Annotated in this window: 46 protein-coding genes (1 of these 46 running past the window's edge); 25 read left to right on the forward strand and 21 right to left on the reverse strand. The window is 61.1% G+C overall.

The genetic code is table 11. The annotated features are described in order from the left end of the window. Positions 1-177: 177 nt before the first annotated feature. A complete protein-coding gene (locus JKL48_RS11890; protein ID WP_236668751.1) occupies positions 178-3,069 on the forward strand; it encodes a TolB family protein in 2,892 nt (963 codons plus the stop codon). Between the two features lie 469 nt (positions 3,070-3,538). On the opposite strand, the gene JKL48_RS11895 is transcribed toward JKL48_RS11890, so the two are convergent. After that, a complete protein-coding gene (locus JKL48_RS11895) occupies positions 3,539-4,372 on the reverse strand; it encodes an alpha/beta fold hydrolase (protein ID WP_201982643.1) in 834 nt (277 codons plus the stop codon). A gap of 481 nt (positions 4,373-4,853) precedes the next feature. Between JKL48_RS11895 and JKL48_RS11900 the strand changes: the two genes are divergently transcribed. Together JKL48_RS11900 and JKL48_RS11905 are read left to right on the forward strand one after the other, a co-directional pair. After that, entirely contained in the window at positions 4,854-6,098 is a 1,245-nt protein-coding gene (locus JKL48_RS11900) for an AAA family ATPase (protein WP_201982644.1), read from the forward strand. Next, positions 6,088-6,693 (forward strand): DUF4276 family protein, encoded by a 606-nt coding sequence (locus tag JKL48_RS11905; protein WP_262895997.1) that lies wholly within the window; start codon positions 6,088-6,090, stop codon positions 6,691-6,693. Before JKL48_RS11900 ends, JKL48_RS11905 begins: the two co-directional genes overlap by 11 nt. Before the next feature lie 9 nt (positions 6,694-6,702). On the opposite strand, the gene JKL48_RS11910 is transcribed toward JKL48_RS11905, so the two are convergent. Next, complete coding sequence (locus JKL48_RS11910) at positions 6,703-7,161, reverse strand: DUF2721 domain-containing protein (protein ID WP_201982649.1); 459 nt, start codon at positions 7,159-7,161, stop codon at positions 6,703-6,705. A gap of 163 nt (positions 7,162-7,324) precedes the next feature. Continuing rightward, on the reverse strand, positions 7,325-8,656 hold the full coding sequence (locus JKL48_RS11915) for an NAD(P)/FAD-dependent oxidoreductase (protein ID WP_201982651.1): 1,332 nt from the start codon (positions 8,654-8,656) through the stop codon (positions 7,325-7,327). Positions 8,657-9,085: 429 nt separating this feature from the next. Here JKL48_RS11915 and fdhD point away from each other — a divergent pair, with 429 nt between their 5' ends. The 3 genes from fdhD (at position 9,086) to JKL48_RS11930 (ending at position 13,119) form a co-directional block, all read left to right on the forward strand. Next, a complete protein-coding gene (gene fdhD, locus JKL48_RS11920) occupies positions 9,086-10,018 on the forward strand; it encodes a formate dehydrogenase accessory sulfurtransferase FdhD (RefSeq protein WP_201982653.1) in 933 nt (310 codons plus the stop codon). Between the two features lie 77 nt (positions 10,019-10,095). Further along, on the forward strand, positions 10,096-10,443 hold the full coding sequence (locus tag JKL48_RS11925) for a DUF7009 family protein (protein ID WP_201982654.1): 348 nt from the start codon (positions 10,096-10,098) through the stop codon (positions 10,441-10,443). A 126-nt stretch (positions 10,444-10,569) separates the two neighbouring features. Then, the gene (locus JKL48_RS11930; protein WP_201982655.1) at positions 10,570-13,119 is read left to right on the forward strand and encodes an FdhF/YdeP family oxidoreductase; all 2,550 of its coding nucleotides are present in this window, start codon (positions 10,570-10,572) and stop codon (positions 13,117-13,119) included. A gap of 152 nt (positions 13,120-13,271) precedes the next feature. Here the strand turns inward: JKL48_RS11930 and hemA are convergent, their stop codons facing one another. Next, on the reverse strand, positions 13,272-14,543 hold the full coding sequence (hemA, locus tag JKL48_RS11935; protein ID WP_201982656.1) for a glutamyl-tRNA reductase: 1,272 nt from the start codon (positions 14,541-14,543) through the stop codon (positions 13,272-13,274). A 207-nt stretch (positions 14,544-14,750) separates the two neighbouring features. On the opposite strand from hemA, the gene JKL48_RS11940 reads away from it, so the two are divergent. Both JKL48_RS11940 and JKL48_RS11945 read left to right on the forward strand, forming a co-directional pair. After that, positions 14,751-15,836, forward strand: coding sequence for a hypothetical protein (locus JKL48_RS11940; protein WP_201982657.1), 1,086 nt, complete (start codon positions 14,751-14,753; stop codon positions 15,834-15,836). 35 nt (positions 15,837-15,871) lie between these two features. Continuing rightward, entirely contained in the window at positions 15,872-16,906 is a 1,035-nt protein-coding gene (locus tag JKL48_RS11945) for a DMT family transporter (RefSeq protein WP_201982658.1), read from the forward strand. A 99-nt stretch (positions 16,907-17,005) separates the two neighbouring features. Here JKL48_RS11945 and JKL48_RS11950 read toward each other — a convergent pair whose 3' ends face one another. The 6 genes from JKL48_RS11950 to JKL48_RS11975 form a co-directional block, all read right to left on the reverse strand. Further along, entirely contained in the window at positions 17,006-17,971 is a 966-nt protein-coding gene (locus JKL48_RS11950) for a lipid A deacylase LpxR family protein (RefSeq protein WP_201982659.1), read from the reverse strand. 175 nt (positions 17,972-18,146) lie between these two features. Then, positions 18,147-18,689, reverse strand: coding sequence for a hypothetical protein (locus JKL48_RS11955; protein WP_201982661.1), 543 nt, complete (start codon positions 18,687-18,689; stop codon positions 18,147-18,149). A gap of 75 nt (positions 18,690-18,764) precedes the next feature. Further along, the gene (locus JKL48_RS11960; RefSeq protein WP_201982662.1) at positions 18,765-19,427 is read right to left on the reverse strand and encodes a hypothetical protein; all 663 of its coding nucleotides are present in this window, start codon (positions 19,425-19,427) and stop codon (positions 18,765-18,767) included. Between the two features lie 34 nt (positions 19,428-19,461). Next, positions 19,462-20,553 carry a sensor histidine kinase gene (locus JKL48_RS11965; RefSeq protein WP_201982664.1) on the reverse strand — a complete coding sequence of 364 codons (1,092 nt, stop codon included), beginning with the start codon at positions 20,551-20,553 and terminating at the stop codon, positions 19,462-19,464. 52 nt (positions 20,554-20,605) lie between these two features. Then, positions 20,606-22,390: an amino acid permease gene (locus JKL48_RS11970; RefSeq protein ID WP_201982666.1), complete on the reverse strand. Its 1,785-nt coding sequence runs from the start codon at positions 22,388-22,390 to the stop codon at positions 20,606-20,608. 78 nt (positions 22,391-22,468) lie between these two features. Further along, positions 22,469-22,993, reverse strand: a complete 525-nt coding sequence (locus tag JKL48_RS11975) for a hypothetical protein (protein ID WP_201982668.1) — start codon at positions 22,991-22,993, stop codon at positions 22,469-22,471. A gap of 160 nt (positions 22,994-23,153) precedes the next feature. Here JKL48_RS11975 and JKL48_RS11980 point away from each other — a divergent pair, with 160 nt between their 5' ends. From JKL48_RS11980 to JKL48_RS11995, 4 genes are all read left to right on the forward strand, one after another. Then, complete coding sequence (locus tag JKL48_RS11980) at positions 23,154-23,954, forward strand: carboxypeptidase-like regulatory domain-containing protein (protein WP_201982671.1); 801 nt, start codon at positions 23,154-23,156, stop codon at positions 23,952-23,954. Between the two features lie 25 nt (positions 23,955-23,979). Continuing rightward, complete coding sequence (locus JKL48_RS11985; RefSeq protein ID WP_201982672.1) at positions 23,980-24,684, forward strand: carboxypeptidase-like regulatory domain-containing protein; 705 nt, start codon at positions 23,980-23,982, stop codon at positions 24,682-24,684. Positions 24,685-24,746: 62 nt separating this feature from the next. After that, the gene (locus JKL48_RS11990; RefSeq protein ID WP_201982673.1) at positions 24,747-25,511 is read left to right on the forward strand and encodes a hypothetical protein; all 765 of its coding nucleotides are present in this window, start codon (positions 24,747-24,749) and stop codon (positions 25,509-25,511) included. 54 nt (positions 25,512-25,565) lie between these two features. Then, the gene (locus JKL48_RS11995; protein ID WP_201982674.1) at positions 25,566-26,633 is read left to right on the forward strand and encodes a lipocalin family protein; all 1,068 of its coding nucleotides are present in this window, start codon (positions 25,566-25,568) and stop codon (positions 26,631-26,633) included. A gap of 182 nt (positions 26,634-26,815) precedes the next feature. On the opposite strand, the gene JKL48_RS12000 is transcribed toward JKL48_RS11995, so the two are convergent. Together JKL48_RS12000 and dusB are read right to left on the reverse strand one after the other, a co-directional pair. Beyond that, positions 26,816-28,021 carry an ATP-binding protein gene (locus JKL48_RS12000; RefSeq protein ID WP_201982675.1) on the reverse strand — a complete coding sequence of 402 codons (1,206 nt, stop codon included), beginning with the start codon at positions 28,019-28,021 and terminating at the stop codon, positions 26,816-26,818. Between the two features lie 102 nt (positions 28,022-28,123). Then, positions 28,124-29,116 carry a tRNA dihydrouridine synthase DusB gene (gene dusB, locus JKL48_RS12005; protein WP_201982676.1) on the reverse strand — a complete coding sequence of 331 codons (993 nt, stop codon included), beginning with the start codon at positions 29,114-29,116 and terminating at the stop codon, positions 28,124-28,126. Positions 29,117-29,325: 209 nt separating this feature from the next. Here dusB and JKL48_RS12010 point away from each other — a divergent pair, with 209 nt between their 5' ends. The 5 genes from JKL48_RS12010 to JKL48_RS12030 all read left to right on the forward strand — a co-directional run bounded on the left by JKL48_RS12010 (position 29,326) and on the right by JKL48_RS12030 (position 34,336). Beyond that, positions 29,326-30,312: a CPBP family intramembrane glutamic endopeptidase gene (locus tag JKL48_RS12010; protein ID WP_201982677.1), complete on the forward strand. Its 987-nt coding sequence runs from the start codon at positions 29,326-29,328 to the stop codon at positions 30,310-30,312. 128 nt (positions 30,313-30,440) lie between these two features. Beyond that, on the forward strand, positions 30,441-31,436 hold the full coding sequence (locus JKL48_RS12015) for a phosphatidate cytidylyltransferase (protein ID WP_201982679.1): 996 nt from the start codon (positions 30,441-30,443) through the stop codon (positions 31,434-31,436). A gap of 206 nt (positions 31,437-31,642) precedes the next feature. Then, a complete protein-coding gene (locus JKL48_RS12020; RefSeq protein ID WP_201982682.1) occupies positions 31,643-32,932 on the forward strand; it encodes a Glu/Leu/Phe/Val family dehydrogenase in 1,290 nt (429 codons plus the stop codon). Between the two features lie 233 nt (positions 32,933-33,165). Beyond that, on the forward strand, positions 33,166-33,828 hold the full coding sequence (locus tag JKL48_RS12025) for a phosphatidylserine decarboxylase family protein (RefSeq protein ID WP_201982683.1): 663 nt from the start codon (positions 33,166-33,168) through the stop codon (positions 33,826-33,828). Positions 33,829-33,934: 106 nt separating this feature from the next. After that, on the forward strand, positions 33,935-34,336 hold the full coding sequence (locus JKL48_RS12030; RefSeq protein WP_201982684.1) for a GxxExxY protein: 402 nt from the start codon (positions 33,935-33,937) through the stop codon (positions 34,334-34,336). An 81-nt stretch (positions 34,337-34,417) separates the two neighbouring features. On the opposite strand, the gene JKL48_RS12035 is transcribed toward JKL48_RS12030, so the two are convergent. After that, positions 34,418-34,900, reverse strand: coding sequence for a GAF domain-containing protein (locus JKL48_RS12035; RefSeq protein WP_201982685.1), 483 nt, complete (start codon positions 34,898-34,900; stop codon positions 34,418-34,420). Between the two features lie 96 nt (positions 34,901-34,996). After that, positions 34,997-36,031: a bifunctional diaminohydroxyphosphoribosylaminopyrimidine deaminase/5-amino-6-(5-phosphoribosylamino)uracil reductase RibD gene (gene ribD / locus JKL48_RS12040; protein WP_201982686.1), complete on the reverse strand. Its 1,035-nt coding sequence runs from the start codon at positions 36,029-36,031 to the stop codon at positions 34,997-34,999. 55 nt (positions 36,032-36,086) lie between these two features. Between ribD and prmC the strand changes: the two genes are divergently transcribed. The 4 genes from prmC (at position 36,087) to JKL48_RS23575 (ending at position 37,734) form a co-directional block, all read left to right on the forward strand. After that, on the forward strand, positions 36,087-36,944 hold the full coding sequence (gene prmC, locus JKL48_RS12045) for a peptide chain release factor N(5)-glutamine methyltransferase (RefSeq protein WP_201982687.1): 858 nt from the start codon (positions 36,087-36,089) through the stop codon (positions 36,942-36,944). A 160-nt stretch (positions 36,945-37,104) separates the two neighbouring features. Then, a complete protein-coding gene (locus tag JKL48_RS23565; protein ID WP_317191928.1) occupies positions 37,105-37,236 on the forward strand; it encodes a catalase in 132 nt (43 codons plus the stop codon). Then, a complete protein-coding gene (locus JKL48_RS23570; protein ID WP_317191929.1) occupies positions 37,211-37,507 on the forward strand; it encodes a hypothetical protein in 297 nt (98 codons plus the stop codon). Before JKL48_RS23565 ends, JKL48_RS23570 begins: the two co-directional genes overlap by 26 nt. A 41-nt stretch (positions 37,508-37,548) precedes the next feature. Continuing rightward, entirely contained in the window at positions 37,549-37,734 is a 186-nt protein-coding gene (locus JKL48_RS23575; protein WP_317191930.1) for a hypothetical protein, read from the forward strand. Between the two features lie 82 nt (positions 37,735-37,816). Here JKL48_RS23575 and JKL48_RS12055 read toward each other — a convergent pair whose 3' ends face one another. Both JKL48_RS12055 and JKL48_RS12060 read right to left on the reverse strand, forming a co-directional pair. After that, entirely contained in the window at positions 37,817-39,316 is a 1,500-nt protein-coding gene (locus tag JKL48_RS12055; RefSeq protein WP_201982690.1) for a T9SS type A sorting domain-containing protein, read from the reverse strand. A gap of 380 nt (positions 39,317-39,696) precedes the next feature. Then, a complete protein-coding gene (locus JKL48_RS12060; RefSeq protein ID WP_201982692.1) occupies positions 39,697-41,931 on the reverse strand; it encodes a S9 family peptidase in 2,235 nt (744 codons plus the stop codon). A 102-nt stretch (positions 41,932-42,033) separates the two neighbouring features. On the opposite strand from JKL48_RS12060, the gene JKL48_RS12065 reads away from it, so the two are divergent. After that, positions 42,034-43,026, forward strand: coding sequence for a hypothetical protein (locus tag JKL48_RS12065; protein ID WP_201982694.1), 993 nt, complete (start codon positions 42,034-42,036; stop codon positions 43,024-43,026). 77 nt (positions 43,027-43,103) lie between these two features. Here the strand turns inward: JKL48_RS12065 and JKL48_RS12070 are convergent, their stop codons facing one another. Together JKL48_RS12070 and JKL48_RS12075 are read right to left on the reverse strand one after the other, a co-directional pair. Next, positions 43,104-44,663 carry an OmpP1/FadL family transporter gene (locus JKL48_RS12070; protein ID WP_201982697.1) on the reverse strand — a complete coding sequence of 520 codons (1,560 nt, stop codon included), beginning with the start codon at positions 44,661-44,663 and terminating at the stop codon, positions 43,104-43,106. An 82-nt stretch (positions 44,664-44,745) separates the two neighbouring features. Further along, positions 44,746-46,167: a hypothetical protein gene (locus tag JKL48_RS12075; RefSeq protein ID WP_201982698.1), complete on the reverse strand. Its 1,422-nt coding sequence runs from the start codon at positions 46,165-46,167 to the stop codon at positions 44,746-44,748. Between the two features lie 276 nt (positions 46,168-46,443). On the opposite strand from JKL48_RS12075, the gene proS reads away from it, so the two are divergent. Further along, positions 46,444-47,919, forward strand: coding sequence for a proline--tRNA ligase (gene proS, locus JKL48_RS12080; RefSeq protein ID WP_201982699.1), 1,476 nt, complete (start codon positions 46,444-46,446; stop codon positions 47,917-47,919). A 240-nt stretch (positions 47,920-48,159) separates the two neighbouring features. Beyond that, entirely contained in the window at positions 48,160-48,627 is a 468-nt protein-coding gene (locus JKL48_RS12085; protein WP_201982701.1) for a DUF4844 domain-containing protein, read from the forward strand. A 95-nt stretch (positions 48,628-48,722) separates the two neighbouring features. Here JKL48_RS12085 and JKL48_RS12090 read toward each other — a convergent pair whose 3' ends face one another. Beyond that, entirely contained in the window at positions 48,723-50,798 is a 2,076-nt protein-coding gene (locus JKL48_RS12090; RefSeq protein WP_201982702.1) for an OmpA family protein, read from the reverse strand. Between the two features lie 271 nt (positions 50,799-51,069). On the opposite strand from JKL48_RS12090, the gene JKL48_RS12095 reads away from it, so the two are divergent. Beyond that, positions 51,070-53,088 carry a hypothetical protein gene (locus tag JKL48_RS12095; protein ID WP_201982704.1) on the forward strand — a complete coding sequence of 673 codons (2,019 nt, stop codon included), beginning with the start codon at positions 51,070-51,072 and terminating at the stop codon, positions 53,086-53,088. 11 nt (positions 53,089-53,099) lie between these two features. Here the strand turns inward: JKL48_RS12095 and JKL48_RS12100 are convergent, their stop codons facing one another. After that, on the reverse strand, positions 53,100-54,617 hold the full coding sequence (locus JKL48_RS12100) for a hypothetical protein (RefSeq protein WP_201982705.1): 1,518 nt from the start codon (positions 54,615-54,617) through the stop codon (positions 53,100-53,102). Positions 54,618-54,914: 297 nt separating this feature from the next. Beyond that, a protein-coding gene (locus tag JKL48_RS12105) for a response regulator (RefSeq protein WP_201982706.1) crosses the window boundary here: on the reverse strand, positions 54,915-57,671 show its 3' portion. 63 nt of this gene lie beyond the right edge of the window; only the last 2,757 of its 2,820 coding nucleotides appear in the window; its start codon lies off the right edge, out of view; it ends in the stop codon at positions 54,915-54,917.

Consider the following 57,671-nt stretch of genomic DNA (forward strand, 5'->3'; position numbering starts at 1 on the left):
GGGAGAAAAACAGGGGGTTTTCGGGGGGAACAGAGAAAGGCCTAGGCGAATAAAATCCGCGCAACCGTCCCGGCCCTCCCCTCCCCCCCGCCCCCTCCCCGGGGGAGAGGGGCCGGGGGTGAGGTGACGCCGTATGCCGTTCTTTAGTCTTCCGTTAAACCCCTCCACCCGCCGCTCATGCATCGTCTGTTGCTGCTGTTGCTGCTGTTGCTGCTGTTGCTGTTGAGCCTGCTCCTCGTCACCCCGGCCCATGCCCAAAGCCTGCCCGTCCTCTCCCAAAACCCGCCGGGCCTACGCTGGCAGGAAGTGCGCACGCCGCATTTTCGGGTGATTTATGCGGGCGGCATCGACACGGCGGCGCAGCGCACCGCCGCCCGACTGGAGCAGCTGCACGGCCCCGACGTAGCCACGCTCGGCGTGAACCCGCGCCCCATTGCGGTGGTGATGCAGAACCAAACCACCGTCAGCAACGGCTTCGTGACGTTTTTGCCGCGCCACGCCGAATTTTTCACTACCCCGCAGCAGGGCTTCGGGCTGGGCACCGTGGACTGGCTCGATGGGCTGGCGGTACACGAGTTTCGGCACGTGGGGCAGTTCGAAAAGGCCCGGCAGGGGATAGGCCGCGTGCTGAACCCGCTGCTGGGCGACGGCGCGCTGGGCGTGGCGGCCGTGGGCGTGCCGCAATGGTTTTTCGAGGGCGACGCCGTGGGCACCGAAACCGCCCTGACGCGCAGCGGGCGCGGGCGCATTCCCAACTTCAACGTGGGCCTGCGGGCCAACCTGCACAGCGGCTTCAACTACAGTTACCAGAAGGCCGTGAATGGCTCCCTGCGCGACAACGTGCCCGACTGGTACGTGCTGGGTTACTTCATGACCTCCTACCTGAAGGTGCACTACGGCCCGTCCATCTGGTCGGAGGTGCTGGACAAGTACTACCGGTTTCCGTTTTATCCCTTCTCGTTTTCCAACGCTATTAAGCGCACCATCGGCCTGCGGGTGGAGCAGGTGTACGAGCGCAGCATGGCGGAAATCGACTCGCTGTGGTGGGTGCAACAGCGCGAGCAGCCCCCCGTGACCGCCGTGCGGGAAATACGGCAACAGGCGCCGGGTAAGGTATTTACCCAGTACCAATACCCACAGTACGTGACCGATAGCACGGTGCTGGTGCTGAAATCCGGTTTCGACTGCATCCCGCAGTTCGTCCTGCTCAGCCGGCACGGCAGCGAGCGGCAAGTGTTCACGCCCGGCCAGCTCAACTTACCCGAAATGCTGTCGGTGAACGGGGGCAAGGCCGTGTGGCCGGAGTTCCAGCAGCACGCCCGCTGGGGCCAGCGCATAGCGTCCGAGCTGAAGGTGCTGGACCTGCAAACCGGCCGCCTCACCCGCATTGGGCGGGGGCAGCGTTACACCACGGCTGCCCTCTCGCCCGACGGCCGACGCATTGTGGCCGTGCGCGAAACTCCCAGGTATCACCACGAATTGGTAGTGCTGGATGCCCAAACCGGCGCCGAACTCCAGGTGCTGCCCAACCCCGCCAACGACTTCTACCAGCAGCCCCGTTGGCACTCCGATGACCAGCGCATTGTGAGCGTGGTTCTCAGCGCCGCCGGCAAAACCATTGCTGTGTTCGACCCGGCCACCGGCACCGCCAAAGCCCTGCTGCCCGTGGCCAACGTGAACCTGGCCAACCCCCAGCCCTGGCGCGATTTCGTGCTCTACAATTCGGCCCAAACGGGCATTGATAACCTGAACGCCGTGAGCACCCGCACCGGCCAAACCTACCGCGTCACGGTGCGACCTTTTGGCGCCTACCACGCGGCCGTAGCGCCTGATGGGCGTACGCTGGCCTTCCACGACTACCGGGCCACCGGGGCGCGGGTGGTTGAAATGCCCCTTGACACCACGGCCTGGGTGCGCGTGCCCACCGCCACGGCCGACATTCCCGGTCCCTACGCCGAAACACTTACGGCTCAGGAGCCCGCCGGAAAAAGCGTGGCGCGACTGCTGGCGCGGCCCGATTCGGCCGCGCCGCGCTATGGGGTGAGGCGCTACTCGCCGCTGGCGCACGCTTTCAACCTGTTCAGCTACGGGGTGGTGCAGAGCCCCAGCGGCAACGCCGTGAGCGTGGGCGTGCGCTCCCAGGACTTGCTAAACACCACGCAGGTATTCGCCGGCCTGGGCTACGACCAGACGGAACGCACCTTCAGCGTGACGGGCGCGCTGAGCTACCAGGGCCGCTATCCGGTGCTGGACGCGGACGTGACCTACGGCGGGCGCGACGTGTCGGTGCTCTACAAGGGCGAGGTGCTGCGCGACCAATGGCAGTACACGCGCCTCACGGCGGGGCTGCGCCTGCCGCTCAATCTCACCCATTCCAAGTACCTGCAGGCGCTGTCGCTGGGCACGTATTTCCTGCACGAGCAGGTGTACAACTACAACCTGCCGGGCCGGCTCAGCTACGCCGAAGTAGGCCCCAATACGCCCCTGAATGCCGTGCAAACCACCCTGGCCTATGCTACCCAGCTCAAGCGCAGCGCCCGCAGCGTAGCGCCCAAATGGGGCGGTACTTTCCTGGGTACGTGGCGCACCACGCCCTTTGGCACCGGGCTCGATGCCTCGCAGTGGGCCGCGCAGGCCGCCGTGTATTTGCCGGGGCTGGCCCGCAACCACGCCATGCGCCTACGGGGCGGCTACCAGTGGCAGGACCAATTCCAGTACCGCTTTGCGCCGGCCGTGTCGTTTCCGCGGGGCGAGGGCTACACCAGCTTCGACCGCCTGGCTGTGGCCAGCTTCGATTACAACCTGCCCTTGGCCTTCACGCATTGGGAGTTGGGGCGCTGGCTCTACGTGCAGCGCCTCCGGGCCGATATCTTCGGCGACGTAGCCCAGGGCAACGACTCCCGCGGCACCACCGCCCAGCTCAACTACCGCAATGTGGGCCTCGATGCGCTGGTGCTCTTCAACGTGCTGCGGCTCCGCACGCCCATCGAAGCGGGCGTGCGGGCCACCTACCGCAGCACCGCGCGGCAGTGGCTAATTGAGCCGCTGGCATTCAGCCTCCGGCTGTAATGGCAAGGTAAAACCGGTGAATAAAAATAGGACTTACGCAGTTGCAGCCCCAGCGGGGCGCCATCTCGATAGTAACTGGCTGATGTTGGGGAGAAAGCCCCAGCGGGGCGACACTCGGTTGAGTGCTTGGCGAGTGTCGCCCCGCCGGGGCTTTGCCATTGCATAATGAATAACTTACTACCAATATGCCGCCCCGCTGGGGCTTCAACTGCGTAAGTCCTAAAAAAGGAACGTCATGCTGAGCGTAGCCGAAGCATCTCGCGTGGGGTGGCAATCCACTTTTAGCCCGTCCTGCTGAGCGCAGCCGAAGCATCTCTACCGCGTAAGTAATCGATGCCGTTCAACGATTGAATTACCTAGGCACGCGAGATGCTTCGGCTGCGCTCAGCATGACGGTCTAAAAAATGATTACTGCTGCGGTAGAGATGCTTCGGCTGTGCTCAGCAGGACGTTCCTTTTGCTAACCGCTCTACAGCACGGTTTCGTGGTGCAGGAAGTGGTCCATGGCGGAAAGGGTTTCCTGGGGGGCGCTGAGGTGGGGGCAATGGCCGCCGGTTTCGACCACCACCATGCGGCTATCGGCGAGCTGCTCGTTGATGTAGTGGCCCACGGCCAGGGGCGCGATAACGTCGTGGGCCGACTGCACGATGAGCGTGGGAATGGTGAGGAAACCCAGCTCGGAGCGGGTGTCGGAGAGGAAGGTGACGCGGGCGAAATGCTTGGCGATTTCGGGGTTGGTGCGCACGAAGCTGTTGGTGAGGCCCAGTACCAGCTCGGGGCTTTCGTTGGCACCCATCATTACCGGCGAGATGCCGTGGGCCCAGCCGTTGTAGTCGGCTTCCATGGCGGCCAATAGCTCGTTGATGTCCTTTTGCTCGAAGCCGCCGGCATAGCCTGCTTCATTGATAAAGCGCGGGGACGGCGAAATCAGAACCATTTTGGCAAAGCGCTGGGGCTCGCGCACGGCCGCAATCACGCCAATCATGGAGGCCACCGAGTGCCCGACAAAAACGATGTCGTGCAGGGCCAGGGCGCTTAGCACTCCTAGCAGGTCATCGGCGTGGCCGGCCAGGGAGCTGTGCTTACTCAGGGGGCTATACGCCGTGAGGTCCGATTTGCCGGCGCCTACCAGGTCAAGCAGCACAACTTGGTATTCGTCCTCGAACGCGGGCGCTACGAGACGCCAGTCGCTTTGGTCGCCGCCCAAGCCGTGCAAAAATACGATGGTGCGCGTGCCGGGGCCCGAAGCACCCGAAATGGTTACGTTGCTACGCTCCAAAACAGTAGTATTAGAAGATGTCATATCATTCAGCTTTTAACAAAGTAAATCCCTTGGGATTAGGGCGAAACTTACGGCAAAATCTGACAAGTTGGATTGTGTAAATGATGAATGTAATGAGGGCGTAAATGGCTGTATAGAATATATGCGTTTGTTCATAACAAAAACACAGTTGGTTGCTTGCGCCTACGGCTGGGCTAGGGTTTTTCGGGCGTGGCAGCACTGCTGGCCCACATGCCGGCCCGAGTGAAAGAATGGGCCCGTGCGGATTTCTTCATCGCATTTACGTCGGCGCTCATCGCGCACAGCGCTTCCGGCGACCTTTTGCCAGCGTCGCCGGGCCGGCGGTGGCGCTTATGATGCTAGCCGTGTCCTCCGCGTCTTACCACCAGCGGCAGGGGACGGCGGCAGCGTTGTCAGATGCTTCCACGAAAAAGGTGTTCCCAACCAAGAGCGTCTTTTTCGTGCGGAAAACCGTCTTACTTTGTGGAAAACATTGCTCCATATGCCCACCCGCGCCCAGGCTCCGGCCGTGCCCCGCCTCACCTACCTGCGCATCAAAAACTACCGCGCCCTGCGTGACGTGGAGTTTCGCGACCTCACGCCCCTCACCGTGCTGATTGGGCCGAACGGCAGCGGCAAATCCACCGTGCTGGACGCGCTGGATTTTCTGGCGGAAGCGGTGCGGGGGAACTTGATAGGGGCTTGGGAGAAGCGGAACCGGTTTGCGGGGATGCGGACGCGGGGGAGTGAGGGGGATATTGAGTTTGAGGTAGACTTATGGTTTCAAAACCAAATACTCAAGTATCGTTTACAGATTGGAGAATTTAATTCTGAGCCCCATGTCTTAGATGAAAGATTAACAATGCTGAATAGCAAAAAACAAGCTATTCGTTCTATGGGAATTTCGTTGCGTGAAGAAAATGGCCGATTAAATATTGTTTCAATTGGTTCGCGGCACCAAGAAGAAATAGGCAGAGAACCTTTCCTAAATGTGCTTCCATCAAGACAGTTCCCTTCTCTCATTTACTATGTAAACATCAAACGAAGTGCATTCCCTGGTACAAGTCAACTCATAGATGCTTTGACTTCCTACCACTACGTCCACCTCACCGACGACCACCTAAAAGGCTACTCCGACGCGGGGCCGCGCGAAAAGCTTTCGCCCAACGGCGACAACCTGCCCAACGTGCTCTACTACCTGCACACCAGGCACCCGGAAACGCTGGCCAAAATCACGGCGCAACTGCGGAAATGGGTGCCGGGACTGGCCGATGTCGTGCCGGAAATAACTTCCGATGAGCGAATCTTGCTGCGTTTCAAAGATGCGCAATTTGAAAAGCCACTGCCGGCGCAATACATGTCGGGCGGCACCATGCGGCTGGCAGCGCTGCTCACGCTTCTGCACGAAACTAACGCCACAGGGCTGCTGGGAATTGAGGAACCGGAAAACGAATTGCACCCGCAATTGCTGTATCATCTAACGGAAGAATTTGAGAAAGCGGCCGAAAAGCGGCAGTTGTTCGTCACCACTCATTCGCCGCTGATACTGGATGCTTTGAGTCCGGAGCAGGTATGGGTGATGTACCGGGGGGCAGATGGCTACGCCCACGCCACGCGCACGGCCGATATGCCCAATGTGCCGGAACTGGCGGAGGACGGTTCGATGCTGGGCTACTTATGGACAAGCAACACCTTCACCGTAGGGGACCCGCAGGCACCTTTCAAAGCGAACCCCGATGCACGTTGAAATAGTGGTAGAAGAACCATCGGCAGCAGCTATGCTGAAGCAACTCATGCCGCTGCTGTTGCAGGAAGGCGATACCTGGCGTCCGGTGCCGCACCGGGGCAAGGACGAATTGTTGATTGAGCTACCACGCCGACTGAAAAGCTATGCAAACCGGATGTTATTCGAGGCCGATTTACGCGTGATAGTGCTGATGGATGCAGACCGGGATTGCCGGAAAATCAAGGCGCAATTAGAAAAAATAGTGGCCGACGCTGGGCTCATTAGCAAAAAAGCAGCATCTGCTGGCCAGGCGTTTAAAGTAATAACCCGGCTGGCAGTTTCAGAGCTGGAAGCGTGGTTTTTGGGCGATAAGGAGGCCATTTCGGCGGCTTTTCCGCGGGTGCATTCCAACCACTTCAAAGGCGAGTACCAAGCTTCTGACGGCTTGCCGCACACGTGTAAAACCTTGCACCGGATACTACAGAAATGCGACTACTATCCCAACCGCTACCTCAAGGTTGAAGCAGCAGAATTAATTGCCCAGTACCTAACGCCAGCACGAAACGAGTCGGCCAGCTTTCAGTATTTCTGCGCAGGCCTTGACGCCCTGCGGTAGCACCCCGCCCTACTCCGCTTCCAGCAAGTACGCCGTTTCCTCGGCCACATCGGCCACGGCGAGGCGCGACTCGCGGATAAGGAGCAGGCTGGCGTAGAGCAACAGCCCGGCCCCCAGCACGCTGAGGGCGGAGATGAGCCAGGTGGCGGCGCTGTGGGTGAGCTCGAACACGCCGATGCTGAGGATGCTGGCGATGAACACGCCAAGCGTGAGGTGCAGCACGGTCATGGCCTGCTGAAGCAGTCGGGCCCGGCGGGCGGCGAAGGACAGCTGGCGTTTCAGGTGGGCCTGCTCGGGGGAAGCCTGGCGCTGGTGGTGGCGCAGGCTGTGGGCCACGGCGCGCTGGCGGTCAAGGCTGCGGCTCAGGCGCTGGGAGGTGGTGAGGATGAGCGAGCCGCAAGCCGATACCAGGACCGCCGGCGCAAACATATCGGAAAGAATGCTGAGGGTGCCGGCGGGGAGGGGCATGGGAAGAGAAACTCTGTGCTTTTGGAACGACCAACAAGAACGTCATGCTGAGCGTAGTCGAAGCATCTCTACTGCGATAGTAAATATTTACTTTGGCGGTAGAGATGCTTCGACTGCGCTCAGCATGACGTTCTTTCACTCACCACTCACCACTCACCACTCACTACACAATGGCTTTTTCCTCCATGTCCTGCTCCACCAGGGGGGCTTTGGTTTTGCCGATGATGTAGCGCAGGCCCTTGTCGTGGGTGAAATAGTCCCAGCCCCAGGTGAAAAATACGGCCAGACGGTTGCGGAAGCCCACCAGCGAAATGACGTGGATGAAGCTCCAGGCCAGCCAGGCAATGAAGCCGTCGAGGTGATATTCGCGGCCAAACAGCTTGATGTCGGCCACGGCGTGGTTGCGGCCAATGGTGGCCATGGCGCCCTTGTCGTGGTACTCGAACGTCTCCATCAGCTGGCCGTTGAGCTGGCGGCTGATGTTCTGGCCGAGGCGGCGGCCCTGCTGCAAGGCCGGCTGGGCCACCATGGGGTGGCCGTCGGGGTAGGCGGCGGTTTTCATCAGGGCAATGTCGCCAATGGCAAACACGTTTTCGTAGCCGTGGATGCGGCTGTAGCCGTCCACCAGGTAGCGGTTGCCGGGCACCAGGCAGTCGGCGCGCAGGCCCTGAATGGGCGCGCCCGTCACACCCGCCGCCCAAATGAGCGTGCGCGCAATGAGCTGCTGGCCGGTGCTGAGCGTCACGGTGTAGCCGTCGTAGGACTTCACCCGCGTTTCGAGCCACACCTGCACGCCCAGCTCTTGCAGGTATTCCAGGGACTTCGCCGAGGCATTGGCCGACATGCCCTTGAGCAGCACCGGCCCGCTTTGCACCACGTGAATGTCCATTTCCTTGAAATCGAGCTCGCGGTAGTCCTTGGGGAACACGTGGGTGCGCAGCTCGCTCAGCGCCCCGGCAATTTCGACGCCGGTGGGGCCGCCGCCCACAATCACGAAATCGAGCAAACTGTTGATGGCCTCGTGGTCGCCGAGTTGCAGGGCCTGCTCAAAATTGGTGAGAATGCTGTTGCGCAGCTCCAGGGCTTCTTCCACGCTTTTGATGGCAATGGAATTTTTTGCCATCGCGGCATCGCCGAAGTAGTTGGGTTCGGCCCCGGTGGCCACCACCAGAAAGTCGTAGCGCACCTTGCCGATGGTGGTTTCCACTACCTGCTCGGTGGTGTCGATGCTGGTGACTTCGGCCAGCCGGAAATAGAAGTTGGGCTGCGGCGCCAGAATCTTGCGAAACGGCGACACGATGTCGCCCTCGTCGAGCCCGGCTGTGGCTACCTGGTAGAGCAGCGGCTGAAACGTGTGGTAGTTCTGGCGGTCAATCAGAACCACCTGCACCGGGGCCTCGGCCAGCGTTTTGGCCAGTTCCAGGCCGCCAAAGCCGCCCCCTACAATCACGACGCGCGGCTTGCCGAGGTCGTCTATTTTCGTTAACCCTTCCATGGCGGTAAATATGGGGGCTGCGTGCTGCGCAAACCACTGTTGTGCTCCTTACCGGGTTTGGGGCCACGAAGTTGCCTGAAAGGGTCAAGGCAGGAATCAACAAGGGAAAAGCAAGCGAAATAGCGGCTGTGGTACGGGTAGAGCAGTGTTTATCATTGTAGCAGAGCGTCATGCAGAGCGCAGCATCTTGCCTGCGTAAGTAAATCAAACGCCTGTCATCCTGAGCGCAGCGAAGGACCTTGTCACGGATGAACGGTTAGCAGTAATCAATCGGTGCAGCCGTGACAAGGTCCTTCGCTGCGCTCAGGATGACAAACGGCGCACGCGAGATGCTTCGCTCCGCTCTGCATGACCGCCCAGCTGCGTAACCATACACCAAAACCCGTTTCCGCCTTCAGTGCTTATACAAGCCCACCCAAGCCCTTGCTCATGCAACCAGCCATCTTGCTCCCCGCCGCCAGCTATGAATTTGCCCGCATCCAAAAAGTGAGCGGCTCCGGCCCGCCCGTGCCGGCCTCCGACCAACTAGCTGCCGAGGAACCGCTGGAAATCCGCGTGGGCTACGAGGCAGACGGGCAGCGCCAGCACCGCACCCTGTCCGTGACCATGCGCACGCCCGGCCACGACGAGGAGCTGGCCGCCGGGTTCCTGCTCACCGAAGGCCTGATTCAGGCCAAAGCCGACCTGCTGGGCATCCTTCCCTGCCCCGATGTGCAGAAGGCCGAAGAAGCCGGCAACGTGGTCCGCGCCGAGTTGGCGGCCCACGTCCAGGTCAATTTTCAGGCAATGGAGCGGCACTTCTACACCAGCTCCAGCTGCGGCGTGTGCGGCAAAACCAGCATCGACGCCGTGCGCAACGCTTCCTGTCCGGTGCTGCCCGCCGATGGCCCGCACGTCCGCGCCGCTGTGATTCATCAGCTGCCCGCGCGGCTGCGGGCGGCCCAGGCTGGCTTCGAGCAAACGGGTGGGCAGCACGCCTCGGCGCTGTTCACGCCCGAAGGGGAATTGCTGCTCTTGCGCGAAGACGTGGGCCGGCACAATGCCCTCGACAAGGTCATTGGCGCCGCCCTGCTGGCCGACTGGCTGCCTTTGCACCAGCACATTTTGCTCGTGAGTGGCCGCGTCAGCTTCGAGCTGGTGCAGAAGGCGGCGGCGGCTGGCATTGGCGTGCTGGCCGCCGTGGGGGCACCCAGCAGCCTGGCCGTACAAGCCGCCGGGAGCTTCGGCATGACGGTGCTGGGCTTCGTGCGCAACGAGCGGTTCAACATCTACAGCCACGGCTGGCGCGTAACGGGCGCCGCAATGGTGCCCGCAGAACCTGCTGCGTCTTCTGCGCAACCCTGCGCGCCCTGTGCGGGCTGAAAAGTTGCCAGCAATGTTAAATTCCGGCAACGGCTTCGGGGCCCAGCCGTTAAACTTTTAGCGCCAATCTTGCCCCTATGAAACTACGCATCGAAGACGACACCCTCCGCCTGCGCCTCTCCGATGGCGAGGTGCAGGAATTTGCCCAAAACGGTCGCGTGGAAAGCGCGGTACACTTTGGCCTCAACCCCGAACAGCGACTCACCTATGCCCTGGAGCGCGGCTCCGAGCCCGCCCAAACGCTGCCCAACGTGGAACCCGTGCAGGTGCACTACGAGCCGGGCGCGCTCACGGTCTTGGTCCCGTTCGCACTGGCCAAGGCGTGGGTCGAAACCGACCAAAACGGCTTTTCGCACGACTTGCCACTGGCTGAAAACCAGCACCTCCGCATTCTGGTTGAAAAGGACCTGGATTGCCGACACTGAAGAAGTGTTGAGGGTTGAGTTTTGAATGTTGAGTGCGCGCGACGAACCAGTCAGCGCGTATCCGAAACCCGATAAGCTTGACGCTCTATAAACGCCACATTCAACATTCAAAACTCAACCCTCAGGATGGAAGACTCCCCGCAAAACGACCCGAGCAAAGCCGGCAAAACCCACCAGCAGGGCGCCGAAGACAACGCCCCCAAAAGCGGCGAGCGCCCCGACCAAGGCAGCGCCCCGGCCCCCAACCACTACCGCTCCGACCCCAACCGAACGCACGTGCACGCCCATATTCCGGCCCCCGACGTGGCCAACGCCAAATACGAGCACCCCATTCTGGCGCAGCCGCCCGAAGCCCTTACCGGCCTCAAGCTGGAAGAACGGGCCAAGGTGGCGGCCGGCGTCACGGCCGTTATCAAGTCCATGCAGTTCAGCTGGACGGAGGGCGGCGTGGGGCGCGGCACCAAGGCCCTGCTGGGCCTGAACCAAAAAGATGGGTTCGACTGCTCCAGCTGCGCCTGGCCCGACCCCGACGAGCACCGCTCGGTGGCCGAGTTCTGCGAGAACGGCGCCAAAGCCACCGCATCGGACGCCGCCGACCGCGCCGCCGGCCCCGAGTTTTTTGCCAAGTACAGCCTGGCCGAACTCTCGCGCATGACCGACCGCGACCAGAACAACGCCGGCCGCCTCACGCACCCCCTGGTGAAGCGCCCCGGCGACAACCACTACTCGCCCATTGCCTGGCCCGATGCCTTCGACCTGATTGCCCGGGAGCTGAACGCGCTGGATTCGCCCGACGAAGCCGTGTTTTACACCTCGGGCAAAATCCCGAATGAGCCCGCGTTTCTGTTCCAGCTGTTTGCCCGGCAGTTCGGCACCAATAACCTGCCCGACTGCTCCAATATGTGCCACGAAAGCAGCGGCTCGGCCCTCACGCCCACGCTGGGCCTGGGCAAAGGCTCGGTGACTCTCAACGACTTGCACGACGCCGAGGTTATCCTCATCATTGGCCAGAACCCCGGCACCAACCACCCGCGGATGCTCTCGGCCCTGCAAAAGGCCAAGCGCAACGGCGCCAAAATCATCAGCGTGAACCCGCTGATTGAAGCCGGCCTCAACCACTTCCGCAACCCGCAGGACTTCATGAATCCGCTCCGGGCGCTGGGGGCCCTCATGGGCGACGGCACTCCGATAACCGACGTGTTTCTGCAAGTGCGCGTCGACGGTGACATGGCCTTGCTGCGCGGCATCATGAAGCACCTGTTTGAGGCCGAGGACCTGAACCCCGGCCAGGTGGTGGACAAAAAATTCATCGATGAGTTCACCGTGGGCTTCGCGGAGTTTGAGCAGAACATCCGGAGCACCAGTTGGGAAGAAATCGAGGAAATCAGCGGCATCAGCCGGGCCCAGCTGCTGGAAGCGGCCAACCTCATTGCCACCAAGCAGAAAATCATCACCTGCTGGGCCATGGGCGTCACGCAGCAGCGTCAGGGCGTGCAAACCATCCAGGAGATTGTCAATTTGCAGCTCCTCAAGGGCGCTATCGGCAAGCCCGGCGCGGGCACCTGCCCGGTGCGCGGCCACTCCAACGTGCAGGGCGACCGCACGATGGGCATCTGGGAGCGCATGCCCAAAACCTTTCTCGACGGTCTGCAAAAGGAATTTGGCTTCACGCCGCCCACCAAGGACGGCTTCGATGTGGTCGAATCCATCAAGGCCATGCGCCTGGGGCACACCAAGGTGTACTTCAGCCTGGGTGGCAACCTGCTGGCCGCCGGCCCCGACACCGAGATGATTGCCGATGCCATGCGCCGGCAGAAACTCACCGTTTTTGTGGCCACCAAGCTCAACCGCGGCCACCTTACCACCGGCGAAACCAGCCTGCTGCTGCCCACCTTCGCCCACGTCGACATCGACATGCAGAAATCGGGGCATCAAATGACCTCCTGCGAAAACTCGATGGGCATCGTGAGCCAGAACAAGGGCATTCTGGTGCCCCTGGCCGGCGACCAGCTCAGCGAGGTGGCCATCATCAGCGGGGTGGCCATCGCCACGCTGGGCGGCCGGCTGAAGGGCGACTGGGTGGCCATGACGGAGAATTACGACGTCATCCGCGACCACATTGCCCGCGTCATTCCCGGCTTCGAAGAGTTTAACCTGAAGTTGCGCAAGCCGGGCGGGTTTTACCTGCCCAACGGCCCGCGCGAACGCAAGTTCACCACGCCCGACGGCAAGGCCCACTTCACCAAAACTACCCTGGAAAAGTACGAGCTGGAGCCCGACCAGCTCATTCTGATGACGGTGCGCTCGCACGACCAATTCAACACCACCATCTACGAGTACAACGACCGGTACCGCGGCGTGCACGGCGAGCGCCGCGTGCTGTTCATGAACCCGGCCGACATGGCCGCCCGCGGCATCAAAGCCAAAGACCTCATCGACATCACCAGCCACTACAAAGGCGAGCAGCGCCGGGTAGAAAAGTTCGTGGCCGTGCCCTACGACATCCCGAAAGGCAACGTTTCGGCTTACTTCCCGGAGGCTAACCCGCTGGTGCCCATTGGTAGCGTGGCCAAAATCAGCAACACGCCCACTTCCAAATACGTGGTGGTAACGGTGGTGCCCACCGCCGTGAACAACGACGTGCGCATCAAGGAGCTGGAGAAAATGATGGCGTAACCTCACCTCCGGTCCCTCTCCTTAGCAGAGGGGAGCCATGCTGAACAACTTAAATTCACCCTATAGCAAAAAGCCCCGATTCATTTCTGAATCGGGACTTTTCTGTAATTCATCAGGCTCCCCTCTCCTTGGGAGAGGGGCTGGGAACGAGGTTACACCGGTTCGCCCTGCTTCTCCAAATCGAACAGCTCGCCCAGCAACTCCACCAGCTGGCCGGCGTCGTCGCGCTTGCAGGCGGCTTTCAGTTGCAGCACGTGTTGCTTGAGCACCTTTTGCATCAAGGAGCGGGTGGCTTCGTCCAGGAGCTTGCTTTCGGCCGGGGTGGCTTTTTTCTGGAAGCGGTCCAACTCTTCCTGGCGCAACTGCTCCAGGCTGGCTTTTACTTTTTGAATGATGGGCGACACCATCATTTCCTTGGCCCAGTCGTTCAGGCCGGCAAGGCTTTCGGCAATGATGGCGCGCACCTGCGGCACGGCCGCCAGGCGCATTTCCAGCGCAGCCGAGGCCTTGCTCTGGATGGCGTCGATGTTATAAACCAGCACGCCGGGCACCTGCTCTACCTCGGCCGCAATGCTGCGCGGCACGCTCAGGTCAATAAAAAACTTGAAGCTGAGCACGTCGAGGTGCTGCACCAGTTCTTTGGTGAAGAAAGGCTCGGCGCGGTTGATGGAGGAAATGATGACGTCGGCTTCTTTGAGGGCGGGCATCAGGTCTTCAAACTCCACGATGCGCATGTTGCACTCCTCGGCCAGCGCTTCGGCTTTGGCGCGGGTGCGGTTGCACAGCACCACTTCGCCGAAAGCCTTGCTGGCGGCCAGGTGGCGGCACACATCGGCCCCGATTTCGCCCAGGCCCACCACCAATACCTTGGGATTGGCTACGTCGGCGGTCAATTCTTCCACCAGCTCCAGGGCTGCGTAGCTCACGGAGGCCGCGCCGTCGCGGAAGCTGGTTTCGGTCTGCACGCGCTTGTTGGTGAAGAAAACCGTGTGCAGCAGGCGGTGCAGAAACGGCCCGGCGGCGTCGGCATCGGCGGCCCACTGGTAGGCCATCTTCACTTGGTTGCTGATTTGCAGGTCGCCCACCACCTGGGCATCAAGGCCCATGGCTACTTCGAAGAGGTGCTGCACGGCCGCGTCGGCCTTGGGTAGCAGGTCGAAGTAGGGCAGGAACTGGCCCACGTCGGGGCGGCCTTTGAGGTGGCCCAGGGCGAAGATGATTTCACGGCTGCGGTCGTCCTCGGCGGCGTAGTACACCTCGGTGCGGTTGCAGGTGCTGAGCACGAGCAAGTCGCTGAGGCCCAGCTCGTGGTGCAGCGTATGCAGGAAACGACGGCAGGCGGCCTCGTCCAGCGAAAGCAGCTCGCGGATGGCCAGCGGGGCTTTCTTAAATGAGAGGCTAACGGCCTTGAACGGATGCGACATAGATGAAATCGGTACGAAACCGGGCTGCAAAATTACGGCAGGAATCGGCAAGTATGAAACATGCATACCAAACCCGTGGTTCGGGCCGGCTATGTATTTCCCCGCGGGCCATGGGGGCGCGGCGCCAGGGCCCGCCGCAGCTCTTGGCGTACTCGGCGCCGGGGCGCGCCGGGTTGCCTAAAGCGGGGAGCGAGCTATTTTCGTGGCGTGTCTTGCTCTTCGTTGTTTTTCAGCCTGGCTGCGGGCTTCCTGCTGGCGTGGCCGGTGGCGGCCCAGCCCGGCGTGCCGGAGCTCGACGCAGCCTACGCCCGTCGCTACCGCGTGAAAACGGTGCGCGTGCTGGAAGGAAATCCGGACGACCCCGAGGTACTGCGCGTGAAGGAAACCTACCGGTTTGCTGCCTCGGGCCGGCTGCTGGCCCACCACAATCCGGGGCTGGAGGCCGCCCGCGAAAACACGCGGAGCGGCCACGACTACCGCGACGAAGCAGAGCCGGACGCCCTGGGCCGCGTAGGGGTGTCGCGTCGCTACGTGGACGACCAGCTTGACGCCACCACGTACCTGAGTTACGACGAGCGAACCCCGTTGTTGCAACAAGTAATTCGGGAGCTCACCTTTTATCCCGTGGCCGATTATATGCCCGGCGGCGGCTTCTACGACCTGCGCCATGCCTACGATGCCCGCGGCAACCGGGTGGAAACCGTGTCCGGTCCAAGCTTTCAGGTAGGCGAAACCAACCTGGGAAGCCGCCAGGTATGCGCCTACGACGCGCAACACCGCCTCATCGCCTATACCGAGTACAAGCAGCTGTTTCTGCCCGAGGTGCTGGATTCTACTTACTACAACGCCGCCGGCTTGGTGACACGCCAGGCAAAGTACCACTGGGGGCCGCGCGGGCAGCCGGAGCTGTACCAGCTGCAACTGGTGACCTACGACGCGCGCCACCGCCCTACCGGTGGCCTCAGCCTCGACCGGGACAGCCAGGGCTGGCAAAACATCCGCACCATCCGCTACCGACCCGACGGGCAGCTGCTGGAAGAGGTGGACTACACCGCCACGTTCCGGCGGCCGGCCACCGTGGCCCAGGCCCTGCGCCGCACCGCCGATACCCTGCGTGCCGCCCCCGACGGCAAGGTGGAGCGCGCCACCTACCGCTACAACGCCCACGGCCAGCTGGTGGAGTGGCGCCGAACCCTGACAGATGGCTGGGGCCACGGGCTGGGACCGCATTTCGGCCCGGTCGTATACCTCACCCGGTGGGAGTTCGACTATTACCCCCGGCGGGGCCGGTAAGGCCGTTGGCGGGGTGGAGGCGGTACCTTTGTGGCATGGCTTTCCCAATCCCACCCGCCCACTCGGCCGCACCTGCGCCGGTGGCGCCAAAACGCCCCGTAACTGATGCCGACCACCCGGGCACCACCGACCAAACCGCTTCGCTCGAAGCCACCGAAGCGCTGCCTGCGCCCGTTCCGGCGGCTACCGCCCCCCTGGCGTGGGTGCTGCTGGTTGTGCTGGCCTCCATCTGGGGCACGTCGTTTATCCTGATGAAAAAAGGGCTGGTTGTTTTTTCGGCCCTGGAACTGGGCGCCACCCGCGTGAGCGTGGCGGCGCTGCTGCTGCTGCCGTTTGCCCTGCGCCACGTGGGGCGGGTGGAGCGCAGCCGCTTCAAGTGGCTGGCGCTGAGTGGGGTGGTGGGCACACTGATTCCGGCCTTCCTCTTTGCTTACGCCGAAACCCGGCTGGCCTCGGGGCTGGCGGGCGTGCTCAATGCCCTCACGGTGGTGTTCACGCTGCTGGTGGGGGCGCTGCTGTTTGGGCAGCGGCTTACGGGCCTGCGGGTGCTGGGCATCGCGCTGGGGCTGGCGGGCACGGTGGTGATGCTGCAACTGGGCGGTAGTGGCGGCGATGCCACGCCGGCCGGCGAGGGCAACGCCTGGTATGGCCTGTACATCCTGATAGCTACCATCGGCTACGGCCTGAGTGTGAACGTTATCAAGTACAAGCTCGGCGGGCTCACCCCGGTGGCCGTCACGTCGGTGCTGCTGCTGCTTATTGGCGGGCCGGCGCTGGCGTATCTGCTGCTCGGCACCGGGTTCCGGCACAAGCTGGCCACCGTGCCGGGTGCGTGGGCCGCCTTTGGCTACATCGCGCTGCTGGCCACCATGAGCACGGCCGTGGCCATGGTGTTGTTCAATCGACTCATTCAGCAGTCTACGGCACTGTTTGCCTCATCGAGTACCTACTTAATTCCCATTGTAGCCCTGGCCTGGGGCGCCTTGGATGGCGAAGCATTCAACCTGTGGCACTTTGTGGGCATGGTGGTGATACTGGCGGGCGTGCTGATTATCCACCGGGCGCGGTAGGACGCTTTCGGCTTAATGAGGAATGAGGAATGAGGAATTGGAAATTGGGCTTCTAGGCTCAAAATTCCTCATTCCTCATTCCTCATTAAGCCGAAGGCGTTAAAACGCCACCGTCACGCCCAACTGGCCCCAGCGGTGGCTGCGCCCACCGGCAAACTCCGGCGAAACCCAGGTGGCAGTAGCGGAAAAACTCAATGGCTCGTGTGCCAGCACCAGGCCGCCGGTGCTGCGCAGCACAGCCCGGCGCACGGCGCTGGCAGCCAGTGTGTAAGGGTCGCTCATGGTGAATGGGCCACCTTGCAGCGTGGCATCGTAGCCAATGAGGCGGCCGTCGAGCGTGGCCTGTCCGTAGAGCTGCCAGTGATGCAGGCAGAGGGCTTCCGAACTGTCCAAGTTAGCAAAATAAGGGGTTAGCTGCCCCGCGCGCAGCCGCAGGCCGGTGGCCGCGTAGGTGTAGAGCGTGCCCAGCGAGGCTTCGGCATTGCCCACCAGCTCGATGCCGCGACTGGCGGCCAACTGCTCAAACGCCAGCCGGTAGCCCACAATGGGCGCATTGCGAATCTGATAGGCCCAGCCGCGAGGCTCGGCATTGCCGGTAACGCGGTGGATGGCGGTTTGCAGTTCCTTGCCGCCGGCTGCCGGGCCGATGAACCCAATGTCCAGGGCCGAAGTCAGCCGATGCTGCTTTGCAGCCTGATTGCTCACCCGGAAGAAGGAGGCGTAGAGGTAGGCCGCGTAGGGCCGGTCACCAACCCGAATAAAGGCATCCTGAATCCGTAGGGGCGTAAATCCATCGTAGCGCAGCGTGATGCCGTGGTATTGCGTGCTTCTTGGGGCGCCGGCCGGCAACACATGCCGCACCGGCAGACGGGCCACCAGTGGGTGCACCAGCGTGAGGCTCATGCCCTGCGTGAAGTAGTAATCGGTGCGAAAAAACAAGTCATTTGCATACGTATAGCTCAGCCGCCGGGCGGGGCTGAGCGGAAGCAGCGTATCGGCTGGCGCCGGCGCCGCTTGAACAGCGCACTCTGAGAGCAGGAGAAAAGCAAGGACCAGAAAGCGCATAAGGGCAGAGCGGGCTCGGGAGAAATGCCAGGGGCGAGGTTGCGGTAGCGCCCCCGCACCTCCTGAAACGCTTTTGTTTTTGGAAGCTACGTCCTGCCGGGCCGCGAGGATTGACGCGGTTTTATTTCTGCCTCACCCTGCGCGGCGCGGCCCGGCAAGCAGCAGGCGCCGGGGCCTATTCGCTCACATACGGCCACTCCTGAAAGCGCGCCGGGAGGCCAGCCTGGCGGCTGTTGCCGCGCACGTAGGCCAGCAGGCGCGTGAGCTCGGCGGGGCTTTGCACTTCAACTTCGAACCAGCCCACTTGCCAAAACTCGGCCTCGGGCGGGAGCTTGGGGCGCACCAGGCGCCGGCAGTTGGTGCCCGTGCGCAGGTGCAGCAGGTCCGCGGCTTTGGCAAACGAGAGCGGGCTGTCGTCGGGCAGCTCCAGCACGATATGGGCGTGGTTGGGCAGAATGGCGAAGCCGTGCACCCTGAAGCCGGTTTCTTCCAGCATCATGATTTCGCCGGCCAGTACCTCGGCCATTTTCTCGTTCTCAAAATAGCGGGGGCCGGTGGGGGCCCGGTCGAGCACCGCGTCGAATTTGGCGAAGAACTGCTTTTGGGCGCGGCGGTGGTCGGTGCCAGCTTCCTGTGCTAGGCGCAGGTCGGCTTTCAGCTCGCGGCCGGTGGTGGCCGGGATGGTGCCGTGCAGGCGAAAGGTGAGGAAGCTGACCACGGATTTCTTGGATGTAAATGAATTAACTGGTGAAAGCACTACAGCGTAATACGCAGCGCCTGAGCGGTTCCTGTTTTATGGTTCCACCGCGTAGTCCACCAGCTTGCGGAGTGGTTTGGGCGGGTTCTTGCCGCGTTTGTTCACCAATGGCTTGCAAGCTTCCGATTCCTTTTCCACCCGGTATTCGCCGGTTACGAAGTTGGTGTCGTGCATTTCCCAGTTGCCTTGTGCGCAGTCGGTGTTGTTCTGGTAGCTCACCCGCGTTTCCCCAATCAGGTAAAAGCTGCCGGCTTGGTAGCGGAACTTGTCGGTGTGGCTCCAGCGCCAGCTGCTGCCGCCGTAATGAGATATGCTCAGCACGCCTTTCGCGATGTCGATGCCCGCGAACGGGTCGCCGAAAGCGCCGCCATCGTCTTGGCGCAACATCACCCGGCTGGCCTGCGCCGCCAGCGCAAACCCGGTGGGCGTGCCAAAGAGGACCACCAAATAGCGCGGCGGTGCTTCCGCAGTTTCCGCAGTTTCTTTGTACTCCGCTTTCGACCGCAGCACCAGCGCCGCATCGGGCCGGCCGTCGCGGTTCAAGTCGCCGGTGGCTTGGCCGTCGTTTAACACCTCATAGCCGGCCGGAATGAAATCCGTTAGTCGGCGACCAGTAGCCGGTATGTGCGGTGCGGCTGTTTGTTGAGCCAAGGCAGCTGGTCCGTTCAGCAGCACCAGCATCGTCAGTATCTTTTTCATTTCGCCAAAGATGCCGTCTTGCCACGGTCTACGGCTACGCCAGCACCGGTAGTTTGATGTAGAACGTGGTGCCCACGTTCTCCTGGCTTTCCACCCAAATGTGGCCCTTATGCAGGCGCACGATGGTTTCGATGATGTGCATGCCCAGGCCGGTGGTTTTTTCGCCCCGCAGGCCGGGGCGGCGCGCCGGGGTGAAGCGGTCGAACAGCACGGGCAGCAGGTGCGCCGGAATACCGATGCCGTCGTCGGCCACGGTCACCAGGGCGTGGTCGGCGCGCTGCTCCAGGCCCACGCTGATGTGGCCGCCCTCGCCGGTAAACTTGATGGCGTTCGACAGCAGGTTGTTAATCACCTGCAAAAACTTGTTGTTGTCGATGTCCACAAACAGCGTGGGTTGCGCGGGCCGAAAGGCGAAGTGCTTGGCTACCAGGTGCTCGCCCTGCTGGTAAGTTTCCATCACTTGGCGCAGGGCCAGCACCAAATCCACCCGCTGGCGCTTGAGCTGCACGTTGGCCGAGTCCATGAACTCGCCGTCCACGAAGTCGCGAATCAGGGTCACGCTGTCGCGGCAGGTGTCGCGCATGATGCGCAGCATCTTCTGCACTTGCTCATCCTGTAAGGTTTTGGTGCGCTCCTCCAGAAACTCGGCCAGCTGCTGCAGCATGTTGAACGGCCCGGCCAGGTCGTGCGACAGGATTTCGAGCGTCGTATTCTTCTTGGCCATGTACTTGTCGGCGTTGCGCAGGTACTCCTGCTCCACCGTCACGTCCTGCACGGTACCCGAAAGCAGGTGCTGGCCTCCAGGCCCGATGCTGCGCTGGGCCTGCACCGCCAGCCAGCGCTGGGGCACGTCGGGGCGGGGTTGCAGGCGCAGCAGCAAGTCGTCGCAATGGCGCCCGGTAATCAGTTCGCCTAAGCAATGCAGGGCATAAGCCTGGTCGTCGGCCGGCAGGTAGGCCAGCAGGCGCGGCAGGTCGGCGGTGGCATCCTCCCGCCGCAGGCCTGGGAATAGTTCTTCGTAGGCCGCGCTCACGTAGAGCACACGGTGTGCGTCGGCATCGTAGGCGAAAAACGTCAGCGGGCTGGCATCAAGCAGCTGTTGAAAAAGGGTGGCGGAAGGAATCATGCGGCAAGGACGACAAAAGAACCGACAAAGCATACGGCCGGCCTGCAACCGTTTACGCTTCCCGCTGGTTCAGCTTGGAGTTTTTGTACCCGTAGCCGAAATAGACGGCCAGCCCAATCAGCAGCCATACGAAAAACAGCGTCCAGTTGCTGATGCCCAACTCGGTCATCAGGTATAGGTTAATCAGCAGGCCCAGCGTGGGCAGCAGCGAGAGCTTTTTGCGGAAAGAAAGCACGGCCAGCGCCACGCAAAACAGAAAGAACACCAGCGTCGGAATCTGGTGGGCGAAGCCGCCCGTCACCTTGCCGCTCAGGGCATCGGTTTGCAGCCAGCCGTGCTGCCCGGTTACGTCGAGCCAGAATTCGTGGTTGCTGGCCGCGTTGTAGCGCACCACCAGCCCAATGCCCACCGCCAGGATGAGCGGCACCAGCCACTGCCCGTTGAGGTACGGCACCTTAAACCGGGCCTCCGACTTGCCATAGGGGTCGATGATGAGAATGCCGCCGCACACCAGCGCAAACGCGAACAGCGTGCCGATGCTGGTGAGGTCGACCACCAAATCCATGTTCAGAATGAGGGCCGGCACCGCCACAAAAAAGCCCGTGACAACGGTGCTGAACGAAGGCGTGTGGAAGCGCGGATGAATGCGCGAAAACACCGAAGGCAGCAGCCCGTCGCGGCTCATGGTGAGCCAGATGCGCGGCTGCCCCAGCTGAAACACCAGCAGCACCGACGCCATGGCAAACACCGCACTCACCGCCACCAGGCCCGACAGCCGCGCCAGGCCCACCTTGGCAAACACAAACGACAGCGGGTCGCCCACGCCCAATTCTTTGTAGCTCACCATGCCCGTAAGCACCAGCGTGATAATAACGTAGAGCACGGTGCAGATGATGAGGGCGTACATCATGGCCTTGGGCAGGTCGCGCTGCGGGTTCTTGCACTCCTCGGCCGTGGTGGAGATGGCATCGAAGCCGATGTAGGCAAAAAACACCGCCGACACGCCCTTGAGCACACCGCCCACGCCGTTGGGCGCAAAGGGCGTCCAGTTGGCCGGCTGCACGTAGAACGCGCCCACGGCAATGACGATGAAGACGATAATGAGCTTGAGCAGCACGAGCAGGTTCGAGGCGTTTTTGCTTTCCTTGATGCCCACGTACACCAGCGCCGTGATGAGCACGGTGATGGTGAAGGCCGGCAAATCGGCCACCAAACGCAGGCCATTGAACAGCTCGGGCGCCTGCGTCCAGGCCTTGTAGCCGTCCAGCTGCCCAGGGCTCACGGCGGCCAGGGCCTCGGGTAGGGTTTTGCCGCTTTGCACCAGCGTGGTCACGGCCTCGTAGCCGGCGTGCCCGGTTTGGGTGCCCATCGTAAGCCACAGCGGCAAATGCAGCCCGATTCCATCCAAAAGCCCCGTGAAGTAATCGGACCACGAAATGGCCACCACGATGTTGCCCACCGCATATTCCATTATCAGGGCCCAGCCAATAATCCAGGCGGCCAGCTCGCCAAACGAGGCGTAGGCGTAGGTATAGGCCGAGCCGCTGACCGGGATGGTGGCCGCAAACTGCGCGTAGCACAGCGCCGAAAACGCGCAGGCCACCGCCGTGAACACAAACAGCAGCGACACCGCCGGTCCGCCATCCAGGCTGGCTTTGCCGATGGTGCTGAAAATACCGGCCCCAATGATGGCCGCGATGCCCAGGGCCGTAAGGTCGCGCACGGTGAGGTGGCGTTCCAGGGCGCCGGGGGCCGCGTGGCCGTCGTGGTCGGCCGGTGGGTTTTGCAGAATGGCCGCAATGGTTTTGCGGCGGAAAAGAGAAGTGGAGGAACGCATGAACGGTGAGCGGAGCAGGTTTGAAGGGCAAAAGATAGCGCCTGAATGCGGCTTTTGGCCCTTGCGCTTCCTTGTGCCTTACCAGAGCCCGGACTTCAGGAAACCCTCCAGCACCGCGCCACCCACGTTCAGCACCGCCGAGCTGCGGCCTATCTGCATCGGAATGCCCACCGAAAAGGTGCCCAAGCCACCGCAGCCATTGGCGTAGGGCGTGCCGTAGGGGGCATTGCGCGCTGCCAGCGGCGCAAAGCCCGGATTGGCCGACAGGCCCGCGCCTTCGGGCCCGTAGAATGGGCCGGCAGCATAAGCCGCCATGCGATAAGGCGTGAAGCTGTATTGCACGTAGGGGCGCAGGCGGCCTCTGTCGCTACTGCCCAGCTGGTAACGCAGGTAGGGCTGCACGCCGTAGCCGTAGCCGTAGCCGGCGGTGGGCAGCGGCGTATAGGCGCCCACCACGTAAGCACCGCTGAGGAAGTGCCCCTGGCGCGGCGCGGTCGGCGCTGGAATCTCCAGGCCGATAACACTTGCAGCGCCCGCCTGGGCATAGCCAAGGGTAGGAAAAACTAACAGCGCCAGTGGCGCAAAGCGTAGGGGAGCAGGCATAGCGCGGGAGAGAAGGAGCGTGACCGTAACTAAGGTACGGGTTTTTGGGCAGGAATGTGTGTAGTTTTTCCGAGGCAGGCATCAAGGGGAAAACCCTGTTTGTATGCCCCAGCCCGTCCGCCTCACCATTGCCGAACCCTGCTCCGAAAGCTGGGACGCCATGACGCCCACCAACACCGGCCGCCACTGCGCTGCCTGTGCCAAAGTGGTAGTCGACTTCACCCTGAAAACAGACGCCGAAATCCTGGCCTACCTGGCCAAAGCCGCGAGTGGCCGTACCTGCGGCCGTTTCGCGGCGGGGCAGCTGGACCGGCCGTTGCAGCGCGCCGCCCCGGCTACCCCAACGGCGCGCTGGCGGGCCTGGCTGGGAGCCGCTGTGGCCGTATGGGGCATGCGGGAAGCAGAGGGCATAACGGCCACTGCCCAAGCGCCCACCGAATGGCGCGCCCGGTATTGGGGCGGGCCAGTACCAGCCACGGCGCCAGTTGAGCTAAAAGGAGCATCTTCAGCAGAAGAGATAGAATCAACGGCGAAGCAGATAACCAAGGATAGACTTTCATTGCATTATAACGCTGCCCCGGTGCATCTGGAAACAGCAGTCAATCCAACATTGGTATTGCGAGGTACTGTGAAAGATGCATCAACCAGTGAAGCACTGCCCGGCGTTACAATTTTGATTAAAGAAACTACTATTGGAACCAATAGTAATGCCGATGGCACCTTTGAACTTGCTATTCCAACTCAGCTTGGAGGAGCAACTGAGGTCATAGTCGTAGTGCGGTCGATTGGCTACCTGACGCAGGAGCGAGTAGTGGCTGCCAATGCCATTGGAATAGCACAGCAGTTTGTTCTTCGCGTTGAAACAATGGGTCAGCTTGAATTACGCCCGTTGCCTTGGCACCCAAGAGCATTTTACTACTGGGGCAAGTACTGGCTCACCCGGCCTTTTCGCCGTTCATAAGCCCCAAAAAAGCTACTTTCGCCGCATGGCCACTCTCCCGAATATCTCCATTCCGCAGCCTTGCTCCGTGAGTTGGGCTGCTATGGCGCCCGCCGCCGCCGGCCGCCACTGCGCCACCTGCGCCACCGAAGTAGTGGACTTTACCCGCCTGAGCGAGGCGGAAATCCTCGCGTTTTTGGCCCGGCAGGGTGGGCGGCCGGTGTGTGCCAATGCCTTTGCCACGCAGCTGGCACCGGTGCCCGCCAGCCGCTGGCGGCGCTGGCTGGTAGCCGGGCTGGCGCTGCTGGGCTGGCACCCGCTTTCGTCGTGCGCCACCAAGCCGCCCCAAGCGCCGCCCACGCAGGCCACCGCCTCGGCTGCGACGGATGCCAATGCTCCCGAAGCCCAGCACATCATCATTCGTGGGCAGGTGCTGGACGGGGCCAACGGCACGCCCGTGGCCGGTGTGCGCGTGCTCATCAACGACACGGAGTTTGGCACGACCACCGACGAGAAAGGCAGCTTTGAGCTGACCATGGCCCGAACCTGGGCCCCCATTGCCGGCGGCAAAGTGGCGCTGAAGTTCGTGGGCAGCCCGTTCGAATTTGAGCAGCAAACCGTGAACGTCGATGTCCGCGCCACGCCGCGGCCCGCGCCGCTCGTGGTGCGGCTGGCTTCCATCCCGAACCGGGGCCAGGTGATGGGCAAAATCCGGATGCCGGAGCCTCCGGTGGCCCCGCCGAAGGGGTAGGCATGTGGGCAAAGCTGCTGTGGTAGATTGCGGCTAACAAAAGGTTTATCTACATTCGCTGCATGGCTATTCCCGTCTCGCTTTCTATTCCAAGCCCCTGCTCCGAAAGCTGGGCGGCGATGACGCCCAATGCTGCTGGCCGCCACTGTGCCGCCTGCCAGCAAACCGTGGCCGACTTCACCCGGATGAGCGACGCCGAAATTCTGACGTACCTAGGCCGGCATCCTACTGTGTCCTGCGGCCGGTTTCGGGACAATCAACTGAGCCGCCCGCTGCTGGTGCCGGCCCAGCCATTGACAGGACGGCGGCTGGTAGGCGCTGCCGCAGCGCTGTGGGGCGTGGGGGCGCTGGTGGCGCCGAAGGCGCAGGGACAACAAATTCCGCCTGCTTTTTGGGGTGGTCCAGCATCCAAAAACGTCGTGCTGCCAAATGTTGTAAACTCAACCTCAACCGAAGCCATTGATTCTTTATCAGAGGCATCTGCACTGCCCAGCTTTAGTGTGGTTTCGGAAGCTAATCAGCTGATAATACGCGGCACGCTGCACAGTGCCAAAGGGAAGACCATACGTGGAATGAAGGTCGATTTGGTGGCTCGTTGGGAAACAGAGGTTTCAACCGTTACCGATGCCAACGGCAACTTCCAATTTACGGTCAACAGGGACAGTCTGGGTGAGTCGCCGTTCCTGAGTGTGATGCATTACTTGCGCCTGGGCCTGTATTACCAATATGCCAACGCCGATATAGACGTTGCCAGCTCCCAGCCATACCGGCTACAATTGAGCCGCACCAGAAAAAAACACCGCATGGTGGCTGGCAAATTTCGCTAGCCTCTCCACCAAGGCTCCCAAACCTTTCGGCCCGGAAAATCCTTGTGAAAGGGTATGAAAGTTTTGCGTTTTGCCTTCTTGTTGCTGCTGGCCACCGCTTGCGCGGCGCCCCGTCCCACCACCCGCTTCAACCCCCCCGCCACCCGCGCCGAACTGCCCCACGAGGAGGCCGCGCACCCCAAAAATTCGCTGGAATGGTGGTACCTCACCGGCCACCTCACCGACCAGGCCACCGGCCACCAGTACGGCATGGAGTACGTTTTTTTTCATTTCAACCTGAAAGACGGCAAGCAGGACTGGCAGATGGTGAACGTGGCCCTCACCGACCCGCAGAACCAGCAGTTTCACTACGACTACAAGCTGGGCCCGCTCCCGCAGCTGCTCACCGACTCGCTGCCGCTGCGGCTGCGCGAACACCAGCGCGGCCAGGTGTGGAAATTTGACGGGCAGGAGGGGGCCTACCACCTGCAGGCAACTTTTACCGGCAAGCAGAACGCCAGCGGCTACGCCCTCGACCTGAGCACCCGGCCCACCCGGCCGGTGGTGCTGCACAGCGGCACCGGCTACGAAAATTACGGCAACGGCATCACGGCCGGCTACTATTCCTACCCGCGCCTGGCCACCACGGGCACTCTCACCATTGCCGGCCAGCCCCACACTGTGACCGGCGAGCTGTGGTACGACCGGCAGTGGAACTGCACCAGCATCGTAGACAAAAACGTGGGCTGGGACTGGCTCAGCATTCAGCTCGACGAGCCCCGCGAGGAGTTCATGCTGAACACCCTGCGCAACTCCGCTACCGGCCAAAACCTCAACAACGGCACCTTCAGCCGCAGCACCGGCCCCGACCTGCACCTCACCGGCCCCGATTTCGTTCTCACGCCCCTCACGTACTGGACCAGCCCGCAATCCAAAAAGAAGTACCCGGCCTCTTGGCGCGTGCAGGTGCCCGGCCAGGGCTACGACCTCACCGTGGAGCCGCTGGTGCCGCAGCAGGAGCTGGCGCTGCGCTTCTTCCACACCTTCACCATGTACTACTGGGAAGGCATGTGCCGCGTGAAAGGCACGCACAACGGCCAGCCCGTGACGGGCAAGGCGTATGTGGAAATCACGAATAGGTAGCGTCAGCGCACCGAAAGAACGTCATGCAGAGCGGAGGCGCAGCCGGAGTCGAAGCATCTCGCGTGCTTCCACTGAATCAATACGACCGAGTTAGTCCCACAAGCGAGATGCTTCGACTCCGGCTGCGCCTCCGCTCAGCATGACGTTCTTTTGCTCATTGCTCATTGCTCATTGCTCATTGCTCACTGGTTCAGCACCACCCGGAACGTGGTGCCGCGGCCCAGCTCGCTCCACTTCACGAAGAGCTTGCCCTCGTGGTAGTTCTCGATGATGCGCTTGGCCAGCGCCAGGCCCAGGCCCCAGCCGCGCTTCTTGGTGGTGTAGCCGGGCATGAACACGGTGTCGAGCTTGGCTTTGGAAATGCCTTTGCCCGTGTCGGTGATGTCGACGGCCACCTGGCGGGCGGGGGCACCGCGCCGGTACCAGCTGCGCCGGGTGCGCACCCGGCGCAGGTGCAGCGTAATGGAGCCGCGCCCTTCCATGGCATCCACTGCGTTTTTGCAGATGTTTTCCACCACCCAGTCAAACAGCGGCACGTTGATGCGGGCCGGTGTGTCCATCGGCAAGTCGGTTTCAATCTTGAACACCACCTTTTTCGATACCCGGCTTTGCAGGTACTCGATGGCGTTGCGCGTGGTCTGGTACAGGTTTTCGTCCTTCAGCACCGGTACCGAACCGATGTTGCTGAACCGCTCCGTAATGATTTCCAGCCGCCGGATGTCCTTGCCCAGCTCCTCCACAATGGGCTCGTTCTTGAAGCGGTCGGAGTCGCGCAGGTAGTTTTGCCAGCCCACCAGGCTGCTGAGCGGGGTGCCCAGCTGGTGCGCCGTTTCCTTGGCCAGGCCCACCCACACGCGGTTTTGCTCGGCCCGCCGCGACGAGCTGAACGCGAAGTAGGCAATGACGGCCAGGCAGCCAATCACCACCAGCTGCACCAGCGGGTAGGTGCGCAGCTGCCGCAGCAATTGCGAGTCGCGGTAGAAAATGTAGTTTGCCTGCCCGCCCCCAAACTTCACCACGATGGGCGGGTGCTTTTCCTTCATCAGCGCCAGCTCGTACTTCAGCCGCGCCATCGAGTCGGCTTCGGACAAGTGCGGCGGCATGTCCACGTTTTTGGCGCTGACAATGTCCTGGCCGTCGCTGCTCAGAATGACCGGAATGGTGGTATTACCGTTGATGATTTCGTTGAAAACAAACGGGTTGGTATCGGTTTCTGAGTTGACAATGTACTGCTGGGCCTTGGCGTAGAGCTGAATCTGCTGCTGCTCCCGTTCCGACACGCGCTGCACCAGCAAGTTGGTGTATATCACCGTGGCGGTGCCAATGAGCAGCGCCAGCACGGCAATCAGGATTTTAATGCGGGTTTTCTGGTCGTAAATCGGGGACATGCAGTAGCGCGAACTTTGTAGTTCGCGTCTCCGAACGATAATCGTTGAATGTAGTTGCAAACGGTGCGGGGACGCGAACTGCAAAGTTCGCGCTACTGCACTTTACCCCACCAGCACCGCGTCGCTGCTGGCTATTTCGGCCAGGATTTCCAGCACGTCGGCCGGGGTTTCGGCATTCACCAGGCTGGTGCGCCAGGCTTTGGCGCCCTCCAGGCCCCGGAAATAGTGTGCGTAGTGCCGGCGCATCTCGAAGATGCCCACTTTCGGGCCTTTCCACTCCACGCTGCGGTCGAAGTGCATCTGGCACATGGCCACCCGCTCTTCCAGGGTGGGCGGGGCCAGCAGCTCGCCGGTGGCCACGTAGTGCTTCACCTCCCGGAAAATCCAGGGGTAACCGATGCTGGCCCGGCCTATCATCACGCCATCCACGCCGTAGCGGTTTTTGTATTCGAGGGCCTTTTCGGGCGAGTCGATGTCGCCGTTGCCGAAGATGGGGATTTTGATGCGCGGGTTGTTTTTGATGCTGGCGATGAGGCGCCAGTCGGCCTCGCCCTTGTAGAGCTGGGCGCGGGTGCGGCCGTGCACGGTGAGGGCCTGGATGCCGACGTCCTGCAGGCGCTCGGCCACTTCTTCCACGTTTTTGGTGCCCTCATCCCAGCCCAGGCGGGTTTTCACGGTCACGGGCAGGTGGGTGTGCTTCACCACGGCGGCCGTCATGGCCACCATTTTGGGGATGTCCTGGAGCAGGGCCGCGCCGGCACCGCGGCAGGCCACCTGTTTCACCGGGCAGCCGTAGTTTATGTCAATCAAATCGGGCCCGGCCTCGGTGCTGATGGCCGCGCATTCGCCCATCGTTTCCACATCGGAGCCGAAGAGCTGAATGCCGATGGGCCGCTCGTAGTCGAAGATGTCCAGCTTCTTGCGGCTCTTGGCGGCGGCCCGAATGAGGCCTTCCGACGAAATGAACTCTGTGTACATTAGGTCGGCCCCGTTGGCCTTGCACACGGCGCGGAAAGGCGGGTCGCTCACGTCTTCCATGGGCGCGAGCAGGAGCGGGAAATCAGGCAGCGAGATGTTGGGACCTATGTTGACCACGGGGAATATGTTTTAAATAGAACGTCATGCTGAGCTTGTCGAAGCATCTCTCCCGCTTCGTTGAACCGAGCGTCAGCACGGCGAACAATTGGGTTACTATTGCACGCGAGATGCTTCGGCTGCGCTCAGCATGACGTTCTTGTTTGCTTTAAACAAGCCTAAGTTAAAAACTCCGGTAAATTTACGCCCTTCCCAACTAGTACCCCGCCATGAAAGGTTTCCTGCCCCGCACGCTGCACCCTGGCCTGCAGATACTGTTGCTGCTGGCTTTTATGGTGGCAGGCGCCTGCGTGGGCTATGCCGTCATTTTTGCCTGGGTGCTGGCGGGCTTCGGGCTCTCGCTGCCCACCATGCAGAAAGTCATTCAGAATCCGACGGCCTACCCCCAGGGCTGGAACCTGCTGATGATGATGCAGGGCGTACTGCTGTTCACGGCCCTCACGGGCGGGGCGCTGGGGCTGGCTTCGGCGCTGGGCATTGGCTGGGCGGACTATTTCAGTCCGCGCCGGTTGGGGGCGGGGTGGTGGCTGCTGGCCGTGGCGGCGCTCATCATCGTCACGCTGCCGTTTATGTCCACGCTCATTGCCTGGAACGCGGGGGCGCATTTCCCGGCGGCTTTCCACGAGTTTGAAGTGTGGGCCCGCGCCAGCGAGGACAAGGCAGCCTTTCTCACCAAGTTTCTCACCAAGTTCAATTCCGGCACGCGGTTTCTGATTGGCGTCGTGGTCATTGCGCTGGTGCCGGCCATCAGCGAGGAGCTGGTGTTTCGGGGCGTGATACAAAAGAATCTGGTCCGCTGGTTTTCGCCGCACGTGGGCGTGTGGCTGGGGGCGGCCATCTTTTCGGCCATTCACTTCCAGTTTTTCGGGTTTGTGCCGCGCTTTGTGCTGGGGCTGGTGCTGGGGTATCTGTACCTCTGGAGCGGCAACATTCTGGTGAGCATGGTGGCGCACTTCACCCAAAATGCCTTTCAGCTCCTGATGCTCTTCCTCGCCCAGCGCGGTCAGTTCGGCTGGGGCTTCGACCCCGATTCCAACGAGGCGCTGCCCTGGACGCTGGTGATTCCCTCGGCGCTGCTCACGGCCGGCCTGCTGTATTTTCTGCACCAGCGCTTCACCGCGCCGGCTCCGCCCACCACCATGCTTACCCTCAGCAGCGAGGGCGTGGCTGTGCGCCAAAATGAGGCGTTGACGTAATAAAGAACGTCATGCAGAGCGTAGCGAAGCATCTTTACCGCAATAGTAAATAATTACTTCCGAGGTAAAGATGCTTCGCTACGCTCTGCATGACGTTCAGCTTTTCCTTATAAAAATCCCTTCCCAACTTGCCCGACTCTACGCCTCCGGTTACCCCCGCCGCTTCTGAAACCCCTGCCGCACCCGCCGGCCCCAGCAACCTGCGCCTGCGCATCATCTACGGCGTGCTAGGCGCGGCGCTGCTGCTGGGCAGCGTCTGGTTCAGTCCCTGGACGTTCGGGCTGTTCTTCGCCTTCGTGCAGGCCGTGATGCTGTGGGAGTTCTATCGCATGATGCGGGCGGGTGGGTATGCGCCGACTACGTGGATTGGGGTGGGGGCCGGAACCTTGATTTTTTTGAATCAAGCTTTCTCTCAATATATCGAATTTCAATCCGCCAACTATTACATAGTTGGTAATGGCTATACCATGTACCCGCCATTGGCTACAGTCGGCGAAGCTTCTGGTAATTCGGCCACACTGGCTAACATGTTGGTACAGGTTTGGATTTCCCGCTGGGAATTATTGAGCTTGGTTGTATTAATAGCCTTGATGGTTCATAGTATGATTCGTTGGCCACAAGAGGTAAAGCCTTTTGAAAATATAGGTCTAACTATTCTGGGTGTGATTTATGTCAGCACCTCAATGAGTATGCTTGCAAGCATAGCTTACGAGGGAAAACACTACGACCCGCGCCGCGTCTTCGCCCTGCTCTTCCTCATCTGGGCTTCCGACATCGGTGCCTATGCCGTGGGCCGCGCCATTGGCAAGCATAAGCTGGCCCCTCAAATCTCGCCCGGCAAAACCTGGGAAGGCTGGGCCGGCGGCTTCCTGATGACGCTGATAGTGGGCTGGGCTGTCGGCTTTATGCTGCCGGATATGCCGCTCTCGCACCGCCTCGTGGCGGCGGGCGTGGTAGCCGTGTTCGCGCCGCTGGGCGATTTGGCCGAGTCCATGCTCAAGCGCAGCGTGGGCGTGAAGGATTCGGGCAGCATCATGCCCGGCCACGGCGGGTTGTTGGATAGGTTCGATGCGTTTCTGCTGGTGCTGCCGGTGCTGGCGCTGCTGCAGTTGTTGGTGGGGTAGGAGCAGAGAAGTGGGCTGGCCGGCGGCTGGCGTTTGTCGCAGCTGCGGCTACGGTTCGGGGCATCATTATGGGGGCATAGATGCCAAAAAACTTCAACAATCGTTTGCGGAAAAATTGCCTGTCATTCTGATAAAAGCAATACCTTTGCGGCCCTAAATCGTACCCATCATCCCACCCAACACAATTCAACTAACCCCCCTTCCGAATGGCAGCCCACACTGTATATAAAGAGCCCGCCCCGCTTCTGGACCGCGAAAATCCGCTCGAATCCATGATGTCGCGTTTCAACATCGCGGCCGAAATTCTCGGCCTCGACGACGAAACCTACAACGTCCTCAAAGCCCCCGATAAGCAGGTTATCGTGAACCTGCCCGTGACGATGGACAACGGCAAGCTCCGCGTATTCGAAGGCTACCGCGTGATTCACAACACCATCCTGGGCCCCTCGAAAGGCGGCATCCGCTACGACAAGCACGTGCACCTCGACGAGGTGAAGGCCCTGGCCGCCTGGATGACCTGGAAGTGCGCCGTGGTGGACATTCCCTACGGCGGCGCCAAGGGCGGTATCATCTGCGACCCCACCACCATGAGTCCCGGCGAGCTGGAGCGCCTCACCCGCGCCTACACCATGGCGCTGAAGGACGTTTTTGGGCCCGACCGCGACATTCCGGCCCCTGACATGGGCACCGGCCCCCGCGAAATGGCCTGGCTGATGGACGAATTCTCCAAAACCGTGGGTATGACCTCGCCCGCCGTGGTCACGGGCAAGCCGCTGGTAATGGGCGGCTCGCTGGGCCGCACCGAGGCCACCGGCCGCGGCGTCATGGTGTCGACGCTGGCCGCGCTGGGCAAGCTAGGCCTGAAGCCCACGGAGGTTTCGGCCGCCGTGCAGGGCTTCGGCAACGTAGGCTCCTGGGCCGCCAAGCTGCTGTGCGAGAAAGGTGTGAAAATCAAGGCGGTGAGCGACGTTTCGGGCGCGTACTGGAACGAAAACGGCATCAACATTGACGAGGCCATTGCCTATAAGAATGCCCACAACGGCCGCCTCGACGGTTACACCGGCGCCACACTGATGGAAAATGCCGACGACCTGCTGACGACCAATGTGGACGTGCTGGTGCCCGCCGCCGTGGAGGATGTCATCACCGAGCACAACGCCGGCGACATCAAGGCCAAGCTCATCGTGGAAGGTGCCAACGGCCCCACTTCGGCCTCGGCCGACCCCATTATCAACGAAAAGGGCATCATGGTGGTGCCGGACATTCTGGCCAACTCGGGCGGCGTCACGGTGTCGTACTTCGAGTGGGTGCAGAACAAGCAGGGCTTCAAGTGGACCGAGGAAATGGTGACCGAGCGCGCCGACCGCATCATGACCGACGCCTTCAACAAAGTGTACGCCACCAGCCAAAAATATAAAATCCCGATGCGCATTGCGGCCTATGTCGTGAGCATCGACAAAGTGGCCCAGACGTACAAGTTCCGAGGCGGATTCTAGGCCCGAAGCGCGGTCATTTTTATAAATCAGACGGATTTTTTGCGGGTTCTTCCGTAATTGCTCCTTGAAAAGGCACGGGCCGCTCGGTTCGTGCCTTTTTGTATGCTGTGCCGACCTTTGCCCTGCGCCCACGGTTGATACCGGCGGAGGCGGAAGTGCGGGGCCGTTAATTCGTTTTTTTTATTTGAAACCCAATCCGTGGCCTCCACAGAATTCGTTTCAATCAGCAACATATGAAGATTCACAAAGAAGGACGACGCATTTTGTTCGTTACGCTGCTGATTTTGTTGGCGCTTAACCTGCTGGTGTTTCAATTTAACAAAGGTGCTGACTTGGTAAACCGGCTGTTTGCCGGCGCCACGGTCATTATCTTTTTGCTAATTCTGCAATTTTTTCGGAGTCCGTTCCGGCACATGTTCACCCACGAAGACCTGCTGCTGGCGCCCGCCGATGGCAAGGTAGTGGTGATTGAAAACGTGTTTGAGCCCGAGTATTTCGAGGACGAGCGCAAGCAAATCAGCATCTTCATGTCGCCCATCAACGTGCACGTCACCCGCAATCCCATTTCGGGCTTGGTGAAATACTTCAAGTACCACCCCGGCAACTACCTGGTGGCCTGGCACCCCAAAAGCAGCACCCAAAACGAGCGCACCACGGTGGTGGTAGAAAGCGATGCCGGCCCGCTGGTGCTCTTCCGGCAGATTGCCGGCGCCATGGCGCGCCGCATTGTGTGGTACGTGAACGAGGGCGACGAAGTGAGCCAGGGCGAGGAGTTCGGCTTCATCAAATTCGGCTCGCGCGTCGATGTATTCGTGCCCCTCGATACGGAAGTAAAAGTAGAGCTGGGCCAGAAAGTGAAAGGCGGCGAGACCGTGATTTGCCAGCTGAAGGTCTGAACCGCAGATTTTCGCCGATTTGACGGATAAGAACGGATTCTAACGGGTCCGTTCTTTTTTTGTCTCTACTTTCGATTAGCCCTTCTCATTATGTTTTTTTGCGCGAATGGAGAAAGCACTGATTAATCTGGACGACTACCGTGAACTTACGGGTAAGATTATTGGGTGTGCCATGCAGGTGCATCGGGTACTGGGCTCAGGTTTTCAGGAACTGATTTATCAGCGGGCGTTGGCTATTGAGTTGGAACAGGGCGGCGTGCAAGCGCAGCGGGAGCTTGAAATGCCGATTTACTATCGGGAGCGAGAAATTGGCTCACGTCGCGTTGACTTTTTGGTGAACGATACCATTCTGGTAGAACTCAAAGCGCTAGCCGCCCTCAATGAAACGCACCACGCCCAAATTATCAACTACCTGGAAGCGTATCGTCTTCCTATCGGCCTTCTCATCAATTTTGGCGGTGCTTCACTAGAATTCAAGCGCTTCGTCAAAACCCGGCCAACCTACTAATCCCTAAAGAAGAAGGACCTGACAAAAAAACGGACCCGTTAGAATCCGTTCTTATCCGTCAAATCGGCGAAAATCTGCGGTTCAGAACCATTCTCCGGCCAGCTTCATCAGTTCTTCCAGCGCAGCTTGGTCGTCTTGGTCGAAGTCGTTGAGCTGGTCGCTGTCGACATCGAGCACGGCCACCACTTTTCCGTTTTTGAGAACAGGTACCACAATTTCCGATTTCGACTCGGAGCTGCAGGCAATGTGGCCAGGAAAGGCTTCCACATCGGGCACCAACACGGTTTCGGCCCGCGCCCAACTGGCGCCGCACACGCCCTTGCCGTGCCGAATGCGCGTGCAGGCAATTGGGCCCTGAAATGGGCCGAGCACCAGCTCGTCGTCTTTCACCACGTAGAAGCCGACCCAGAAAAACCCGAATGCCTGGCGGAGCGCGGCGGCCGTATTGGCCAGGTTGGCCGTGAGGTCGGGCTCACCGCTGGTGAGGGCTTCGATTTGGGGCAGTAGCTGCCGGTATTGCTCAGCTTTGGTGAGCGTGGTGTCGAGGGCGAGGGTTTCGGCCATGTTGGTTGTAGGTTGTCGGTTGGTGGGTTGTCCGTCGTTAGATGCATGATTCAGCACGTGCTGACAACGAATAATGAGCAACTGACAACTGTTAAATTAGTCGTTTACGTACCAGAACAGCTTATCGGGCCCAACGTTTTCGACGCTGCGCAAGCCACTCAGGCCCAAGCGTGGCGCTCCGATGCCCTGGGTGAGCTTGTGAGGCGCCCGAAACACCCGGACTTCGTCCCACAGGCCGGCATGGAGCAAGGCGTTCAGCACGGTAGGGCCGCCTTCTACGAGCACCGACTGCATATTGCGCTGGTACAGGTCGGCCAATACCTGCGGGATGAGGTCGTCGGCCTCCGAGAGGGTGACGAGGTCTAGGTTGGCCTTGTGGTAAGGTTGGCGATAGGTGTAGATGAGGGTGGGCTGCGAGCCGTCGAGGAGGTGGTGGGTGGGCGGCAGGCTCAGGTTTTTGTCGATGACAAGGCGGATGGGCTGGGGGCCGGACCAGTCGCGCACGTTCAGGCGCGGGTTGTCGTGCAGGGCCGTGCGGGTGCCCACCAAGATGCCCTGCTCCTCGCTTCGCCACTGGTGGGTGAGCAGGCCCGCCTGGGGGCTGCTGATTTGGACCGGCTGGAAATAGCGCCCCGCCAGGAAGCCGTCGGCCGTTTCGGCCCATTTCAGGACCAGATAAGGCCGCTTCTTTTCGTGAAAAGTGAAAAAGCGGCGATTCAGCCAGCGGCCTTCGTTGGCTAGCAGGCCGGTTTCGACCTGTACTCCGGCCGCCCGCAGCTTCTCCAGGCCCCGGCCCGCCACCAGCGGAAACGGGTCCTCGTTGCACACCACCACTTCGGGCACGCCCTTGGCGATGAGCAAATCGGCGCAGGGCGGCGTCTTGCCGTGGTGGGCGCAGGGCTCCAGCGTCACGTACACACGGGCCTTTTTCAGCAGCGATTGGTCGGCCACGGCGGCCAGCGCATTTACCTCGGCGTGCGGGCCGCCGTACTGCCGGTGCCAGCCCTCGCCAATGATGCGGCCCTGATACGTAACTACGCAGCCCACCAAGGGGTTGGGGCGGGCGTAGCCGGTGCCCAGATGCGCCAAATCGAGGGCGCGGCGCATGAAAATGGCGTCGTCGGTTTTCATGGGGGCGAAGGTAGGTACCGGCCCGTAGCTACGCTGAGCGCCTACCTTTGTTCCAATGAATGTCCGTCAATTCACTGCCGCCTTAGCCAAATCTCTGCAAGCCGTTTACCCTGAGCGCGAAGCGCAGGCCATTGCCGCGCTGGTGGTCGAACACCTGTTGGACATGGATTCGATGCAGCGCATGATGGATGCGCAGGAGCCCGTCGTCGAAGCGGCCATCGAAGCATTGGCGCCCTTGCAAGCGCGCCTGTTGGCCCACGAGCCGGTGCAGTACGTGCTGGGCACGGCTTATTTCGAAGAAATGGCGTTGGAGGTCACGCCCGCCACCCTCATTCCGCGTCCCGAAACGGAAGAATTGGTGCGCGTCATCAACCAAGAGCTGGGCAGCCGCTCCGGCCTGCGCGTGCTCGACGTAGGCACGGGTTCGGGCTGCCTGGCCCTAGCCCTGGCCCGCAGCCTGCCAGGCGCTGAGGTGCTGGCCGTGGATATCTCGGCCGAAGCGTTAGCCGTGGCCCGGCGCAATGCCGCTCGGTATGCACCGGAGGTAAAGTTTGAGCAGGTTGATATTCTCGCTGCTTTGCCCACGGGCATAGCTCCTGGCACGCTCGGTGTGCTGGTGAGCAACCCGCCCTACGTGCGCGAAAGCGAGCAGCCGCTGATGCGCGAGAACGTGCTGGCCTGGGAACCCGCCACCGCTCTGTTCGTGCCCAATGAAGACCCGCTGCTGTTCTACCGCCGCTTGGCGGAAGTGGGCCGGGTGCTGCTGTGCTCCGGGGGCGGCATTTATCTGGAAATTAACGAAGCGCTGGGCAAGGAGACAGCCGCTTTGCTCAGTCCTGATGACTTTGAGGGGGTGCAGGTGCTGCCCGATATGTTTGGCAAGTCGCGTGTGGTGCGGGGGGTACGCCGGTGATACGCCTAGCGTCCCGCGCCGTGCTGTCTCATTTCCAGCCAATTTTTTGGGTGGCGTGGCCTGCGTTGAAAAGCTCAGCAGGACCAACTGGCTGTTTTATTGATAAGCTCCGGGTGTAAGCGTTGCCGGTGCTGTTATCAAAACAAACGTTTGTACCGGTGTGCGGGTAGATGGCCTCGACTTCTCAGATGACAAGATGCTGCAGGGCCGCACATTCTCGTATTCGGACACGCAGCGATACCGGGTGGGCACCAACAACCAACTACTTGCAACTGCCCATCAACGCGCCTAAAAAGCACGTGGCCACCAACCAGCGCGATGGCCAGATGACCTACCGTGTGGACACGGTGCCCAATCAGAATCCGCACGTCAACTACAAGCCCTCGTCGCTCAACGGCCTCACCGAAAGTCCTAAAGCCGGTAAGGACCACGAGCCGCAGTATAACGCCCGCCTCATTCGCCAGAAAATGGACCGCCACGGCGACGTTGATTCAAGCAGGTCGGGGCCCGCTGACGCCGCCAACACGATTAGCGCGAAAAAACCGACCTCATCAACAACCTGACCGACGCGCTGAGTGCCGCCACCACCGAAATCCAGAACCGGATGGTGGAACTGTTCACCAAGTGCGATGCTGAGTACGGCCAGCGCCTCCGCACCAGCCTCGACCAAGCCGCCAAGAACCCCAGCCCGGCCACCAGCCGCTACATGGGCCGCCGCGTAGCCGGCCCGAACGGTCATGCCAACGGTAGCAGCGTTAGCCAGAAAGTAGCGGATGCTATGCATGCATAGGTAGTTGGGTTGGTAAACAAAAGGGCCACCCGGTAACGGGTAGCCCTTTTGTTTATACCGTAAGCAAAAGGCGATTGGCTGCTTATTTCTGCACCTCAACGCGCAGGTTGCTTACTTGCTTGCCATTTTGAACGCGGACGATATACAGGCCCTGGCGAAGTTCAGGACGGTTTACTGTAAAGTCGCGCTGCTCTCCCAGTTCCAACTGACCATCATACATTTTGCTTACCAGGTTGCCCTGCATGTCGAAGAGGTTAACTTGAACGGGACCGCTAAGGGTAGCCTGTACGTGTACGCTGAAGCGACCATCGGTGCTTGGATTAGGATAAGCGTCCAGTACCAAAGAAGCTTGTTTTGCTACAGAAACTACCGAAGACACTGAAGATACGTCTGGGACTGTAGATTGGCGTAGCGCAGTAACAGTTGAGCCTTCGTAAGGCAGTACAGTCACCGTGGTGAAAGTATAGGTAGGGGTACTGCCGCAGCCTTGGGTGATGAGGGCTACATCGTAGATACCCGGTGCTTCATAGCGTACCTGCTCATTGGCTGTAGTTGTAGCAAATAGGTTCTCCACTTTCAACTGTTTCGCAATACCATAAAATGGGTCTGAGAACAGAGCAGTGGGAGTGCTGCCAGGGAAGCTATTGGCCAAAATCGAAGCAGAAGCACGATTAAATACTAGGTTTTGCACAATGGCTGGGCTATTCGGGTCGAAGGCGTATACTAGCTGGGTGGGGTCAAAGGGGGCAATTGAGCCGGGAATAGTTTCGTAGCGGCCATACAAAGTAGTAGAAAGCACATTGCCGGCCCCGGCTGCCAGATTGAGGGTTTGTAGTTCACGAACAACGCCGGATACAACACCGCCGATGCCGAAAGTGGCATTAGCGCAAGGCAGTTGGGAGTTGTCATTAATAACGCTGGGCGTAACCAACGCAAACCCGTTGGCATTAAGCCGAACCGTATGCGATGGCAACACCGTTACGTGTGCAAGGGCGAAGCTGGAACCACAATCATTCATCACCGTTAGCGCTACGTTGTAAGTTCCTGGTGCAGTGAACTTAACCTGCTGGGCATCGCTGGTAGTAGCATAAGTTGCTCTTACTTGTAATTGCTTCGCAATGCCATAGAATGGGTCTGAAAACTGCGAAGGAGGATTGCTGGTAGCTAGAATCGACGCCGAAGTTTTGCCAACGAGTAAGCTCTGTATAATAGCAGGGCTGTTTGGGTCGAAGGCGTATACTGGCTGGGTGGGGTCATAGGGGGCAGTCGCGCCGGGCTGGGTTTCGTAGCGGCCGTATAAGGTGGCAGCGAATACGTTTCCGGTTGGAGCCGTCAGAGTGAGGGCTTGGCCCTCAAGAACGGTGTTTTCAACAACGCCACCAATGCCAAATACTGTGTTTGCACAAGCCGCCTGACTGTTATTATCAATTTGCGCTGGCGAAATGAAAACACTACCTGAGCCATCGAGATTGACGGTGATGTCTTTCGCAGTAGCAACAGGCGCTTGGGCAAATGCACTGCTAATACAGGCAACAAATGCGCCAAGCAGTAAGTAAGAACGGATGTAAAAATTTTGTTGCATTTTTTACGGAAAATATGTAGTAATTGGTGATGCTTTCCTCGTTTCACGGAAAAAGTTTATTCCGTGGCTATAGAGGGTGCAACAAAATTATAAAATCGATTCTTTATTTAATGATGAAATTTATCATTAATATGAATAATCATAAATTAGTGGTTTACTCTAAATTGAAAAGTATATAACTAGAATTATAATAAATTTTGCTGTATTTCACTGAAATATTACAAGGCTGGGACGGCATAGTAGGCTAAGTGCAATCCGATATCTGCCTATTGTGTAAAAAAAATAATGTTTTATTTATGAAAATAACTGCCTAACTGGTTGAATTTATAAGCCCGTCGATTAAGTAGATGTTTTTTGATATTCGTTTGTAAGAGAGGCGTCTACAAGTTCTGCGTCACGAAATTGGTCATCTGGCGGTAGAGGTGCAGGCGCGTGTTGCCGCCCGAAATGCCGTGGTTGCGGTTGGGGTAGTACAGCGTCTGGTAGTCTTTGTTGGCCTTGATGAGGGCGTCGACGAAGGCGATGGAGTTCTGGAAATGCACGTTGTCGTCGCCGGTGCCGTGCACGAGCAGGAACTTGCCGCGCAGGTTTTGGGCAAACTGCACGGGGGAGTTGTCGTCGTAGCCGCCGGGGTTTTCCTGGGGCGTTTTCAGGTAGCGCTCCGTGTACACGGTGTCGTAGTAGCGCCAGTTCGTGACCGGAGCCACGGCGATACCCATTTTGAAAAGGTCGGCGTTTTTGGTCATGGCCAGCGAGGTCATGTAGCCGCCGTAGCTCCAGCCCCAGATGCCGATGCGCGACTTGTCGACGTAGGGCAGCGTGCCGAGGTATTTGGCCCCATCGGCCTGGTCGATGGTTTCGAACTTGCCCATGTTGGCGTAGGTGGCCTTGCGGAAGGCCGAACCCCGGCCCGAGGTGCCCCGGTTTTCCACCGAAACCACGATGTAGCCCTTCTCGGCCAGCATCTGGTGCCAGAGGTAGTTAGTGAAGGCCGTGCCGCCACCCGCGTTGTCGAGCACGGTTTGGGTGCTGCTGGTGCCGAAGCTGGGGCCGCCGTACACGTGCATCAGCACGGGGTATTTCTTGGCCGGGTCGAAGTTGCTGGGCTTAATCATCCAGGCATTCAGCTCGATACCCTCGGAGTTTTTGAAAGTGAAGAATTCGTGCTTGCCCAGGTCGTACTGCGTCAGGGTTTGCTTGAGTTTGGCGTTGTCTTCCAGGGTTTTCACCAGCTTGCCGGTGCTGCCTTCGCGCAGGCTCACCACCGGCGGCACGCCGGCCGAGGAGTGCGTATTGAGGAAATACTGGGTGTCGGGGCTCATGTTCACCACGTCGGTACCCGGGCCGGCCTCGCTGATGCGCTGCTTGCCCTTGCCGCTCAGGTTAATGCGGTAGAGATGGCGCTGCAGGGCCGAGCCCTCGGTGCTGGTGAAGTAGATGTTGCCGGACTTGGGCTCGAAGCCGTTGATGGCCGAAACCTCCCAGCTGCCCTTGGTGAGCTGGCGCACCTGCTTGCCGCTCATGTCGTGCAGGTAGATGTGTTGGTACCCATCTTTCTCGCTGGTGAAAATGAACTGCTTGCCGCCCGTCAGGTACTTCAAGTCGTCGTTGATTTCGACGTAGGCCGGGTTGGTATCGGTCAACACGACCTGGGTTTTGCCGGTAGTCACGTCGCCGTGCAGAATTTCCAGCTTGTTCTGCAAGCGGTTGAGGCGCTGGATGCTGAGCGTGTTGGGCACCTGCGTCCACATCACGCGAGGGATGTACTGGTCGGGGTTCGGGCCCACGTCCAGCTTGGTGGTGCGGGTGCTGGCCACGTCGTAGCTGCTCACACTCACCACCGAGTTTTTTTCGCCGGCCTTCGGGTATTTGAAGCGGTATTCCTTAGGGTAGAGGCCCCCCCATTCCTGCATGTCGTACTCCGGTACCTGGCTTTCGTCGAAGGTGTAGAAGGCAATCTGCTTGCTGTCGGGCGACCAGAAGAAGCCCTGCGCAAAACCAAATTCCTCCTCGTACACCCAGTCGGCCGAGCCGTTGATGAGGTTGTTTTTCAGGCCGTTGGTGGTCACAGCGGTTTCCTGCATTGTGGCCAAATCGGTCACAAACACGTTGTTGTCGCGAGTGAAGGCTACGCGTTTGCCATCGGGCGAGAACGTGGCGTAGCCCTGCTTGCCGCCGCTGCTCAGCGGCACCAGCTTCTTGGTGCCGCGGTCAAACACGTAGTAGCTGGCGCGGGCGCTGCGCCGGTAAATGGGCTCAGTGCCCGTCGTGAACAGGATTTTCTGCTCGTTGGCATTGAAGGAGTAGCCGTCCACGTTCAGGGCCGTGCCGGCCATTTGCAGCTCAGCGGCCGAAACCAGGGTTTGCACAGCTTTGCCGGTGGTTACTTCGTGCTGCACCAAGCTGCCGTTTTCCAGCGCTGCGTAGTAGCGGCCGTCGTTCATCCAGTCGAAGCCCGGCACGGTGGCGGTGCGGAAAGTGGGCTTGGCCCAGATGTCTTCCAGCGTCAGCGCCTGCTTTTGCTGAGCGAAAAGAGGAGTGGGAGTGAGGGCCGGCACCAGGGCCGGACCGTTGGCGGCCAGCAACGCGGCCAGCGCAAAAAAGCGAAAACGCATAGATAAAAAGCGTGTGAGCAAAATAGGGGAGGAATCAGAACGTTAAAGGTAACAGGTGCCCGCAGCACCGTTGCAGGCCGTGGCCGCCGTTACCTTTGCATTATGCGTTTTTGCCTTCTGTTGCTCTGCTTACCTGTGCTGCTAGCGTCCTGTTCTAAAACGGCGACACCCGTGCGGCTCGACTTCATCGGCACCTCGTCGCTGACGTCAGGCAACAAGACCGTGGGTCCGAACGACACGCTTTCGACGCGCGTCTACGCCGTGGGCGCCGACAAGCCGCTCAAGCGCCTGCGCATCACCGTCACCTACGACCCCGGCCTCACGCCCATTACCTATCCGCTGCCCCTCTCCAGCTTCGACCCCACCAAAAACGCTCCGGCGGCCCAGGAACTCATCTATCTCGATTCGCTGATTGCGCCGCTGCCGCAGGACCCCAGCGGCCGCGAGTACTTGTTTGTGAACCAGTTTGGGGCCCGCGCTACTTCCGGTACCGAGCAGTGGCAATACACCGCTACCGACACGCAAGGCGCAACGGCCAGCCGCGCCTACCGCCTCACGGCCCGCAAACCCGATTCGGCCGCCGTGTACCACAGCTACACCGCGCTGTTGCGGCCCGTACCCGTCAACCCAATTGGCAAAACCCGCGCCCGCGTCTTCCTCAACCTGCACTACGGCCTGTTGCTGCCCAAATACGCGTTGGTCAATCAGGAAGCCTCTTTGCTCGCCAACCAAAACTTGGTCGACCTCATCTGCCTCACCAACAGCACCGGCACTGCCCTCCGCCTCAGTGCCCCTGCCGACACGCAGGCCATCAAACCGAACTCTGTCAATTGGCCTTCGCGCCGAAGTACGCAATTGCGCCGAACCAACCTCACCAGCGACCAGTTTTCGGCGGCCGTAACTACCGCCGCTTTCGAAACGGCGTTCAACGCTGGCGCAGCTTTCACAGCCAACCCACTGAGTACCGGCACGCTAACGAAAGACCAGGTAATAGCTTTCAAAACGGCCGATGGCCTCACGGGCTTGCTACGGGTGTCAGATGTAGTGTTAGGTTCTGCACCAGTGCTCACCTGCCTTATCAGGGTGCAGAAATAACGTTGGGGAAAACAGCAAGGGCTGCCTCATCGTGAGGCAGCCCTTGCTGTAACTGTCCGTTTCGGCAGTGCCCGGACCTAGAATATGAATCCTGCCGTGATACTGGTAGTGTAGCGTGTGTTGGCCACGTTAATCACCGGCTCCAAGCCACCTACCGAATAAGGGGAATAATATTGGGTAAAAGTGGTGTAAACAGCTGCGGCATCGATGAAGAAGCCGCCCTGCCGCAGGCCCAGGCCGGCCGTGTAGAAATTCTGTGCCTGTTCATTGCTTTTGTCGTCGCGATATGGGTCGCCATAGCGGGCGTAGCCGGCTCGCACCCGGAACACGTCGAAGCGCCCCTCCGCGCCAAAGCGTAGGTTTAAGGCGTTCTGGTAGCGGGTTTGAATGGTGGCGTTTACGTTCGCAAAGTGAGCGTCATCGTCGGCGTTAGCCACATCGGTATGGAAACGGGCCTGGTTGTAGCCCACATATTCCGCATCGCCGGTCAAGAAACCGTGCTTGCCCAGCGTGATGGCCACGCCGCCATTGGCCCGAAACGGCGTGGTGAGCGTGTAGGTGAAGTCGTTGGTGAGGGGCGATACCGTAGCGGTCGAGGGCAAGTCGCTGGGCACGCGGTCAGTGCCCGTGGCGCTAAAGTTAGCCGTCAGCTGCTCGCTGTAGGTGTCGCTCATGCGCATGTACGTAGGCGTCTGAATGGAGGCCCCCAGCCGCACAAAGTCGGCAGCCCGGTAAATGGCCCCTATCCGGAAATTGATGCCGGTGCTTTTGGTTTTCAGCTCGGTATGGTCAATCAGGCTGGTAAAGTGGGTGGCAGGGTCGGTATCGGCCTCCGTCAGCGTGCGCGATTGGGTGTAGTTGGAGCTCACAATGCCAAGCGCCGCGCCAACGTAGAGCCGGTCGCGGTAGCTGGCCCCATAGCCCAAATCAAAATTCGATACCGAGCCCGAGTTGGTAATGACTTCCCCCTGGTTTAGCACGCTGCTCTGCCTGCGCAGCACTACTGCCGAATCGGCGCCGTTGCGCGCCGTGACAATGTTAGCCAGATACGCCCCGTAGGCCAAGCCCAGTCGGTAGTCGTAATCGTTGTTATTCACCTGGTCATCCAGTCCGTTGAAGTCTTTCTGGGTATGCAGCGAGTTTGCATCGGGCTGCAGACGAGCCAGAAAAGACTGCCTGTTCGTGATGGTACCCTGGTAGCGCGAGGCTGTGTTGAAATCAGCCACTCGGCTAAAGCCCAGGGCAAAACTCCCACCGCGCCATTCGGAGCTTTGGTCGCTGTCGGGCAGGCGATTGGCAAACACCAAACCGGCGCTGGCAACGTGAAAGCTGTTCTTGCTTTCGTTTTGCGTCGCGCCAGTGCTGCCATCGATGCGGCCATCGCCTTGGCCCAGGCCAATGCCGGGCGTGAAGTGCGCTTCCGACTTTTGGAACAAGCCCAAACCGGCGGGGTTGCTGGTCAGGTTGCCAAAATCGGCTCCCAACGCAACGTTGGCCCCCGCAATGCCCTGCGTGCGGGCAGGCCCTCCGAACTGGAGGCGGGAATAGCGCAGGGCATCGGCGGCTTCTTGGGCAAAGGCGTGGCTGGCCTGCCCCACTACCAGGGCCAGGCTAAGCCAAATTATCCGTTTTTTCATGGGAAGAGGTGGTAAAAAGCGAGCCGGCCGTCGGGCCGGCTCGCTTGCGATTTGTTTGCAGAAAAGTCAGGCAATCGATAAGCTAGCGGGGGCCGCGGCTGTGGCCACCTCCGCCGCCTCCGCCGCCGCCACCGCTCGAGGGGGCCGAGTACGATGGCTGGCTGTAGGAAGGCTGACTATAGGAACGTTGCTGCGGCTGTTCATAGGTGCGTTGGGACTGGTCGTAGCGCTGGCGCGACGACTGGTCGGGTGCTTGCCCTCCAGCGTTGCTGGGCTGCGAGAACACGTTTTGGAAGAACCCACCGTCGCGCCGACGGCCCTGCTGCGGTGCCGAGGTCTCCTGGGGCTGCGTTGAAGCGCCTTGGGGAGCATTGTCGGTGGTGCGCCAGCGGCCGCGGTTGTCGTCCCGCACCACTTGGTCCTGGCCTGGGGCGGCCTCCGTCCGCTGGGGCTGCCCACTGATGGTGCCCGATTCCATGGTGCGGTACTGAGGCTGGTCGGCTCGATCCATGCGCCGGGGACGGTTATACGTGGAAGGGTCGGTGGTCGGAACCGTCTGGGGGCTGGTGTTAAGTACTTCGCCGCGCGTCCGCCCTGATTCGTTTGCCAACACTCCCGACTGTGGTGCGGGGCCCGTAGGCGTGCTCGGAGCCATCAGGCCACTGGTGCGCACCCGCCCCCCGCCCGTGGGCGAGGACGTGCCCGTGGTAGCACCGCCCGCCGCGCCAGTACTTCCCGACGAGTAGCGGCCATCAGAAGCCCGCTCGCTGCGGTGGCCAAACGTGCGGCTGGCGCGCTGGTCAGAATTAGAGTAGCCAGCACCATAGCCGCTGTAGCCGTAATAGCTGCTGCCGTAGTACCCGCCCCGGCCATAGTAGCCGCCATAGAAGGGGCTGTTGTAATAGTAGGGGTCGTAGCCGCCATAACCGTAGCCGTAAGGGCTATAACCGTAGCCATAGCCATAAGGGCTATAACCGTAGGACCGCCCAAACCCAAAGCTGATGCTTACCCCTGAGCCGTAACCATAATAAGGGCTGTAGCCATAGCCGTACGGGCTATAGAAAGAGCCATAAAGAGGGGCATACCCGCCGTAGGCGTAGGGCGAGAAGCCGCACGCCCCACCTCCCCAGCCATAGCCGTAATTGAGGCTGGTGTAGGGGCTATACGGGGTGTAGTAGCTCAGGCCGGGGCCATAATATGTGGATGAGCCGTAGCGCGGCACGCCCTGCATATAGGTATAGGAGTTGTCGTAATACTGGTCGGAGCCGCTGCCCTGGCGCCCCGATGACGCGCCCGCCGTGCCGCCGTTGTAATCGGGGTTGGCCGCTTCGTTGGTGCTGGCCGGCGCTTGGGCAGAGGCCGGGGCCACAACGGCCGTCGTACGGTCTTTGGAGGAATAATAGACCCCGTCGTCTTCCGACGATGTCAGGGCCGACGTGCCCGCGCAACCACCCAACGCAAGCAGGGCAAGGGCGGGCAAATAAGCGGTGAGCAGATTTCTCATGACGATAAGGAGGTAAGGGTGGGGACGCTCAGTAGTAAAGTAACGACGCAAATGGTGGAAGCTGGATGAAGAGGCAACTAATCAGCAGCGCATTACCAAAAAAACGGACGAAAGACCACGCAAACTGCTCCAGCGTTGATATTGGCCGAGGCAGGCGGGAACAGCAAGAGGTCCGCGCTTTAATAACGTAATTTGACCCCGAAACGGTGCCCCTTGGTCAATTCAAATCCTGTACCAGAAAGGTCCACCTTTTCAATTACTCCTTAGATGCCTCCCATGAGCAAAAAGTTGCCTACCCGCCAAGAAGATTATTCACTCTGGTACAATGAGTTAGTGAAACGCGCCGGCCTGGCCGAAAATTCGGCCGTGCGCGGTTGCATGGTCATCAAGCCCTACGGCTACGCCATTTGGGAAAAAATGCAGCGCCAGCTGGACGACATGTTCAAGCGCACCGGCCACGAAAACGCTTATTTCCCGCTCTTTGTGCCCAAAAGCCTGTTTGAGGCCGAGGAAAAAAACGCCGAAGGCTTCGCCAAAGAGTGCGCCGTGGTAACGCACTACCGCCTCCAGACCGACCCCGACAAGCCGGGCAAGCTGCGCGTGGACCCCAACGCCAAGCTGGAAGAAGAGCTGGTGGTGCGCCCCACCTCGGAGGCCATCATCTGGAGCACCTACAAAAACTGGGTGCAAAGCTACCGCGACCTGCCGCTGCTCATCAACCAGTGGGCCAACGTGGTGCGCTGGGAAATGCGCACCCGCCTGTTTCTGCGCACCGCCGAATTCCTGTGGCAAGAAGGCCACACCGCCCACGCCACCGCCGAGGAAGCCGTGGCCGAAACCCGCCAGATGCTCGACGTATACGCCGAGTTTGCCGAGGAGCACATGGCCCTGCCGGTGGTGAAAGGCGTGAAAACTCCCAACGAGCGGTTTGCCGGCGCCGAAGATACCTATTGCATCGAGGCGCTGATGCAGGACGGCAAGGCCCTGCAAGCGGGCACCAGCCACTTCCTGGGCCAGAACTTCGCCAAAGCCTTCGATGTGCAGTTTGCCAACAAGGAAGGCGTGCGCGAGCACGTGTGGGGCACCAGCTGGGGCGTGAGTACCCGCCTGATGGGCGCCCTCGTGATGGCCCACTCCGACGACGAAGGCTTGGTGTTGCCGCCCAAATTGGCCCCCATCCAAGTGGTTATCGTGCCCGTTTACAAAACCGGCGAATTAGATGCCCTGCTGGAGCGCATCAAACCCATTCAGATGGGCCTCATTGCGCGCGGTATTTCGGTGAAGCTGGACGCCCGCGATACCGAGCGCCCCGGCTTCAAGTTTGCCGAGTGGGAGCTGAAGGGCGTGCCCGTGCGGCTAGCCATTGGCGCCCGCGACTTGGATGCGGGCACGGTGGAAGTGGTGCGCCGCGACACCAAAGAGAAAATGAGTTTGCCGCTGGCCGACATCGTGGCCAGCGTAGACCAGCTCCTGACCGACATCCAGACTAACATCTACAACAAGGCCAAGAGCTTCCGCGACACGCATACTACCCGCGTAGACAGCTACGAGGAGTTCAAGCGGATGCTGGACGAGGAGCCCGGCTTCCTGCTGGCCCACTACGACGGCACCTCCGAAACCGAGGAGCGCATCAAGGACGAAACCAAAGCCACCGTGCGCTGCCTCGCGCTGGCCGAACCCGACGAGGAGGGCACCTGCATGGTAACGGGCCGGCCCAGCGCCCGCCGCGCCTATTTTGCGCGGGCATATTAGCATTTCGAATTTAAAATTGATAATATTGGTGTGCAAACGCCCCAACGGCTTGCGTTGGGGCGTTTGTTTGTCAACTCAAAAGCTCGTCCGGATAAAAATTTACCCTTATAATCATATCAACTAATTTTATTCTTTTTCGAAAAAAAATTATTTGGATTATTCAAATAAATAGTTACCTTTGAACAAGAATGGCCCGCTTGATGGCCGCTCATCTATTTTATCCATTTTACCCCGTTTACCATGCGCACTTTTTTACTTAGCCTGTTTGCCTTGGGCGTAATGTCGGCTCATGCCCAAGACGTTGTCACGCCCGTGAAACTGCCGGAAAAAGCGGCCCTGAAACTGGAAAAGATGCTGAAGCAAACCCAGGCCGTGGTGGTGCTGGGCCGCAAAGGCAGCACCTTGCCCGCCGAGGCCCGCCCGGTGCTTAACAAAATTCTGGCCCAATCGGCCAGCGAGTTCCTCACCATTTCTTCGCGCAGGCCTACGAAGGAAGCCTATTTTAAGAGCGTAGATGCCGGCTTGGCCAAGCTCTCGCCGCAGCTGCCCCAACTGGAAGACCGGCAGCAGGTGGCCGAATACTACCAGGACTTGCTCGACATCGTGGGCCTGGAAAGCTCAGAAGGCCGCCTAACCGCTTTCGTGGAAACCGCTCCACCGGCCAAAGGTGCTGCAGGCGTACCGACCCCCGCCACGGCCAAAGAATAGGCTGAAATTCAAGATTGCAGCCAGCATTGCCCGGCCCAATAAAAAAGCCCCGACTCTATCAGGAGCCGGGGCTTTTTGCGTATTGGTTAGGCCGGTTACTTTTTGGTAATGGTGAATTCGACCCGGCGGTTTTTGGCGCGGGTTTCTTCTTGGTCGTTGCTGGCAATGGGCTTGGTGTCGCCGAAGCCTTCGGTGGTGATGCGGTCGCCTTTCACGCCGTGGCCGCTGAGGTATTTCTTCACCTCGTTCACCCGGTCCTGGCTTAGTTTGAGGTTCAGGGCGGGGTCGCCCTGGTTGTCGGTGTGGCCGGAGAGCTTGATTTCCACGGTGGGGTAATCCTTCATTAGGCGGATGAGGCGGGCCAGCTCCGGATAAGAGCTGGTGGTGAGATAGTACTTGCTCTGCTGGAAGAAGATGTTGTTCAGCTTCACCGTCTGGCCCACGTTGAAGGGTACGAGGAACAAATCCTGCTGCTGCTCCGAGTACTTGTCCTTGGCCGTCACGTCGAGGTTGGCGTTTTCGGCCAGGTAGCCCTTGGCCTCGGCGCGGTAGCCGTACTGCACGCCGCTGGGCAGCACAATGGTGTAGGAGCCGTCCACGGGGTCGGTTTCGGCCACCCCGATTTCCTCGCCCGTCAGCAGGTTTTCGTAGTGGATAATGGCCCGGATGGGCTTGTGCGTGTTCACGTCAAGCACTTTGCCGGTCACCAGCGTCACCACTTCGGGCTGGAAAGCGGGGGCCAGTGAAATGCGGAAAATATCCTTCGAGTTGTCGATGCCGTTGCGCGACGACACCAGGTAGGCATCCTGGCCGGCGGCCGAAATGGTGTAGTAGGCGTCGAAGTCGGGCGAGTTCACCACCGGGCCCAGGTTGCGGGGCGGGCTCCAGTTGGTCCAGGTATCATCGAGACGCTTGGAGTAGAAGATGTCCGATTTGCCGTAGCCGCCGCGCCCCTCGCTGGCGAAATACAGCGTCTTCTCATCAGCGGCCAGGAAAGGGGCAAAGTCCGACTGGGCGGTATTGACGTTGCGGCCCAGGTTCTTGGGCTTGGTCCAGGTATTGGGCGTTTCGGGCACCGGGAAGCTCACAAAGATGTCCTGCCCGCCCAGGCCGTCGGGCCGTTCCACGGCCATGAGCAGGGCCTTGCCGGAGGTCGACAGAAAGAAGTCGACGTGTTCTTCGTCTTTGTTGATAAAATCCTTGATGTCCTGTTTCACCGGCGGCGTCCAGCCGAGGCGGGTGCGCTTGCTGAGACTGCACCCTTGTGGGTCGATTGTGCCGTCGCGGTTGTAGATGTTGATGAGGATGGCGCTCTGGCCGTTGGCCGATACCGACGCCAGGCCGTTGGGGTCGTCGGGGGTGTTGATGGGGGCGCCGATGTTGCGGGCCTTGCTCCAGGTTTTGTTTTTGCCGCTCACCAGTGTGGAGTAGTACACGTCTTGCGGGTCGCGGCCGCCGCCTACGTTTTCGGGCATGCTCTGGCGGGCGAAATACAGCGTGCGGCCATCGGGCGAGATAACGGGGTGGGTGTCGACGTAGCGCGTGTTCACGTTCGGGCCCAGGTTCACCAGCGACGAGTCGAACTGCGTGGATTTCACGGCATCGGGCCCTTTCTCTTCGGTAAAGGCCTGTTTCACCATCGTAGAAACCACGTCGGCAATGCCGATGGCGTCAATCTGGTTCACGCCTTCTACTTTGGCGGTGTTCATGCGCACCACCACGCCCAGGGTGCGGTACTCGGCCGCCGGGAATTTTACTTCCAGGGTGCGGTAGGCTTCGGGCAGGGGGCCGGGGTTGTCGTTGGTGTACACTTCGTGGTGCACGCCTTTGGTATCCACCAGCTCTACTTTGGTGATGGAGCCGGGGTTGAAATTTTCCACGATGGTGACTTGCTGGGCCGCCACCGAGCGGGCAAAGCGCACCTCGATAAATTCATTGGGGCCCTCTTTGCGCGGAATCCAGGCTTCGTTGCTGATTTGGCCCAGCGGCAGGGCATTGGGCACGCCCAGCACCTGCGAGGGCGCAAACGGCTCTTTGCCTTCGGACTTCTGCGACGACACCGCTACCAGGCGGGCGGCCCACTGCACGTGCTGGGCCTGGGCCGGGGCGGCCAGCAGCAACGTGGCGGCTAGTATCGCCGCCAGCAACGTTTTCATAAGATAATTATTCATAGTCTCGGTGGTATGAAGAAAGTAACAACTGCCGTAGGTACAGCAAATAACGGGAGTAGCCTCCGGATGGGGAAGATATTTTCAACCGCTAACCTACTAAAAAAGGATTTGCTGGGCCTCACAGCCTAATGTATTACCTTCCCGGTGCGGTTCGGCGAGGAAGCATAATCCGGACCGTTTGCTTGTGGTAGCACGGTGTTTTTCGGTATTTCGGGGCGAAGGTTCGGCGCCCGGCCGGGCCCCGATTTGGCGCGCCGCTGCGGCAGGTGTTTTGGTAATTTTCCTAGTCCTAGGGCCGTTGCTGGGGCGGGCGCAGGTGCTGGTAGGAGCCACGCCGTTCGGGCCGGTGTTCAGCCGCTTGCGGCCGGCCGGGGCCGACACGGCCCTGCTGCTGCTGGCCCGCGCCCGGCGGGTGGGCGTGAGCACCTTCGTGCAAACCAGCGGCGCCCGCGGCTACCTGCAGCTGGGGCAGCGGCAGCAACTGCGCTACCGCGTGGGCACCGACATGATTTACGACTCGCGCGGCACGCCGCCCTTCGTGCGGGAAGACTACGGCGCCGACCTGGCCCACATTTTTACCCTCGACGCGGCCAACCACTGGCAGCTGGGCCACCAGCTGCACTACGACCAGAGCCGGGCCAACGCCACCCGCACCGGTCTGTGGCTGGGCCGGCTGGGCTACCAGCGCCGCCTGCACGCGAGCAGCCCCACCGATTCGCTGTCGCAGATGCGCCTGACGGTGCTGGGCGGCTTGGCCACCGACCACCGCAACGGCCGCGACGATGCCGGCCTGGCCTACGGCTTCGATGCCGCGGCGCTCTACTTCCTAAATGGCCCTGGGGCGGCTCCGCTGGCCGTGCGGGTGCTGGGCACCCGCGCCAACCTGGGGCCGCGCACCATGCAGCGGCTGGTGGCCGAAGCGGCCGGCGAACAGGCGTTTCTGGAAAATGCGCCGCTCACGGTGCAGGGCCGGCTGGGCTACCGCACCAACCGCGCCGAGGACTACCTGCTGGGCTCGGTGCAGCGCATTCAGTCCGATACGGTGCTGGCGCAGGCGGGGGCCTCGTACCGCATCAACGAATTTGCCACGCTGCGCTCCGACAATAGCCTGCTGCTGCCCACCCGCGCCTTCCGCTACCGGCGGCTGGCGGAGCGGGCCGATACCTTGCAGGACGTGGGCTACCGCCAGCGCGAGCTGGACACCCGGCAGGAGCTGCGCTTTGCCCGGCCCAAGCTGCAAACCAGCCTCACCTTCAGCTACCACGAGCGCACCCGGGCCTACTACCTCGACAATTCCCGCTTCCTGAATGCGGCGCGGCTGGCCACGGCCCTGGCCCGCGAGCAGGTGAAAGACATTACGGAGCAAACCACGCTCTGGCAGGGCAGCCTGACCTGGCTGCCCACCCCGCGCCACGCGCTGGCCCTGCTGGGCACCGCTCAACTGCTGCGCGTGGACGCGCCCAGCAAAGACAACCAGCAAACCCGCGACGAAGCCCAGCACCTGCTACGCCTGACCTGGACGGGCCGCTGGGCCGGGGCTTTCCGCACCACGCTGGGCGTGGCCGGCGAGTACCGCCAGACGGTGTTTATCCGGGCCAGCCAAAGCTCCGAGAACTACGACGACCACCTGCTGCATTGGGAGCCGGGCTTCACCTGGGCCCCCGGCAAATGGAGCATTCGCTCCAACTACCACCTGTGGGTGAGCTACCAGGTGCGCAACCTCACCACCGAGCAGGCCCGCAACCGCGCCAGCCGCGTGCTGGAACAAACCCAGAGCATCACCTACCAACTGCGGCCGCGCCTGCTGCTGCTGGCCGACTACGTGCGCCGCGAAAACCGCGTGGGCCAGCTCGACTGGACGCGGTTCCGCGAAAGTCCGCTCGATACCAGCGTGACGCACGACTTCTCGGCCGGAGCCCGCCAGAGCTGGGCCGGCCCCAGGGGCAGCACCAGCCTGCGCCTGGGCTACCGCCTGCTGGAACAGCGCAACTACGGCCGCGCCGCCCTCGAATCGACGCTGACAACCGGGCCGGCATCTACGCTCATCTACCTGCACGGCATCACCCGCCAGCAGGGCCCCGAGGTGGCGGTGGAGCGCCGCGCCACGGCCGGTTTCAACCTCACGGCCAGTATCTGGCTGCAATGGATGCGCACCTACTCTACCTACAAAGCCGGCAGCGGCGGCTTTACGGGCAGCACCTACACGGCGGCCGAGCTAGCGCAGGAAACCAACCGGGTGCTGCCCTACTTTGAGGTGACAGCGGAGTGGCGCGTGGGCCGGCGGCGGTAGGAAAATAGGCCTTACGGGGCAACTAGCAGCTTGCAGCCGCCCAGCCGCCGGCCACTCGCATCGAGCAGGCAGGCCACGTAGAGGCCGGCGGCCAGCCCGCCCAGGTCCACGGGCTGGTCGCCGTCGGCGGCCACGGGCTGGCTGCGCACCACCCGGCCCAGCCCGTCGAGCAGTTCCAGCCGGCCGGCGCGGTGGCCCAGCCCGCTCACCTGCACCGTGGCCCGGCCCGTGGCGGGCGTGGGAAAGGCCCATAGGCTGGCTCCGTCGGTGGCTAGTGCGGCGGCCGGCTGCGTGGCGGCCAGCGGGGTGCCCCGGAAATCGTAGCGGGCTACGTAGCCTTGTACGTTGGTCACGCCAGACGCCAACGACTTGCCACAGAGCAACACCGTACCAACGCCCACCCACTGCCAATCCAATGGAATCACGGCCGATTGGGTGTTGCTGCTTAGCGCGTAAAAGGCGACCCGCTGGCCCGTTGCTACATTGAGCTGGGCAATGTACACCGTGGGCGTGCCGGCCTGCCGCACGTCGCTCAACATGACACCCACCGTGCCGTTGGGCAGCAGTCGGATGCGGTAGGCGTAGTCGCTCGTGACCAACGTGCCGGCCAGCGCGGGCGGGTGGCGGTAGGTCCACACCACGTTCAGGGCCGTGTCGAGCCGCACGACGTAGGCGATGTTTTTGGTAATGCCGCCCGCGATGGAGTCTGCCGTGCCCGCCAGCAGATAGCCCCCGGCATTGGGAAGGGCCAATAGGTTACTATTATTATTATAAACATTCGCATTGATAAAGGCTGGTCCTAACGGTTGGAACAGACGTTGGCGCCGCAGTAGGCCGCCGCTGTCCGTCTCAATCAAGTAATGGTCGTAGCCGAAGCGACTGAACGACTCGGACTGGCCGTTGAGCAGGTAGCCTCCCCTTGGCGTTGCGACCAAGTTCGTCGCATAATCCAGCGCGGGTGTGTGCGAATACGTGCGCTGCCAGCGCACACGCCCGCTCGTATCGGAACAGGTGAGCGTGAGCACCTGGTAAGAAACGGCCGTAACGGCCATGCCCACCGCCAGCAACCGGAGGCCCTGCGCCAGGACGGCCGTCACGGTGTTGCGCAACGGCGGCGGGGCCAGCCACCAACCGGGCAGCGTATCGCAGGCGGCTGTCAGCCGTTGCACGTACGGCCGCTGCAAGGCGGTGATGCTGCCCGGCTGGCATTGATAGCCCCGGCCGCTCAACCAGCCCGCGCTGCTCAATGCCGCATTGATGTCGAATTCGCCGTTGCTCAACCCCCGCCCCAGCTGTTCCCGTTGCAGGCTGCCCCCAATTGTGAACAGTTGGGCAAAGGAACGGAAGCTCGGTCGGCACCCGGATGTGGGCTGCGCCGGTGGGTAAGCGCCCGCGATGAGGAAGCGGGTAGTGCCAAGCAGGGTAATCCCACTCAATACCTCCGTTCCTGCTCCACTCGCATGAAGTGCTGCCCGCTCCCACATGAGCTGCTGGGCCGCCACTGGAGCAAGAAAGTCTGTCCTATTCAAGGCACAAACGAGTAGCAGTAGACGGAGGTAGCGCATAGGAAAGCCCCGCCAGTCAACGCTGCCTGAAGCGCCACCAAGATACCAACTCATGCAGCATAATCCCCGCGTGTCACGCTGAATATCTGTCAGAAACAGAGGGGCAACGGCTAGTTGCCGCAAGCGCTACTATTCCAGCAGGATGGCGGCGTTAGCATTTATTCACCCCACTGCTATTACTCATTGTGCAACCAGCTTTACACAGTTGCGCTAGCCGCAAAGCGGCCAACTATGATAGCCTGTAGAAAAGTAAAAATCGATTTAAGAAGTTGCTTCAATAGTTGCCGGCAGCACTGCCAGCAACTTCTCCAGGCCGCTTGCCAGTGCTTCCGCTGCGTGCTGTTTCTCCGCTTCGGTAGCGGCTTCGGCTTCGGCGGTTTCCAGGTGGGGCGTTAGGGTGGCGGCACCCAGCAGGCGCAGCGAAGGCTTGAGCTTGTGCGCCACGGCGGCCACGGCGGGCCAATCAGCGGCAGCCAGGGCGGCGCGGAGGTCGGCTACGCTGGCGGGCGTGTTGGCGTGGAAGGAAGCAAGAATTCGGCTCATGAAAACGGCACTGCCGTGGGCCGTTTCGTGCAGCAGGGCCAGGTCGAAGAGGGCAGGAGCGGGAGCGGTTTTGCGCGGTTTGCGGGCCGGTTTCGGCGCGGTGGTTTTTTTCGGTGGGGCTGCCGCGGGTGCCGGTGGCGCTTCCGGTGCGGTGGCGCCGGGCGCGGCCACTTCCAACAGAGGTCCATCCGCGCCGGCAATGAGCGAGGCCAGCTTGCCGAGCAGCTCGGCTTCGTCGAAGGGCTTGGGCAGCGTGTCGTTCATGCCGGCGGCGCGGTACTTATCCGCGTCGGCCCGGAAGGCGTTGGCGGTGAGGGCCAGGATGGGCGTGGCCGCCTTGGTCGGGTTGGCGTGAGCCCGGATGCGGGCGGTGGCCTCCAGCCCGTTCATGCCGGGCATCTGAATGTCCATCAGCACCACGTTGTAGCGGTGCTGCTCAAACAGTTCCAGGGCTTCGATGCCGCTGGCCGCTTCGTCCACCACCACGCCGTGGCCTTCGAGCAGCAGCAGGGCCACTTCGCGGTTCACGGGGTTGTCTTCTACCAGCAGCACGCGGGCCCCGCGCACGGCCGCCTCCTGCACCGGCGCCAGCGGGGTCAGGGCCGCCATGCGGGCCTCGGCGCTGGCTTTGGGCAGCGTGGTGATGAAGGAGAACGAGCTGCCTTTGCCCTGCTCGCTCTGCACCGTGAGCTTGCCGCCCATTTGCGTCACCAAGGCCCGGCTGATGCTCAGGCCCAGGCCCGTACCGCCAAACTGCCGCGTGGTGTCGGCGTAGGCCTGGGTGAATTCCAGAAAGATGCTTTCCAGCTTATCGGGGGCAATGCCAATGCCGGTATCGGTCACCCGAAACTCGGTGGTAAGGGTGTCCTCGGTTTCGCTCACGAAGTACCCGCCCACCGACACCGTGCCGCCCGCCGGCGTGAACTTGATGGCGTTCGACAGCAGGTTTATCAGAATCTGATTCAGCCGGTACGAGTCGCCGATAACCCAAGGGTGCGGGCAGGAGTCCTTCAGCAGCGCCCCCACCACCCGAATGCCCTTCTCCTGCGCCTGCATCACCAGGGGCTGGGCCGCGCTGCCCATCGAGTCGCACAGGTTGAAGGCGGCCTGCTCCATCTCCAGCTTGCCGGAGGTGATTTTGGCCATGTCGAGCACGTCGTTCACCACGTTCAGCAAGTGGCGGCCCGAGTGCTGAATAATGGCCGTGTAGTTGCGCTGCTGCTCGTTGAGGCCGGTTTTGGCCAGCAGGCTGGTCATGCCCAGCACCCCGTTCAGGGGCGTGCGAATTTCGTGGCTCATGTTGGCCAAAAAGTTCTCCCGGGCCGTCGCCGCCGATTCGGCCGCGTGCTGGGCCACTTTCAGGTCGGTGATGTCAGTGCTCACGCCCAGCACCTGGGTCGTGCCATCGGGTTGCACCAGGGGGCAGCGCACGGTTTGCAGCCACATGGTGTGGCCGTTGGCCAGCTTGATGGAGGTTTGAATGGTGAGCGGCCGGCCGGTGCGCAGCACCTCCTGGTCGGCCAGCACCGAGGTTTGAATTTCCTCCTTGCTCATGGCGGCCTCCATCGTGGAAGAGCCGGCCAGTTCCACGATGTGTTGGCGCAGGGCCTTCATGCCCGCATTCTCAAACACCGTGTAGCCCTGCGCGTCGCGCACCCAAATGAGGTTGGGGTTGAGGTCGAGCACCAGGTTGGTGAACTGCTGCTGCGCCACCACCTGCGCCTCGCTCTGGCGGGTGCGCTCCTCGGCGCGGTGGCGGTTGGTGATGTCGAGGCCGTAGCACATCATCATGCGCAGCACCCCGTCGGTCCCGAACACGGGCTGGTAGTAGCACAGCCAGTAAAGCATGGGCTCACCGTTGGGGCCGGGCCATTGCTCTTCCCAGCTCACCAGCTCGCGGGTGGTGGCCGCGCGCTCAAACAAACGGCGGCGGCGCACGGCCAGGGACATGGGCAGGCCAGTGGCGGCGCAGTGGTCGGCAAAGGTGCGGCCTTCGCGCGCCTTGCGCTTGGCGGGGTCGGGCTCGGCGTAGGCGTTGATGTAGCGGTAGCGCTGGTCGGGGTCGAGCACCAGCACCACGGCCGGCAAGTGGGCCAGCACGTTCTCGTAGAATTCGTGCTGCTCCCGGGTTTGCTGCTCGGCCTGCCGCTGCGCCGTCACGTCGGTCAGGTACAGCATGGCATAGCCGTCTTCCACCACGGGCACCGTGAAGAGCAGAAAATATTGGTGGTTGGCCAGCAGCTCGCGCCGCTCCGGGGCCCCCGAGCGCAGGGCCTGGATGGCCGCCTGCATCAGCTGGGGCCGCACCCGGGAAGGGCCGTTGGTTTGCAGCTCGGCGGCCAGCATGGTGGCGGCCGGGTTGGCGTACAGCAGCTCGCCGTCGCCGCTCACTTGCAGAATGGGGTTGGGGTTCAGCTGCGGAATGCGGCTCATCACCTGCAGGCGCTTGGCCGTGGCTTCGGCTTGCTCGCGGCG

Origin of the sequence: Hymenobacter rubidus, from assembly GCF_016734815.1 — a bacterium.
GTDB classification, from domain to species: domain Bacteria; phylum Bacteroidota; class Bacteroidia; order Cytophagales; family Hymenobacteraceae; genus Hymenobacter; species Hymenobacter rubidus.

Coding starts and splice junctions, on each gene's coding strand:
- JKL48_RS12020 (WP_201982682.1), top strand. CDS start 31,643: ATGGCAGCCCACACTGTATATAAAGAGCCCGCCCCGCTTCTGGACCGC.
- JKL48_RS11915 (WP_201982651.1), bottom strand. CDS start 8,656: ATGGAAGGGTTAACGAAAATAGACGACCTCGGCAAGCCGCGCGTCGTG.
- hemA (WP_201982656.1), bottom strand. CDS start 14,543: ATGTCGCATCCGTTCAAGGCCGTTAGCCTCTCATTTAAGAAAGCCCCG.
- JKL48_RS12025 (WP_201982683.1), top strand. CDS start 33,166: ATGAAGATTCACAAAGAAGGACGACGCATTTTGTTCGTTACGCTGCTG.
- JKL48_RS11890 (WP_236668751.1), top strand. CDS start 178: ATGCATCGTCTGTTGCTGCTGTTGCTGCTGTTGCTGCTGTTGCTGTTG.
- JKL48_RS11970 (WP_201982666.1), bottom strand. CDS start 22,390: ATGCGTTCCTCCACTTCTCTTTTCCGCCGCAAAACCATTGCGGCCATT.
- JKL48_RS11905 (WP_262895997.1), top strand. CDS start 6,088: ATGCACGTTGAAATAGTGGTAGAAGAACCATCGGCAGCAGCTATGCTG.
- JKL48_RS12090 (WP_201982702.1), bottom strand. CDS start 50,798: ATGAATAATTATCTTATGAAAACGTTGCTGGCGGCGATACTAGCCGCC.
- JKL48_RS11985 (WP_201982672.1), top strand. CDS start 23,980: ATGGCCACTCTCCCGAATATCTCCATTCCGCAGCCTTGCTCCGTGAGT.
- JKL48_RS11930 (WP_201982655.1), top strand. CDS start 10,570: ATGGAAGACTCCCCGCAAAACGACCCGAGCAAAGCCGGCAAAACCCAC.
- JKL48_RS11950 (WP_201982659.1), bottom strand. CDS start 17,971: ATGCGCTTTCTGGTCCTTGCTTTTCTCCTGCTCTCAGAGTGCGCTGTT.
- prmC (WP_201982687.1), top strand. CDS start 36,087: ATGAATGTCCGTCAATTCACTGCCGCCTTAGCCAAATCTCTGCAAGCC.
- JKL48_RS11895 (WP_201982643.1), bottom strand. CDS start 4,372: ATGACATCTTCTAATACTACTGTTTTGGAGCGTAGCAACGTAACCATT.
- JKL48_RS11995 (WP_201982674.1), top strand. CDS start 25,566: ATGAAAGTTTTGCGTTTTGCCTTCTTGTTGCTGCTGGCCACCGCTTGC.
- JKL48_RS12000 (WP_201982675.1), bottom strand. CDS start 28,021: ATGTCCCCGATTTACGACCAGAAAACCCGCATTAAAATCCTGATTGCC.
- JKL48_RS12065 (WP_201982694.1), top strand. CDS start 42,034: ATGCGTTTTTGCCTTCTGTTGCTCTGCTTACCTGTGCTGCTAGCGTCC.
- JKL48_RS12060 (WP_201982692.1), bottom strand. CDS start 41,931: ATGCGTTTTCGCTTTTTTGCGCTGGCCGCGTTGCTGGCCGCCAACGGT.
- fdhD (WP_201982653.1), top strand. CDS start 9,086: ATGCAACCAGCCATCTTGCTCCCCGCCGCCAGCTATGAATTTGCCCGC.
- JKL48_RS12075 (WP_201982698.1), bottom strand. CDS start 46,167: ATGAGAAATCTGCTCACCGCTTATTTGCCCGCCCTTGCCCTGCTTGCG.
- JKL48_RS11980 (WP_201982671.1), top strand. CDS start 23,154: ATGACGCCCACCAACACCGGCCGCCACTGCGCTGCCTGTGCCAAAGTG.
- JKL48_RS11975 (WP_201982668.1), bottom strand. CDS start 22,993: ATGCCTGCTCCCCTACGCTTTGCGCCACTGGCGCTGTTAGTTTTTCCT.
- JKL48_RS11945 (WP_201982658.1), top strand. CDS start 15,872: ATGGCTTTCCCAATCCCACCCGCCCACTCGGCCGCACCTGCGCCGGTG.
- JKL48_RS11900 (WP_201982644.1), top strand. CDS start 4,854: ATGCCCACCCGCGCCCAGGCTCCGGCCGTGCCCCGCCTCACCTACCTG.
- JKL48_RS12010 (WP_201982677.1), top strand. CDS start 29,326: ATGAAAGGTTTCCTGCCCCGCACGCTGCACCCTGGCCTGCAGATACTG.
- JKL48_RS12035 (WP_201982685.1), bottom strand. CDS start 34,900: ATGGCCGAAACCCTCGCCCTCGACACCACGCTCACCAAAGCTGAGCAA.
- JKL48_RS11910 (WP_201982649.1), bottom strand. CDS start 7,161: ATGCCCCTCCCCGCCGGCACCCTCAGCATTCTTTCCGATATGTTTGCG.
- JKL48_RS11965 (WP_201982664.1), bottom strand. CDS start 20,553: ATGATTCCTTCCGCCACCCTTTTTCAACAGCTGCTTGATGCCAGCCCG.
- JKL48_RS23575 (WP_317191930.1), top strand. CDS start 37,549: ATGGTGGAACTGTTCACCAAGTGCGATGCTGAGTACGGCCAGCGCCTC.
- JKL48_RS12085 (WP_201982701.1), top strand. CDS start 48,160: ATGCGCACTTTTTTACTTAGCCTGTTTGCCTTGGGCGTAATGTCGGCT.
- JKL48_RS11960 (WP_201982662.1), bottom strand. CDS start 19,427: ATGAAAAAGATACTGACGATGCTGGTGCTGCTGAACGGACCAGCTGCC.
- JKL48_RS11990 (WP_201982673.1), top strand. CDS start 24,747: ATGGCTATTCCCGTCTCGCTTTCTATTCCAAGCCCCTGCTCCGAAAGC.
- JKL48_RS12030 (WP_201982684.1), top strand. CDS start 33,935: ATGGAGAAAGCACTGATTAATCTGGACGACTACCGTGAACTTACGGGT.
- proS (WP_201982699.1), top strand. CDS start 46,444: ATGAGCAAAAAGTTGCCTACCCGCCAAGAAGATTATTCACTCTGGTAC.
- JKL48_RS12055 (WP_201982690.1), bottom strand. CDS start 39,316: ATGCAACAAAATTTTTACATCCGTTCTTACTTACTGCTTGGCGCATTT.
- JKL48_RS12070 (WP_201982697.1), bottom strand. CDS start 44,663: ATGAAAAAACGGATAATTTGGCTTAGCCTGGCCCTGGTAGTGGGGCAG.
- ribD (WP_201982686.1), bottom strand. CDS start 36,031: ATGAAAACCGACGACGCCATTTTCATGCGCCGCGCCCTCGATTTGGCG.
- JKL48_RS11925 (WP_201982654.1), top strand. CDS start 10,096: ATGAAACTACGCATCGAAGACGACACCCTCCGCCTGCGCCTCTCCGAT.